The following is a 43,660-nucleotide window of genomic DNA, read 5'->3' as shown; positions in this document are numbered from 1 at the left end:
CTCCGGGAGAGGGGTTGGGGAGAGGGGTTGGGGAGAGGGCTGAGGGGAGAAGCAAAAGCTGAAACGCCAGGAAGCTTATAAGCTCCCCTCATCCGCCCTTCGGGCACCTTCTCCCGCAGGCGGGAGAAGGGATTTCGCCAAGCATCGCTTGGTTCTGCAGCACTCCGAGCACCCTGCTACCTCGGTGCTTCTACTCCATGCCGCCGCAAAACCTCCCGCACCTTATCCAGCGGAATCGCCTCCACTGTCTGCCCATTGCCACTCACCGTGGTCGCCATGAACAAGGCGTTGTAAACCGACTCTTCCACCGCATCCACACTGGCCTGGAACACCGCGCTCATCTGTTCGTTCGCCAGCTCGGTGGTCTGCAACTGTGCGGCATCAAAGCCACGCCGCACCGACTCCGCCGTCGAGAACGCCAGCACATAGTCGCCGCTGCCATTGGATGCCGAACTGCCGGTACGCCCCAGCCCCATCATCCCGCGCGATGCCAGCCGCCGCAGGTTGCGATCCGACAACGGCGCATCGGTTGCCACCACGATGATCACCGAGCCATCGCCGCGATCATCAGCCAACCCGCGCACATTGCCCTGCGCAGCCACTGCATTCTGGAACGCGTAACGGTCCAGCTCACGGCCGACCGGCGCGCCTTCGACCTGCAGCACGCCGCCGAAATTGGCCTGTACCAGCACGCCTACCGTCCAGCCCCCCAGGCTCTCGGGCAGCTTGCGCGATGAGGTACCAATACCGCCCTTCCAGCCGAATGCCACGGTGCCCGTACCGGCACCAACACTGCCTTCCTGCACCGGCCCGCTGTTCGCACTTTCCAATGCCTGGCGCACCGCAGCGGCGGTGATCGGGCGTGCACGGATGTCATTGAGGCCGCCGTCGTTGGTTTCGCCGACAACCACGTTCAAGGAACGCACCTGCTGCATGTCCGGCTGCGCCAGCATCCAGTCGGCCATCGCATCGGCGGCTTTCCACACGCACAGCGTGCAGGTCAACAGGATCGGGGTTTCCAGTTCGCCCAGTTCGTTTACCTGGGTGCTGCCGACAAATTTGCCGAAGCCATTGCCCACGTGCAGTGCCGCCGGCACCCGCGAGCGGTAGACATTGCCCGGGTGCGGCAGGATCGCGGTGACACCGGTGCGTACCGTATTGCCTTCGCTCAACGTGACCTGGCCGACGCGTACGCCGGCCACGTCGGTAATCGCGTTGTTGCTGCCGGGGCTGAAGATGCCGGGCGCAACGCCCAGGTCACGCGCACGTACGCGCGGTGCGTCCTGCGCGGCGGCGCTGAGGACGCAAAGCCCCGCCAGCGCCACAGTCAATCGGAGGAAAAGACGATGCGGCGTGCGGGGCATGGTGTTCCTTACAGGCGTTGGCGGACAGCCTCGAACAATGCCACACCCGTCGCCACGGATACATTGAGGCTCTCAATGTCGCCCGGCATCGGGATGCGCACCAGCTGGTCGCAGGTCTCGCGGGTCAGGCGGCGCATGCCGTCAGCTTCGCCGCCCATCACCAGCGCCACGTTGCCGCGCAGGTCGAGCTTGTGGATGGTGGTGTCCGATTCACCGGCCAGGCCGTACACCCAGACGCCCAGCTTCTGCATGTCCTTGATGCAACGGACCAGGTTGGTGACCGACACCACCGGAATGCTGTCGGCCGCACCGGCGCTGACCTTGCGCACGGTCGCGTTGACCGGGGCGCTCTTGTCCTTCGGGATCACAACGGCGGTAACGCCAGCGGCAGCCGCACTGCGCAGGCAGGCGCCGAGATTGTGCGGGTCCTGCACTTCGTCCAGCACCAGCACCAGCGCCTTGCCTTCGGCCGCTTCGATCAGGCCCTTCAGCTCGTTCTCGTCCCACAGTTTGGGCGCGGCATAGCGCGCAACCACACCCTGGTGGCGGACCTGGCCGGCCACGCCGCCCAACGCCTGGGCGTTGACCTTGCGTACGTCGATGCCCTTGCGCAGGGCTTCTTCCTCGATTTCAACCAGGCGCGGGTTCTTGGCACCGGCCTCGATCAGGACCTCGCGGACGTTTTCGGGGTCTTTCTCGATCGACGAAGCAACGGCATTGACGCCGACGATCCATTGGTTCTGCTTGCTCATGGGCGTCACATGGGGGAATTCTGGGGGGCAATGGTACTACCGAGGAGCGAGTGAAGAGGAGTGAGAGGGGCAGAAACACAGCAGAGCCGCACCGTCCCGGCCAAACAGGGCCGGTGCTCTGCCTCACTTCCCACTCCTCTTCCCTTACTCCTGACCTCAATATTTCTGCTTGGTACGCTTGGCCGGCTTGCCGCGTTCGGGCTGCGGGGTCGGTGCTTCGACCTTGCCGTCCTTGTCCTCGACCAGGCGGAAGTCGATCTTGCGCTCTTCCATGCTGGCCTTGAGCACCAGGATGCGGACCCGGTCGCCAAGCCGGAATTCGCTGCCACGGCGGTCGCCGCTGAGCGTCTTGCGGATGGGGTCGAACTGGTAATAGTCGTGCGGCAGCTGGGTCACGTGGACCAGGCCATTGACCTTGGACTCGTACAGTTCGACGAACAGGCCAAAGCTGGTGACGCCACTGATGACACCATCGAACTGGCTGCCCACGTGCTTTTCCATCCACGCCGCGCGGAAACGCTCGTCCACCTCACGCTCGGCCTCGTCGGCACGGCGCTCACGCTCGGAGCACTGCAGCGACAACGCCGCCATTTCGCGCGGAGTGTAGGTGTACTTGTCGAGCGGGCCGCCGGTCAGCGCGTACTTGATGGCACGGTGTACCAGCAGATCCGGGTAACGGCGGATCGGCGAAGTGAAGTGCGCGTACGCCTCCAACGCCAAGCCGAAGTGGCCGTTGTTGTCCGGCGAATACACCGCCAGCGACTGGCTGCGCAGCAGCACCGATTCCAGCAGTGCTGCGTCCGGGCGCTCGCGCACCTTCTTCAGCAGCTTGGTGTAATCACCCGGCTGCACCTTGCTCCACGGCGGCAGACTCAGCTTGAATTCCTTGAGGAATTCCAGCAGGTCGGCGAACTTGGACTCCGGTGGCCGCTCATGCACGCGGAACGGCGCCGGCACATGCTTGGACAGCAGGTAGCGCGCGGCCTCCACGTTGGCGGCGATCATGCATTCCTCGATCAGCTTGTGGGCGTCGTTGCGCACCATCATGCCGGCCTGGGTCACTTCGCCACGGTTGTCCAGCACGAAGCGCACTTCCGAGGATTCAAACTCGATCGCGCCACGGCGCTCGCGCGCCTTGGACAGGATGCGGTAGAGCTGGTGCAGGTTCTGGATCTGCGGCATCAGCGGGCCGATGAAGGCCTTGGTGTCCGCGTCGTCCTCACCCACCGCCGCCCACACCTGCGTATAGGTCAGGCGTGCGTGCGAGTTCATCACCGCTTCGTAGAACTTGGACTCGCTGACCTGGCCATCGCGCCCGATCTGCATGTCGCAGACGAAGCACATGCGGTCTTCCTTCGGCCGCAGCGAGCAGATGCCGTTGGACAGCGTCTCCGGCAGCATCGGCACGACGAAACCGGGGAAATACACCGAGGTTGCGCGGCGCTGTGCTTCATCGTCCAGCGGCGTACCGGGACGCACGTAATTGGAGACGTCGGCGATGGCTACGACCAGGCGGAAACCATCACGGTTCGGCTCGCAGTAAACCGCGTCATCGAAATCCTTGGCGTCCTCACCGTCGATGGTGACCAGCGGCATGCTGCGCAGGTCCACGCGATTGCCGATCATCGACGCTTCCACCGTCAACGGCACGGCAGTGGCTTCGTCCAGCACTTCCGGCGGGAATTCGTAAGGCAGCTCGTGGCCGTGGATGGCGGTTTCCACCACAAGCGACGGGGTCAGCTTGTCGCCGAGCACGGCGATGATCTTGCCGATCGGCGGACGACGTGAATCCGGTGCATGGGTCAACTCGCAGACCACCAGCTGCCCGTCCTTGGCGCCGCCAGTAGCGTCGCCCGGGATCTGGATGTTGCGCTGGATGCGCTTGTCGTCCGGCACCACATAACTGATGCCGGCCTCCACGCTGAAATGCCCGATCAGGCGGTTGACGCCACGTTCCAGCACGCGGGCGATGGCGCCTTCGCGGCGGCCACGGCGGTCGATGCCGGTAACGTTGGCCAATGCACGGTCACCATGCATCACCTTGCGCATTTCATACGGCGACAGGAACAGATCGTCGCCGCCCTCGTCCGGGCGCAGGAAGCCGAAGCCTTCCGGGTTGGCGATCACCACGCCGGGGATCAGGCTCAACTGGCTGACCGGAGCGAAGCCACCACGGCGGTTCTGCACCAGTTGGCCGTCACGCACCATCGCGCCGAGGCGCTTGCTCAGTGCATCGGCACGATCTGGCTCGGTCAGGCCCAGCTGGGCGGCGATTTCGTCGGCGTTCTGCGGGCCTTCGCAGCGGTCAAGCAACTGCAGGATGGCCTCGCGACTGGCAATCGGCTGCGCGTAGCGCTCGGCTTCGCGCGACGCATAAGGATCATCGAAGGCAGCAACCGGCGGACCCGGCTTGCGACGACCGCGCACGAAACTCTGCGGCGCGGCGTCGTCAGTGAATTTGCGTTTGCCTGGCTTGGCTGGGCCGGAGCGCGCCGGGCCGGCCTTGGCAGGCTTGGCAACGCCTGGCTTTGCGGGTGCGGAAAGACTTTCCGGCATCCATGGCGGCAGCTTGGCCGACTTTGCTTTGGGGGCTTTGCCCGGCGCCTTGCCCGGCTTGCTGCCGGTGGCGGACTTTTGGGCCTTGTCGGCCCCAGTGGTCTTTTTGTTTTTCATCAGCCTCCATGGTACATGGACCCACGTGTACAGGGGTGCGCACAGGATCACCGCAGATGAATGAGAAAAACCGTTGACAAAGATCGCCATCCTCTTCAAACTGCGCGGCCTGAAGTGCCCAGGTGGCGGAATTGGTAGACGCACTAGCTTCAGGTGCTAGCGGGGGCAACTCCGTGGAGGTTCGAGTCCTCTCCCGGGCACCACGACTCAAACGAAACAACCCGCGAAAGCGGGTTTTTTTGTGCCCGCGATCTGCCTTTGAATTGTAGGAGCGGCGTAAGCCGCGAAGCCACTGATCCATACGATCAAAGGCCAGCCCGCGATTTTATTGTTATGGGCTTCGCGGCTTACGCCGCTCCTACAAACCAGGGGCTAGTGCCCGCCTCCCGCCGCTGCACCACCACCCGCACCGAACGGCGGCTTGGCCAGCCACACCAGGCCTATGATCAGCAGGAACACCCAGCCCAGCAGCAGGAAGATGTCGTTGAAGCCCATCTGCGAGGCCTGGTGATTGATCATCTCGTTGAGCATCGCCGCGCCATGCTGCAGGTCGCCCTGCCCCATCGCAGTTACCTGGTCGTGCATGCCCGGGTCGTACAGCGATACGTGCTCGGTCAGGTCCGCATGATGCTGCTGGGTACGACGTGCCCACAGCCAGGTGGTAAGCGATGCGGCGAAGCTGCCGCCCAAGGTCCGCAGGAAGGTAGCCAGACCTGAGCCTGCGGCAATCTCGCGCCCCTCAAGGTCGGACAGCAGAATCTGCAGCACCGGCATGAAGAACAAGGCCAAGCCCACGCCCATCAGCAACTGCACGCCAGCCACGTGTTCAAAGTTGACCTGCAGGTTGAAGCCCGAACGCAGGAAGCTGGTCATCGACAACACGAAGAACGCAATCGTCGCCAGATACCGCATATCGACCTTGTGACCGAACTTGCCCAGCACCGGCGCCACCATGATCGGCAGGATGCCCAGTGGCGCAGTCGCCAGACCGGCCCAGATCGCGGTATAGCCCATGTCGCGCTGCAACCACTGCGGGATCATCAACGCCACCGAGAAGAACGCGGCGTAGCCGACGATCATCGCCAGCGTGCCGGCGCGGAAGTTGCGATGCCGCAGCAGCTTCAGATCGACGATGGGATCCTTGTCGGTAAGCTCCCAGATCACGAACACCGCCAACATCACCACCGCGATGCAGGTCAGCACCACGATCTTGGTCGAGTTGAACCAGTCTTCCTCGTTGCCCAGGTCCAGCATCAGCTGCAGGCAGCCCACACCGATCACCAGCGTCACCAAGCCAACGTAATCCATCTTCGGCCGCTCGGTCTGCTCGACACGATGGCGAAGCTGGCCACCCACAATCGCCGCGGCAATCACGCCCAGCGGTACGTTGATCAGGAAGATCCATTCCCAGCTGTAGTTGTCGGTGATCCAGCCACCGAGAATCGGGCCGGCAATCGGCGCCACCACGGTGATCATCGCCAACAAGGCCAGTGCCTGCCCGCGCTTCTCTCGTGGATAGATCGACACCAGCAGCGACTGGGTGATCGGGTACATCGGCCCGGCCACGAAACCCTGCAGCGCGCGCGATACCACCAGCATGCCCATGCTCTGGGCGATGCCGCACAGCAGCGAGGCAATCGAGAAGGCGATCGTCGCCCAGATGAAAAGTTTCACTTCACCGAAGCGGCGGCTCAGCCAGCCGGTCAGCGGCAAGGCAATCGCGGTACTGACGGCAAACGAGGTGATCACCCAGGTCGCCTGCTGCGAACTGGCGCCGAGGTTGCCGGCAATCGTCGGCAACGAGACGTTGGCGATGGTGGTATCCAGCACCTGCATGAACGAGGCCAGCGCCAGGCCAGCCGTGCACAGGGCTACATTGGCCGGCCCTGCACTGACCGCAGGTGCGGCCGGTGCTGTGGGAGCTTGAGCGGACATGATGACCTCAGCTGGCGCGCGCGGACGGCGGCAGGTTGTCCTGGATGATGCTGTGGATCAGCGCATCGGCATCGTGCAGCTGCTTGGCATAGACCTGCGTGCCGTACACCGTGCCCTTGACGGCATCGGCCGGCAGCACCGTGCCCTTCTGGTCGTGCAGGTTGACCTCGGCCTTCATCGACAGGCCCAGGCGCAGCGGATGCTCGGCCAACTGCTTGGCATCGATGGTGATGCGTACCGGCACGCGCTGCACGATCTTGATCCAGTTGCCGCTGGCGTTCTGCGCTGGCAGCAGCGAGAACGCCGAGCCGGTGCCCAGGCCGAGATTGGTGATGCGGCCCTTGTAGGTCACGTCACTGCCGTACAGGTCCGAGCGCAGTTCCACTTCCTGGCCCAGGCGCATGTGGCGCAGCTGGGTTTCCTTGAAGTTGGCATCCACCCACATCTGTTCGGCAGGCACCACCGCCATCAAGGCGGCGCCGGGCTGCACGCGCTGGCCAACCTGCACCGAGCGGCGCGCGACATAACCGGTCACCGGCGCAACGATGCCGGCGCGGGCGTTGTTGAGATAGGCCTGGCGCAGCTGCGCTGCCGCGGCCTGCACGTCCGGCTGGGTGGCGATGACGGTGTCATCGATCAGCGCGCGGCTGCGCTCAACGCTTTCGCGCGAACCAGCCACAGCGGCTTCGGCAGCGGCCAGTTCGTCGCGGGCATGCGCCAGTTCTTCGTTGGAGATGGCACCAGTAGCGGCGAGGTCGCGGCGGCGAGCGAAATCTTCGCGGGCCCGCTTGACGGTGATCTGGCGTGCGCTCAACTCCGCCTGCGCGCCTTCTGCGCTGCGGTACAGGCCGCGCACCTGGCGCACGGTACTGGCGAGGTTGGCGCGTGCCTGCTGCATGGCCACTTCGGTGTCGGCCGGGTCCAGCTGCACCAGCAACTGGCCCTGCTCTACCTTCATGCCGTCATCGGCCGCAATGGACACAACCGTGCCGGTGATCTGCGGGGTGATCTGCACCTGGTTGCCGCCGACATAGGCGTCATCGGTGTCCTCGGCCCAGCGGCCCATGAAGTAATACCAGGCTGCAAATGCCAGCAGCAGGATCACGATGACGAACAACAGGCCGCGCAGCAGCTTGCCGCGGCGGCTGGGAGCGGCGGCTGCCGCTTCAGGGGAGGAGGTCTGGCTCATGGGGGAGGTGTCTCAGGAATTCGAATGGGCGGTAACGGCGGCAGGTTCGGCAGTGGCGTCGGGCTGGAAGCCCCCGCCCAGTGCCACACTCAGGCGCACCGAGGACAGCAGCCGCTGCGACTGCAGGTTGCTCAGCTGCTGCTGGCTGCGCAGCAACTGGTCCTGCGTGCTCAGCACGTCCAGGTAGTTGCCGATGCCGGCGCGGTAGCGTTGCTGGGCCAGATCATTGGCGGCCTGCGCGGTGGCCTGTGCCTGTTGCTGGGCCTGCACCTGCTCGCCCAGCGAGCGCAGCGCGGCGACCTGGTCGGCCACATCACGCAGTGACTCGATCACGGTGTGGTTGTAACTGGCCACGGCCAGGTCGTAGTCGGCATCGCTGCTGGCCAGGCCGGCACGCAGGCGGCCGCCGTCGAAGATCGGCAGGCTCAGCGCTGGCGCCAGCAGACCGAAGGTGGAACCGCTCTGCAGCAGGCTGTCCAGGTTCTTCGACACCACACCGCCCAATGCGGTCAGGTTGAGGCTGGGATAGAACCGGGTCTTGGCGACCTTGATCTGCTTGTCGGCCGCTTCCACCCGCCAGCGTGCGGCGACGATGTCCGGGCGCCGGCCCAGCAGTTCACTGGGCAGCAGGCTCGGCAGTTGCAGGGCAAGCGGGTTCAATTCACCTGGAACGGCGATGTCCAGGCCGCGGTCCGGGCCCTGCCCCAGCAGCGCAGCCAAGGCATTGCGGGTCGAATCGATCTGCTGCTGCGCGGCCAGCTGCTGCTGGCGGGCAAGCGGCAGACGGGCCTGCGCCTGGGTCACCTGCAGGTTGCTGTCGATGCCGGCGCGGCGACGCTGCTGGGTCAGTTCCAATGTCTTTTCGGCGCGCGTCAGTTCGTCGTTGGCCACCTGCTGCAGCTGCCCGGCATGGGCCAGCTGCACATAGGCCTGGACGATGGCGGCCGACAGATCCAGGCGCGCGGCCTGCGCATCCACTGCTGCGGCATGGCCGCTGTCCACGGCTGCTTCCCAGTTGGCGCGCTTGCCGCCCCACAGATCCACGCCATAACTGAAGTTGGCCACGGCCTGCACGCTGCCCATGTAATCGCCGCCCAGATCACCGGCCATCGATTCAGGCAGGGTCAGGCCGGTATAGCCCGGCGCCAGCGACAGGCTGGGCTTGCGCTCGGCGTTGGCGCCGGCAGCTTGTGCCTGCGCCTGACGCAGTCGGGCGTCGGCCGCGTCCAGCGATGGACTGCTGCGCAGGCCTTCGGCGACCAGCGCATCCAGCTGTGGGTCACCGAGCGCCCGCCACCAGTCGGCGGCCGGGAAACCGGCAGCGCTGAGCGGCGCGCTGGCGAGCGCACGGCCGCCGTGCAGGCTGTCGGCGTCAAGCAGATGGCCCTGCGGTTGCAGGCCACGGCTGCTGGCGCAAGCGGCGAGCGCCAGCACCAGGGCACCCGGCAACAACAGCCGCGTGCATTTCATAGGAGAAGTGTTCATGGGGGAGAAAGGGCGTCCCGTACCCGGGTCAATAGTGAAAACAATTGCTCACGCTCGGCTTCATCAAGGTCGCCCAGGGCCAGATCCATGATCCGGTCGCCACGCACCTTGAGCCGTTCCCACAAGGCCTTGCCGTCATCGGTAACCACCAACTGCAACGCCCGCCGGTCCTGTGCGTGCGGCTCACGGCGCACGGCGCCAAGCGACTCCAGCCGGTCCAGCAACCGGGTCACCGCGCTGGGCACCTGGTTGATGGCCTGGCCCAGCTCGGCGGCGGTGCATGGCGCCAGTTGCGACAGCACCTTGAGCCCGACGTAATGGGTGAAACCGATGCCAAGGTCTTCTTCGGCCATGGTGGCGTCGAGCTGGCGTACCAGCCCATCGCCCACCTGGCGCAGCAGCAGGCCGAAGCTGGTCGGCCGGGGAAAGGGTTCAGTCATGGGGCGGCATTTTATTTCCACCTGGAAATATTCTCAATGGAATATTTCCATCAAGAAGTGAATTCACCGTTACACATATGTCCATAATCGATGACACCGACATCACCCGGATCACCGCCGCGCTTGGCATCGCCGCCGCCATCCGGATAATTGATGGGTCTGGAAGCCGGCAGCCACGCCGCGGCTTCAACGTTCACAGGTAGCACCACCCGCAATGACCGATCCTGCACGCCAAGCTTTCCACGGCTTTGAACAGCAGCCGCTGCGCGAATACGCCGAACGCGCCTATCTTGATTACTCCATGTACGTGGTGCTGGACCGCGCCCTGCCGTTCATCGGTGACGGGCTCAAGCCCGTGCAGCGCCGCATCATCTATTCGATGAGCGAACTGGGCCTGGGTGCTGCATCCAAGCCCAAGAAGTCCGCGCGTACCGTCGGTGACGTGATCGGTAAGTACCACCCGCACGGTGACAGCGCCTGCTACGAAGCGCTGGTGCTGATGGCGCAACCGTTCTCGTTCCGCTACCCGCTGATCGAGGGCCAGGGCAACTTCGGCTCCAGCGACGACCCCAAGTCGTTCGCGGCCATGCGTTACACCGAATCCAAGATGACCCCGATTGCCGAGATGCTGTTGGGCGAGCTGGGCCATGGCACCACCGATTGGACGCCCAACTTCGACGGCACCTTGGAGGAACCGACCTGGTTGCCGGCGCGCCTGCCGCACCTGCTGCTCAATGGCACCACCGGCATTGCCGTGGGCATGGCAACCGACGTGCCGCCGCACAATCTCAATGAGATCGTCAGCGCACTGGTGCGCCTGATCGACGAGCCGGACACGAGCATCGCCGAGCTGTGCGAGCACGTGAAGGGCCCGGACTACCCGACCACGGCCGAGATCATCACCTCGCCGTCGGACCTGCGGAATATCTACGAAACCGGCAACGGCAGCGTGCGTGCACGCGCCACCTTCAAGAAGGAAGGCGCCAACATCGTCATCGATGCGCTGCCGCACCAGGTTTCTCCATCCAAGGTGATCGAGCAGATTGCCGCGCAGATGCGCGCCAAGAAGCTGCCGTGGCTGGAAGACATCCGCGACGAATCCGATCACGCCAACCCGGTGCGCGTGGTGTTGATGCCGCGCTCCAACCGCGTCGATGCCGAACAGCTGATGGGCCACCTGTTCGCCATCACCGACCTTGAGCGCAGCTACCGCGTCAACCTCAATGTCATCGGCCTGGACGGCCGCCCGCAGGTCAAGAACCTGAAGATGCTGCTCAGCGAGTGGCTGCGTTTCCGTCAGGACACGGTGACCCGCCGCCTCAACCACCGCCTGCAGAAGGTGGAGCGTCGCCTGCACCTGTTGGAAGGCTTGCTGGTTGCCTTCCTCAACCTGGATGAAGTGATCCGCATCATCCGCACCGAGGACGATGCCAAGGCCGCGCTGATCGCGCGCTTCGCGCTGAGCGAAGACCAGGCCGAGTACATTCTGGAAACCAAGCTCAAGCAGCTTGCGCGCCTGGAAGAAATGAAGATCCGTGGCGAGCAGGATGAGCTGGCCAAGGAACGCGACAAGATCCTGTCCATCCTGCAGAGCAACGCCAAGCTGAAGAAGCTGGTCAAGGACGAACTGCTGGCCGATGCCAAGAAGTTCGGCGACGAGCGCCGCTCGCCGCTGGTCCAGCGTGGTGCCGCCCAGGCCATCGACGAAACCGAGCTGGTACCCAGCGAACCGATGACGGTCGTACTGTCGGAGAAGGGCTGGGTACGTGCAGCCAAGGGCCACGATGTCGACGGCTCGACCCTGAACTACCGCGACGGTGACAGCCTGCTGGCAGTGGCGCGTACGCGCAGCACCCAGCAGGTGGCCTTCCTCGATACCGAAGGCCGCGCCTATTCCACGCCGGTGCACACCCTGCCCTCGGCGCGCGGCAATGGTGAGCCGCTGACCGGTCGCTTCTCGCCGGCCTCGGGCAGCAGTTTCGTCACCGTGGCCAGCGGCGACAACAACACCCGCTTCGTGTTGGCCTCCACGCACGGCTACGGCTTCGTCACCCGCTTCGAAAACCTCACCGGTCGCAACAAAGCCGGCAAGGCGATGCTCAACCTGTCCACCGGTTCGGCAGTGCTGACGCCTTCACTGGTCGCCAACCCGGAAACCGACCGCATCGTCGCGGTCACCAGCGCCGGCAACATGCTGGCCATTCCGGCCAGCGAGCTGCCCGAGCTGGACAAGGGCAAGGGCAACAAGATCATCGAGATCCCCAAGGCCAAGCTCTCCACCGAGCGCGTGGTGGCGGTGGTTGCGGTAGGCCCGGGCAACACCCTGCAGGTGCGCAGTGGCCAGCGCACCATGAACCTCTCGTTCAAGGACCTGGAAACGTATCTGGGGACAAGGGCGACGCGCGGGCATTTGTTGCCGCGTGGTTGGCAGAAGGTTGAAGGGCTGGACGTCCAGTAACAAAAGAAGGCCGGGCATTGCCCGGCCTTCTTTTTTTCGTTGTTGTAGGAGCTGCGTAAGCCGCGAAGCTGGAAATCCAACCAGCATCAGCCACCACGAATCACCATTGATCCATTGTTCTCGGCTTCGCGGCTCACGCCGCTCCTACAAACAGCCCACCAGGCAATCGCACTCGGAGAACCCCATGCAACCCGACTTCTGGCTGCAACGTTGGCAGAACGGTCAAATCGGTTTTCATCGCAGCGAAGTGATGCCGCTGCTGCAGAAGCACTGGCCCACGCTGGAAATTGCGCACGGCAGCCGCGTACTGGTGCCGCTATGCGGCAAGACCCTGGATATGCATTGGCTGGCCGCGCAGGGCCACCGCGTGCTGGGCATCGAGCTGTCACCGATGGCCATCGAGCAGTTTTTCGCCGAAGCCGGCATCACCCCGCAGCGCCACAGCAGCCACTATGGCGAGCACTACAGCGCCGGGCCAATCGAGATCATCTGCGGCGATGCCTTCGCGTTGGATGCTGGCCTGCTGGCGGACATCGCCGGCGTCTATGACCGCGCCGCGCTGATCGCCTTGCCGCCACACCTGCGTCAGCACTACCGCGACACGCTCTACGCGCAGTTGCCGGTGGGCTGCCAGGGCGTACTGATCACCCTGGAATACCCGCAGGATGAAAAACAAGGCCCACCCTTCTCGGTGGAAGAGGCCGAAGTACAACGCCTGTTCGCCACCCCGTGGCATGCCAGTCTGCTGGAGCGCCGCGACATCCGCGACCAGCAGCCGGATTTCAATCCCGAAGGGATAAGCACGCTATCCACAGCCGTATACAAGCTGCAGCGCCTGTAGTGCCGACCCATGGTCGGCAAGGGCATTACCGGCTGACCTGGTAGTGCCGACCCATGGTCGGCAAGGGCATTACCGATTGACCTGACAGACGCCGAACCAGGGTCAGCAACGGCATTACCGACAGACCTGACAGATTCCGACCATGGGTCGGCACCACAAGGCGGCTTTCGCCGCCTTCAGGTCAATGCGCCGCGGTGCCCTTGGCGTCCATCTTGCTGGTCTGGTACAGCTCCAGGCCAATGCGCTTGATCAGGCCCAGCTGCTTCTCCAGCCACCAGGCATGGTCTTCTTCGGTGTCACGCAGCTGCGCGATCAGGATGTCGCGGCTGACGTAATCACCCTGCGCTTCGCACAGCTTCACACCGGCGGCCAGATTCGCGCGCACCTGGTATTCCACCTGCAGGTCCTTTTCCAGCATCTCCATCACGGTCACGCCCGACTCGAAGGCGTGCGGACGCATGTCCGGATTGCCGCCCAGGAACAGGATGCGACGCAGCAGCGCATCGGCGTGCTCGGTCTCTTCTTCCATCTCGTGACCGATGCGCTCGTACAGCGCCAGCAGGCCCTGATCCTCGTAACGACGGGAATGGATGAAGTACTGGTCGCGCGCGGCCAATTCGCCGCGCAGCAGTTCCTTCAGGCATTCAATGACTTCGGGTTTGCCCTGCATGGGGGTGCTCCTGATGATTCGATGGTGCATAGGGTGCCCCATCTGAAAAGCCAATGATCTAATCGGAATCACTTTCAGTTGCGATTCCCTCTCTTTCGGCTTCACAAGCTGTCTACAATCGCGACAGAACCGCTACCGGGGGTAGGCCTGTGCTGCGTTGGCTGCTGCGTTCGCTTTGGGTTGTATTGGGATTGGTGCTGGTGCTGCTGCTGGTGATCTGGGGACTGCTGCGCGGCAGCTTGCCACAGCTGGACGGGGAACTGGCCCTGCCGGGCCTGTCAGCGCCGGTCAGCATCGAGCGCGATGCGCTGGGGGTACTCACCGTCCAGGCCGCCAACGAGACCGATATGGCGCGTGCCTTGGGCTATGTGCATGCGCAGGAGCGCTTCTTCGAAATGGACCTGATGCGGCGCTCGGCGGCCGGCGAGTTGTCCGAGCTGTTCGGCGCCAAGGCCTTGCCGCCGGACAGGCGCATGCGTGTGCATCGCCTGCGCGCCCATACCCAGCAGAACCTCGGCGCCGCCTTGGGCGGCAAGCGCGATGTCGTTGAGGCTTACCGTGAAGGCGTCAATGCCGGGCTTGCTGCCTTGCCGGTGCGGCCATGGCCCTATCTGCTGCTGCGCCAGCAACCGCGCCCCTGGGAACTGGAGGATTCGGTGCTGACCGGGCTGGCGATGTATGCCGACCTGCAGGACCCGACCAATACCCGCGAACTGGCAATGGCGCGCATCCGTAGCGTCGTGCCGCCGGCGCTGTACGCGCTGCTCTCCCACGACGGCAGCAGTTGGGATGCGCCCTTGTTCGGCGCGCCCCGTGGCGATGCCTTGCTGCCGGACGCGGCAACGTTGGACCTGCGTAATGGCGGCACCGCGCGCGCCCTCACTCCACCGCCTGCTTCGCAAGCGGTCCCCCTCTCTCCCGCTGGGCGGGAGAGAGACGTAGGCGGGCCCCCTGCGGCGGCCGACTCCTTTCCGGGAAGCAACAACTTCGCGGTCGCAGGCGCACTAACCTCAGACGGCCGCGCCATCATCGCCGACGACATGCACCTGGGCCTGCGCGCGCCGAACATATGGTTCCGCGCACGCTTGCGTTATGCCGACCCGACCGCGCCGGAGGGCAAGGTCGATGTCGCCGGCTTCACCCTGCCCGGCCTGCCGTCGGTCATCGTCGGCAGCAATACGCGGGTGGCCTGGGCCTTCACCAACAGCTATATCGACACCGCCGACTACACGACCCTGCCCGCCGATGCGCCGCTGCGGACCTTCAACGAGGCCATTGCTGTTGCCGGTGCCAGCCCGGAAATGCTGTTGGTACGCGAAAGCGCCTGGGGCCCGGTTCTGCATGAAGAGCCGGACGGCCGCCTGTTGGCATTGCGCTGGGTCGGCCAGCAGGCCGGTGCCGTGCGTCTGGATTTCGCCGACATGGCCAAGGCAGCCGATCTGGACACGGCCTTCGCAGTAGCCGATCGCTCCGGTGTCCCAGCGCAGAACCTGCTGGTCGGCGACCGCAGCGGACGCATCGCCTGGCGCCTGATCGGCGCGCGGCCGGCACGGGATCCCTCCTGCCATGCCGATGCAGCCGCGCAACCCAGCTGCCCGCCCTGGCCCATCCGCACCGACCAGGCACCGGCACTGATTGATCCGCCGGATCATCGCCTGTGGACAGCCAACGGCCGCGTGCTGGACGGCGCCGCGCTGGCCGAGGCCGGCGACGGCGGCTATGACTTCGGCGCGCGTGCAAAGCAGATCCGCGACGGTCTGTTTGCCCACGAAAGCTTCAAGGAAGGTGACCTGCTGGCCGTCCAGCTCGACGACCGCGCATTGCTGATGGAGCGTTGGTGGAAACTGCTGCGGCAGACCGTCGAGCACAGCGAAGACCCCGCGCTCAGGCGCCTGGAAGCGGCCAGCCGCCAATGGCAGGGCCGCGCCTCCACCGATTCGGTCAGCTACCGGATGGCGCGTGGTTTTCGCGGCATCCTGATGGACAACATGGAAGGTGCCCTGCTGGCACCTGCAAAGGCGCAGCTGGGCGAGCGTTACATCGCGCCCAATCTGGCCCAGTTCGAGGGCGTGCTGTGGCCCATGCTCAGCGAACGCCCGGCAAACCTGCTACCGCCGCCGTATGAAAGTTGGGATGCCTTGCTGGCTGACAGTGCGCGGCAGCTGGAAAAAGATCTGGCCGCGCAGGGACCCGATCTGACGCAACGCAGTTGGGGCGAACGCAATACCGCGGCGATCTGCCATCCAATCTCGGCGGCATTGCCAGCCTTGTTCAAGCGCTGGCTCTGCATGACAGCAGAACCTCTCGCCGGTGACAGCGACATGCCGCGCGTGGTCGGGCCCAAATTCGGCGCGTCCGAACGCATGGTGGTCTCGCCCGGCCACGAGGCCGATGGCATCGTGCATATGCCCGGCGGCCAGAGCGGGCATCCACTGTCGCCATTCTGGGGCGCGGGCCACGAAGACTGGGTGGAAGGCCGGCCAACCCCGTTCCTGCCAGGCAAGGCGACACACAGCATGAAATTGAGTCCGCGCTGAGAAACCAGCGCACGTCTGCATGCAGACACAGGCAGCCCCAGCTGACATCTGACATCTGACTGTGGGAGCGGCGTAAGCCGCGAAGCTGGATTTACTGAAACACTGGATGCATGTGCAACCTGATGGTGTTCCGGCTTCGCGGCTTGCGCCGCTCCCACAACTGGCGGGGCTGCATGTCATCGGTAGCCCGGGTAAGCGCAGCGCACCCGGGAAACAGGCAATACATCCGCGCACGAAGAGCGAATCGCTGCTGCCATCGATGCGGAACTTTTGAGCTTGGTCAAGCGCAAAAAGCCCCGGGTGCGCTTCGCTTACCCGGGCTACGCCTGCGCATCACGCTTACTTCAGCCGCACCGTCCACTCCACCTCGAGCTTGGCTTCGGCGTCGAACAGGCGGCTGATCTGCACCCAACTGGCGGCCGGATACTTGCCATCGGCAAAGAACGTCTTGCGCTCTGGAATGGCCTTGATCAAGCCATCCATGTCGGTGGTGAACACCGTTTCCTTCACCACCTGGCTGCTGTCCGCATCAAACTGCTGCAGGATTCTCGTCAGCTTGCCGTAGCAGTCACGCACTGCTGCCTGCATGTCCGCGCCCCGGCATGGCACACCCGAAACATGCAGCGTGTCGCCATCGCGCACCACGCCGGTGTAGCCGATATCCGTCTCCCAGCTGCCCAGTTGATGGCGTTCCAGCGGCAGCTCGGCCGCTGTGGCAACAATTGGACTACTCAACAACCCCAGCATCAACAACGGCAATGCGCGCATCGGAAATCCTTTTGAATTGGGAGGAAAAACAGCAACGGAAATAGTTCTACAAAAACACTCAACCGGCCTTTTCCTTGCCGCGCGCACTCCAGCTCAGCAAGGGGCCAGTCATCGCGGTCGTGACCAAGGCCATGATCACCAGTACCGCGAACAGGCGGTCGCCCAGCAAGCCAAGTTCATAACCAAGATTGAGCACGATCAGCTCCATCAAGCCGCGGGTGTTCATCAGCACGCCCAAGCGCAGCGAATCATGGGCCGGCATGCCCGCACTACGCGCGGCGGCAAACGTACCGAGCAACTTGCCGATACTGGCTACTGCTATCACCAGCGCACACAGCCAGAGATCGCTGACCTGCAAGGCATCGGCACGCAGGCGCAAACCGGTCATGGCGAAGAACAGCGGCAACAGCAGGGTCACCGCCAATGGCTCGACCTTGGCGATGATCAGCTCGCGCAGCTGCACATTGGCGCTGGCGGCAACACCGGCGGCAAACGCACCGAACAGCGCGTGGATGCCCAAGGACTCGGTCAACAAGGCACTGGCCAGGGTGAGCAACAGCATGCCCAGCAACCACGCGCCTTCGCGCCCGGCGGCAATCTGTTGCCGCGCAAACCATGGGCGCACTACGCCCAACATCAGCCCGATGAAAACCGTCACACAGGCCAGACTGAAACCTGCTGCGCCCCAGCCGGCCGCCTGTGTGGCCGCCACAATCAACGCGAGCATGCACCAGGCCGTCGCGTCACCCAGCGCTGCACAGGCGATCGCCGTCTGCCCCAGCGGACTATGGGTCATGCCGCGATCAGCAAGAATGCGCAGCAGCACAGGGAAAGCGGTGATGCTCAGTGAGATGCCGATGAACAGCGCAAACGAGGTGAAGCTCACACCTGCAGGGCCGTGCGCCGGATACAGCCAGATCGCCAGCAACACACCACACAGGAACGGCACCGCAATGCCGGCGTGACTGACTGCAATGGCAAAGCGTCGCCGCCCTTGCAGCCGCCCCAGGTCCAGTTCTGCGCCGGCGACCAACAGGAACATCAGCACGCCGAGCTGACTGATCAGCCCCAGAGGGCCCAGTGAGCTGGCCGGGAAAAGTGCGGTCTGCAGCTGCGGGAAGACACTGCCAAACAGCAGCGGCCCCATCATCAGGCCGGCAGCCATCTCACCGATCACTGCCGGCTGGCCGAACCAGCGCAACAGCCGTCCGGTACCCTTGGCTACCAGCAGCAATACCAGCAGCTGCAGCAGGAACAGACCCAGGGGTGAGCTCGAATGCAGTGCCGCCGAGCCGGCCTTGACGGCCTGCTGCACCGGCGCCGGCACCTCCATCCCGACGTAACGGGCCAACAGCAGCGCCGCCAACAGCGGCAGCGCGGCCCACCCCAGATAGAGCCGGCCCCAATGCACCCGCGAGCCGGGGCGATGCGTTCCTGCGTCCATGATCATCCCTTGCGTATGCCGGCGATGATACGGCCCACGGTTGCGCTGTGGCAGCTTAAAACGCACGGCCCGTATCACTACGGGCCGTGCGCCATCACTCAGCCGGCCAGTGCCTGCTCATGCACACCGGCTACGGCACGCCCGGACGGGTCGGCCATGCTGGCAAAGCTGGCATCCCAGGCAATCGCCGCCGGTGACGAGCAGGCAATCGACTTGCCGCCCGGCACGGTCTCCGACGCCGCATGGCTGGGGAAGAACTGCTCGAACACATGGCGGTAGTAATACGCCTCCTTGGTCTGCGGCGGGTTGTGCGGGAAGCGCTTGTCGGCCGCTGCCAGCACGCGGTCACTGACCTGCGCTTCAGCGTGCGCCTTCAGACCGTCGATCCAGCCATAGCCGACGCCGTCACTGAACTGCTCCTTCTGCCGCCACAGGATTTCCTTGGGCAGATAGCCTTCGAAGGCTTCGCGCAGCACCGCCTTCTCGATGCGGCCGCTGGCCTTGTCGATCATCTTGTGGCGTGCGTCCATCTTCATTGCCACGTCCAGGAACTCGCGGTCCAGGAACGGCACGCGCGGCTCCACGCCCCAGGCCATCATCGACTTGTTGGCACGCAGGCAGTCGTAGTTGTTCAGTGCGTCGAGCTTGCGCACCAGTTCTTCGTGGAACTCCAGCGCGTTGGGTGCCTTGTGGAAGTACAGATAGCCGCCAAAGATCTCGTCGCTGCCTTCGCCGGACAGCACCATCTTCACGCCCATTGCCTTGATGCGCCGCGCCAGCAGGAACATCGGCGTCGATGCGCGGATGGTGGTGACGTCATAGGTTTCAACGTGGCGGATCACTTCCGGCACCGCGTCCAGGCCTTCCTCGAAGGTGTACTCGAAACCGTGGTGCACGGTGCCCAGTGCGGCAGCGGCAACTTCGGCAGCGGCCAGATCCGGCGAGCCCTTCAGGCCAATCGCAAAACTATGCAGGCGCGGCCACCAGGCTTCACTCTGGCCACCGTCTTCGATGCGGTTGCGCGCATAACGTGCGGCAACGGCAGCGACCAAGGACGAATCCAGACCACCGGACAGCAACACGCCGTACGGCACATCGGTCATCAGCTGGCGGTGCACGGCACGCTCGAACGCCTCGCGCAGCTCAACCAGCGATACATCCACGCCTTCCACTGCGGCGTAGTCACGCCACGGGCGCTCGTAATACTTGCTCAGCGTATCGGTGCTGCTGTCATACCAGTGGCCAGGCGGAAACTGCGCAACATCGGCGCAGGTATCGGACAGCGACTTCATTTCCGAAGCAACGCACAGCCGGCCCTGCTTGTCGTGGCCCCAGTACAGCGGCACCACGCCGATCGGGTCGCGGGCGATGATCACGCGCTGTTTGGCGCGGTCCCACAACGCGAACGCGAAAATGCCGTTGAGCCTGTTCAAGTACGAGGCCGGTTCGTCTTCCCGGTACAGCGCGTTGATCACTTCACAGTCCGAACCGGTCTGGAAGGCGTAGGGCTGGGTCAGTTCCTTCTTCAGCTCCTGGTGGTTGTAGATCTCACCGTTCACTGCCAGCGCCAGTTGACCGTCGTCGGACAGCAGCGGCTGCGAGCCGCCAGCTGGGTCGACGATGGCCAGGCGCTCGTGCACCAGGATCGCCCCGTCGTCTACGTAAACGCCGCTCCAGTCCGGGCCGCGATGCCGTTGGCGCTGGGATTGTTCAAGCGCCTGCCGACGCAGCGCCTGCAGGTCGTCACCGGATTGCAGGCCAAAAATGCCGAAGATGGAACACATGGGAAAGCTCCTGGGTTGTGTGGGGACAAACATTCGAAGCAACGGCTGGTAGACCTGCAGCCGTTCGGTGTTCCCGCCCGGCCATAAAAAAACCCGCATCGGCCGATGCGGGTTTTCTGGTGTCCTGAGCGTGTTGCCTGTTCTAGCTCTGGTCGCAGTCCCGCAGTGGCCGCGCACGATTATTCGCGCGCAGATTATTGCGGTTGTTATTGTTGACGGCGGTGGCCAGGAACGAGGACATGGCGCTGACCGTAGCCCTGTTTCGGCGGGCGCGCAACTGTTGCTTTGGCAACCGATTCAGCAGCAGGGCTGGCGCGCTCCGCGATAATCCCCGCCCCCCTGCCTGGACGAGCTGCCGGATGCCCCGCCCCACGCCCCGCCTGCTGCTGTACGCCCTGCCCCTGTTCACCCTGTTCACCCTGCTCGGTTGCGCGACGGCGCCGGCCAGCCGCCCACCCAGCGATACCGAGCGCGACGCGCTGTCCGCTGCCGCCGATGGTCAGTTCGATTCGGCCCTGCGCGTCGCCAGGATGTACCAGGCCTGGAACGACCCACGCGCTCTGGACTGGTACGCACGCGCAGCAGCGACACAACCACGCACCCATCGCAGCACCAGCGCCGAAGAGCAACTGGGCACGCTACTGGAGCGCGGCCGTCTGGACAGCAGTGACGAACCACAGAAACCGCAGGACGTGCGCTTCAAGCCCTCACCGCGCAAGGCGTTCCGCTGGTACCACAGCGCTGCTTACCACGGCTCGCCGTATGCCATGGACGACCTGGCACGCTGGTACGAGCGCCAGGGTGACATGGCCGGCGCGCTGCGCTGGCGGCTGCGCTCGGCGGTGTACATGCGTGAGTTGTACAAGTTGGAGGCCCTGCGCGGCGCCACCCGCGCATCGACCGAGGCCGCGCGCCTTGCTGCTGACCGGCCCTCCACCAACGCCGCCATCGCTCGCATCCAACGCCGGGCGGCGCGCGGCGATGCCGAGGCCCAGGTCGATCTGGGTAGCTTGCACGAAGCAGGCATTGGCATGCCCGAGGACAAGACCGAAGCACTGCGCTGGTACCAGCGCGCCGGCGAACAAGGCAATGTCTACGGCCAATACTTCGCCGGGCTGGCATTGGGTCGCGGCGGCAAGGGCCTGCAGAAGGATGAGGCTGCCGCGGCGGCGTGGTTCGCCAAGGCCCACGCACAGCAGTTCTATATGGCCGAAGAATCCTATTGGCGCAAAGCCATCGCGCCGCCTTTCTTCATCTTCGAATGATGCTGCTACAGCGCTGTACACAGAATTTCTGGTGCAACAAGACTGCATCGACACGCAGTTGTCACCCACAATGAAGCATCAGCAACCGCAGGTTCCCGCAGCAATGAGCACTCCGATATTCCGCGATGAGACCATCAGCCGCGAACGCATGCAGGCGATCATCAAGGCGCATCCACGTGCTGCGGTGTTTGAGTCCTGCACGTTGGACGAAGGCGATTTCTCGCGCTTGGACATGGACGGCTTCCAGTTCAACCAATGCTCACTGACCCGCGCAAACTGGCTGGCGGCGTCGCTGGAAGAAAGCCGATGGCAGAAGTGCCGGGGCAGCCAATGCGATTTCAGCTCAGCCCAGCTCAGTGATTCGCGCTTCGATCATTGCGACCTCAACAACAGCTTCTGGCGACGCGCCACGCTGTCGTCGGTGCAGTTCAAGGACTGCAAGCTGACCGGCGCCCACCTGCAGGAAGTGAGTGGCTGGGCACTGGAGTTCCGCGATTGCCTGCTGGTCAGCGCCGACCTGCGCGGACTGTCATTTCGCAAGGCGCAACTGGAGGGCATGGATTTCTCCGATGCCGATCTTTCCGGCTGCGATTTTCGCGACGCGGTTTTCAGCGGTGGCAGCCTGCGCAACGCACAGACCCGGCTGACCCGCTTCGAAGGCGCCGACCTGCGCGATACCGATATCAGCGGGCTCAACGTGATGGACGCGAAGTATTTCAAAAAGGCGGTGATCTCGCAGCGGCAGGCTGCGGCGGCGCTGGCGGCATTCGGCCTGATTGTCGCCTAGGCGGGTTGGCTGATCCCTGGATGGACTGCGGGGAGCAGCAGGAAACATCGAGATTGCGATCTCAAACGGCATCACCCTGCGCACCAGCTAGCGGACGCTGGGCAACAGCCAATGCGGGCCGGTCGTCCAGCCGGTGAAAACCCGTGCGCCATCCGGCGCGGGCGCTTGTTGAGGCAGCGGCCTGCCCGATGCGGCCAGCCGCAGGCCCTGCATGACTGGCTCGAAGCGCGACCTGAAGTTCTCCGGTTGCGCAAAAAAATGCGCCTCGATGCGCGCGAGAGCGTGCCGCCTGCGGTCATCGTCGAGCATGGACAGAAAGAACACCATCTGCCGCCACGCGTACGCCGTGTTCTTGAGCATCACCAGCCGGCCATGCCAATGCGCGATACGCATCTGCTGGCGCCTGCAGACCCACTGGAATCCCTTTAGCGCCAGCGCGTCCAATGTCGGCTCCAACATGGCGCGAAGGCCAGCCCCTTCAAGCAGCACGGCAAGGTTATGGGTCGTCAGTATCTGGCTCTGCTCGAGAATGGTGCCGTTGGTGGCCACGTTGCCCCAGGTGTCCGCCAGCCCCGCGCGCCGCGCGGCCAGGTTCGACAACGCATCAAAGGCTTCCTTTGAGCGCCTGCTGCCCTTCGCGGTTTCCGGCCGGTGAGGCAGCGCCGCCAGCGCATCGGTGTCGATGTCGTAGTAGGCGGCATACAAGGTTCCCGCAACGGCCTGGGCCGCGCAGCGTGCGGCATCGACGAATGTATTCGTGAACTGGCCCATGAAGATATCGGCGGCGATTTCATCGACCAACGGCAGCTTCAGCGTTGCGCTGTCAGCAAGCGCGCGGAACTCGTTGAGCAGTTTGTTGGGGAGGATGGCGTGCGGAAACGCCGTGATCGCCACCGCCGCCGACTCGACCAAGGCTGCGCGTGCCATTTCCGTGCTGGCGCTGTCGGAAGCACGGTAAGCGGCGATCACCGAGACCCAGGGCAACTCGTTCAGCCGCACCTGGCTCTGGAGGTTGAGCAGCAACAACGAACGCCGCTTGCGGAACGCACGGTAAGTTGCAGCGTAGAGGTGGCGCAGCCGCGGGTCGGCCAGCTCGCTGCTACGGATTTCTGCGGTCAACGCCGGAAGTACGCGAGCGATGGTGTCGCTGGAGGTAACGATGCCGGCCTGGACAAGCTCGGCGATGGTGCCGCGCCGGCACCGCAACAGACGCGCACGCACGGGATCGGGCAATGGAAGCCCCGGTTCGATGTTGAACCTCGCGGCCTCTTCTTCGGTAATCGGTTCGCACAGAGCAGAAAAGTCGGCGATGCCTTCTGATCCCGGGTAGGCCGCCAGTCGTGCGGCAACAGCATGGCCAATACGGCGGTAAGGCGCCGAGGCAATCTCGCGCTCCTGTTGCCGCCTGCGGGCAACATGCGCTGGCGAACCAGGAGCGCCGTGTGCGCGTACAAAGTCATCGACAATTCTGCGTATCCGGCCAACCTGGCGCCCATTGAGCGCGCTCGCATCGGCGGCGCATACGGCCAGCAGCGCGAACAATTCACTGCTGCGACGCTTGTGCTCGGCGCTGTCTGCGCCGGCCGCTGAGCGAGCGTCAGCGATGCGCGCCAGCAACGCCTTGGCCGAAGCGTCCCAGCCGTCGGGATAACGTTGGCATGGCCAGCCATCGACACAGGTAGCGAGGAACAGTGCGATGGTGGCGTCGTAGAGCGGCAAACGCATCTCGATCGCCCGCCTCTGCGCTGCCAACCGCGGCTGCGCGCTCAGTTGCGACAGCCGCTGACGGACGTCGGCCGCACTGAAAATGCTGACTTCGGCGGGCAGCGGCAATGCACTTTCGGTGCGCGCCGGAAAAAACCTGAGCCTGTCGAAGAACGGCGCAATCGCCTCGATCACCTCATGCGCCTGCTCGATACGGCCCTGCTCAACCAGCCAGGCGACCATAGGCAGCGCGGACTCTTCGGGCAGATCAATGCGGTAGCAGCCTTCGCCGAGCATGCACTGGAGATGATCCAGACCGGCCTCGGTCAGGTGCCACAGGTTCAAGTCCAAACGCATCTGTTCAACACGCACACCAGGCACTGTCGCAGACAGCGTGCGTTCGTAGTCGGTCGGCTCACCACCGGCGAGCAGCCGCCCGGTAGCAAAACCACCGGTAGCCACCTCCAGCGTGGCCCACGCCGGGAGCTCGGTGAACGGTGTCCGCGAACCATAGTTTGCGGTTCCGCGCAGCGCGTGGTCGAGTATCTGCCGCCACCGCTCCGCGCGTGCCGCTGCGCGCTCGCGCACCTGCGGATCCGGGTGATGCTGCGTGCTCTGCAGCGCCTTAGCCAGCTGGAAATGTGCGTAGGCAAGCCCAGGCGTGGTGTCCGGACCGGGGCTTGGATCGGAAGTCATGCGTGCTGTTGATACCGCGATGTAATGGGTCCGGAGGCTGGATTCGAACCAGCGCCCTCCCGGTTAGAAGCCGAGCGTTCTGCCACTGAACTACCCCGGAACGTGAGCGGAATGTCGCATGGGGTGAGTGGATGTGCAATACGGCAAGTGATGGTGGATGCCTTGCTGCGGGCCAAGCACGGCATCACGGCCGCAGGCTGCCATCAGGCAGCAAGATCAACCCTGACGCCTGCCCGTATTCCCACCATGCCCTTGCCGGGCACACCAACCAGGATCCAACGCCGGGACGCTGCGCCACCTCGTACAACCAAGGCGACGCCGGTGCGCTCTATCGACCGGCGGGTCCTGCATGTGCTTCGTTGTTGCCCTGCGCAGCCGCACGACTTTGCGCGAACTCCGGGAAGGTCTTGGCCAGCGAGTCCTTGTCCGGCAACACATAGAACACGCCGCCGCGCTCGAATGTGGGAGCGACGATCTGCGCGTAGAAATCCGGCGAGATATTGATGCAGCCATGCGTCACGCGGTTGTCGTCCGGCGACGGCGATGCAAGCCGTTCGGCGCGTCTCTCAGCCGGTACGCCGGTGGCGGTGGGATGGATGGAGACAGCAGACTCGTAGTCAACCCACAACACCCGCCCAGCATCGATTGATGGGCCGAATCCACCCACAAAGCGGCCGGCCGGTGTGGTTCGATCACGGCCCGGAATCTCGCGCAGTGCCAGACCGGCGACGCCTGGCGCCGTATGGTCGCCGACCGCCGAGCCGAACAGCCCGGGCGTCGCACCGCGAAGCCGGCCTTCGCCGTCGAATACCAGAATCTGTGCAGCGGCCTTGTCCATCACCGCGAACGGATAGCCTTGGTTGTCCTTGCTTGCAACAACCCAACCGGCAAGCTCAATGACGGTGTCAGACACGTGTTGATCTGGCGGGAGCTGATCGGTGGAGGCCATCGGTTGCGCGGTGACATCTTCGGCGCTGGCCACGCCGACGCTGGCGAACGCCAGCGCAATTGCCAGCGCGCCAGGAAGGGCCCGCCCTGCAGTGTGTGTGTACTTACGGATGGGACAACTCCTTGCAATGCAGGCTGGATGAGAACAAGGAAGCCAGTGGCCAACAAAGGCCACTGGGTCCCGGCTTCATAGGCTTGTTAAATCTTGTGCCAAGCGATCAACCGCGTGGCGTGCGGCGAGGTGCTCTTTCAAGCTGCTGGACGCGGCCTTCAATTTGATCCAGCCGTTGGTTGGCCTGTTGCGCGGATTGGTTGGCGGATTCGGCACTCTGGGCTGCGCCCTGCACCTTCGAGTCGAGTTGATCAAGGCGTGAGTTGATGCCTGCAAACTCTTCCTTATAGGTTGCGCAGGAAGCAAGGCTGACGGTGACGAGCATCGCCACACCGAACGTACGTGCCATCACTATTTGTTGTTTTGTCAGAAACATTCCACTCCCTCCTTCGTCTGGGGAAGCCCGAATATAGCGGCCTTTTTGCCATTGTCGCGATCCGCTTTCAGCTGACGTTGGAACACGTGGATGGACCGTGAAGACATGGCGGGCGGTGGAGTTGCGGCATGTCTCGAACAATCACTGAAAAGAACGCGACATCTGGGCGACCGTCACGCTTTGTGCACACGTAACGATCAAACCCGGGGCGAAAGCCGGTCTTGGCCAGGCAAACCAGTCTGCGACATTTGATCCACCGCGCCTATTCAACTACGCCCTATTCATCTTTAAAACCAAGCTCGCCGTGCTCGCTACCTACGCGCTGCGCCTTTCAACGCCTTGCTGCTGTCGCAGTGTTCCAGCGCCGACTACTACCCACAATCCTGCTCATGCAGGCAGGCAACCTCCACCCGGTTGCGCCCCTCGCGCTTGCCGCGATAAAGCGCCTGATCAGCGCAGCGCAACAAGGCCATCGGGTCCTCCTCCATTATCGGAATGCAGACTGCAATTCCGATACTGATGGTCACCCGCTGTCCCGCCGCGCCGGTAACCTGCTCCACCGCACTGCGCAGGCGCTCGCCACGCACGAGCGCCTCCTGCTGGTCGCAATCAGGCAGGATCAACACGAATTCCTCACCGCCGTAACGTGCGACCAGTTCATCGCCTCCCGTCACCTGTGCGGCCAGCGTCTGCGCCACGCGGCGCAGCTGCAGGTCACCGATGTGATGCCCATGGGTATCGTTGAACTGCTTGAAGTGATCCACGTCGATCATCATCGCCGCCAACGGTTGCTGCTGCATCGCGCAATGCTGCCAGGCACGCAGCAGGGCTTTCTCCATTGCGTGCCGGTTGGCGATACCGGTGAGGCCATCGGTTTCCACCAAGGCTGAGAGGCGTGCGTTGGCGCTCTGCAGCTCGGCCGTACGTTCGTCGATCTTCTGCTCCAGCAGTCGGTTCTGCGCGTTGACAGCGCGTGTGCGCAGCCGCACCACCGCCACAACCAACAGCAGGCCCAGCGCGGCAAAGCCCAGCAGAACCCAGCCGCGCTGATACCAGAACGGCTCCACCTGCAACCGGTAGTCCATCACTTCCGTCGGCGTTCCGCCCAGCACCCGTGCCTGCAACTGGAAGGTATAAGACCCGGCCGGCAGGCGCTGGTAGGTCAGCTCACGTCCGGCGGTCCAAGGCGACCAGTTGTCGTGATAGCCCGGCATGCGATAGCGGAACTCGACCTCCGGCTCCATGCTGTGCACACCGAAGCGCAGGGCCAAGCCCGCACCGGCCGGCAAACGCTGCACCGTCTGCGCTGACAGCGGCAACAATATTGGTGGGTGATCCGCTCGCTGCAACTCGATGCGATCAAGCCGCGCCTGCGGCGCGGTTGCACCGGATTCGGCGGCAGCAGGATCCAACTGCAATACGCTGTCGCGGGTGACCACGCGCAGATTTCCATCATCGTGCAGCGCAACGCTCATGAAGCCAGGCACGCGACTGTCGCTGACCTGTTGCAGCCGGAATGTGGCGGCGCCGGGCTTGCGCCACCACAGTTGCCTTGCCGTCCACGCAAAGCTCCCCTGCGCGTTGTCCTCGCCCTCAAGCTCCGAGGGCGCCTGCAACCCCACCAGCGACGGCAATTCGGCGGCTGCAAAGCGCTCGCCCTGCAGCCGCCGAACCTGCCCGGCGGAGATCGCATACAGCACGCCATCACTACGGAATACCCGCGTGCCCTGCCCGGCGACCACCGGCAGCCCCTGCGCATCGCCGTAGCGTTGATCGGTAAGCAGCTGGCCGCTATCAGGATTGAAGCGCCAGCGGCGCGCGCCACCACCCGCATCGCCAGCCCATAGCTCGCCGGCCGCAAGCTCGTACAGACCGTCCACCGCCTTGATATTGGTTTTCCACTGCGCCACTACCTGCCAACGCCCATCGCGCTGGCCAAGCACGATGATCCTGTCCTTGCCGAGCGCAAACATCCTTCGGCTATCGAACGTTGAAGGCAGCAGCTTGATGATGCTGTCACCCAAAAGCGGTGCCAGCAGCCGTCGCGGTTGTGTCTGCCCCGGATCCAGCACGGCCAGGCCATGGCGATCGCCGATCAGCAAACCGGCACTCGTCCCCTCCACGGCAAACGTTTCCAAATCCCGACGTGGCCACTGCAGCTGCGAGAACATCGGGGTGGCGACTGCGGAAGGCTGCGCACGCCACACCCCAATGCTCGCCACCCACAGATGGCCGTCATACCAGGTGCTGTCGAAGATCCGTCCGCTCAGGCCGTGCAGGCGCCCAAAGCGCGTCCACGGCAGCGACCAGCGCAGGCGCGCGATTCCGTTTTCACCGGATACCCATACCGCGCCTTCGTGGTCTTCCACCAGATCATGCATCTCACCTGCACAGGCGGCGAAGCTGTCGAGCAGGCGCAACCCCGGCGAGAAACGCATCACGGTGCAGTCAAAGCTGCCAACCGCGAAGCCGCCATCGGCCAAGGCGATGCCTGCGTATGGCTCATGCAGGCGAAAGACGGCGTCGGCCTCGGTGTCGAGCTTGCGCAGGCGCTTGCCATCGCTGAAATGGAAGCCATCGGCGGCGGCGAACAACAGCCCGCCGCGATACGGCCAGGCCGCAGGGACACGCAGCGTGGCCAGGGAGTCCATGCCGTCCACCAGAACCAGGCCGGCCCCGTCCACGCGGTACAGACCTTCCCCCGGAACCCGCAGGTAGACGGCGTCGCCGGCCACCAGCGGGCGGCTACGCGCGCCGGCAGGGAGCTGCAGCCGCGTGGTGCTGCCGTCCTTTTCCAGCACGAACAACGCCCCGGCGCTGGTCGCATGCACGCCCCGTGAGGTTTCGCCCAACGAGAAAACTTCAACCGGGGCCTGCACCAGGCCTGCACTGGCCAGGCGGGGCAGCAGATCGACGAAGCCATGGGTACCGTCGGCCCGCCGCAGCAGCTGCCCGAACAGCCCTGCACCGGCGACATAGATACTGCCGTCGCGCGCCAGCATGATCGAGTACACCGGCACCTGGCCGGCTGCCGCAAGCAGCTCCCACACGCCACTGCGGTAGAGCATCACCCCTTCGCCACTGGCGGCATACAGGCTGCCTGCGCGGTCAACGACCACGCCCGGGTAGGTCGGCGAGGCCGGCAGCTGGCTTGCCCCGAACTGACGCAATAACGGCAAGCCATGCATCGCGGTGGTTGCATGCGCCAACGGCAACATGCAAACCAGCACGAACACCATCAGTCCATTGCGGAACCACATTTGAACGCCATCCATCTCGCCCCCCCCGGCAAGATTGTGCACCTGCACGGTAACAGCTCAGTCCAGCAGTTTTTCTATCAGTGTCCGGTAAAGGTCTGGTAGCGCCTGCAGATCGCCCACGCGCACGTTCTCATCAACCTGGTGGATGCTGGCATTCACCGGCCCCACCTCGATGCACTGCGCGCCCAAGGGCGCGATGAAACGGGCATCGGAGGTGCCACCGCCGGTGCTTTCCTCCGGCGCGGCGCCGGCAAACCCGGCCAGCACCTCACGGGCGACGCTGCGCAGGCGGCCTTCCGGGGTGTAGAACGGCTCGCCGCTGCGGTGCCACTGCAGGTCGTAATCCAGGCCGTGACGATCGAGCAGCGCGCCGATCTCGGCTTCCAGCCTGTCGGCGTTCCAGTGCGGGTTGTAGCGCAGGTTGAACATCACCTGCAGCTCGCCCGGGATCACATTGTTGGCACCGGTGCCGGCATTGATGTTGGAGATCTGCAGGCTGGTGGACGGGAAACTTTCGTAACCATCGTCCCAATGCCTGGCAGTGAGCTCAGCCAAGGCCGGCGCGGCCAGATGAATCGGGTTGCGGGCCTTGTCCGGATAGGCGACGTGGCCCTGCACGCCCTTGACGCGCAGCTTGGCCGACAGGCTGCCGCGCCGGCCCACGCGCAGCAGGTCACCGAGCTTGGCGGTGGACGAAGGCTCGCCGGTAATGCACCAGTCGATGCCCTGCCCGCGCTCAACGAACAGCTTGGCAATGTGGCGCACGCCATCAATGGCGTCGCCTTCCTCATCGCTGGTCAGCAGCACCGCCAGCGTACCGGGGTGGTTCGGGTGGGCGGCAACAAACTGCTCGGCGGCCACCACGAAGGCGGCGACGCTGCCTTTCATGTCAGCAGCGCCACGCCCGTACAGCACGCCGTCGCGCACTTCCGGCTTGAACGGATCACTGCTCCAGGCCTGGACCGGGCCGGTGGGCACCACGTCGGTGTGGCCGAGCAGCACCAGCACCGGCGCGCCGCTGCCGTGGGTAGCCCAGAGGTTGTCGACTTCGCCCAGACGCAGGTGCTCGCAGTTGAAGCCTGCGGCGTTGAGGCGGCCGGCAATCAGTTGCTGGCAACCGGCATCTTCGGGGGTTACCGAGGGGCGTGCGATCAGGTCGCAGGTCAGGGCGAGTACGTCGTTCATGGGGGCCTTATGGATCGGTGGCTTCGCGGCTTACGCCGCTCCTGCATGCAGTGGCGGATCAGGCGATGTTGAAGCGGGCCTTGAAGCCGTTGTCGCTGAAACCCTGGCTCAGGGTGCCGTCGTCGGTGATCACCAGCGGGCGCTTGATCAGCTGCGGGTATTCGCGCAGCAGCAGCTTCCACTCGGCATCGGATTCGGGCGACTTGCGGTTGTCCGGCAACTGCCGCCAGGTGGTGGACGATTTGTTGATCATCGCCGCGAAACCGCCGGCCTTGCCGGCCCACTCCAGCAGCGTTTCCGGGCTGGGTTTGTTGTCGCGGTAATCAACGAAGGTATAGGCGACGTTGAAGCGATCCAGCCACTTGGTGGCCTTCTTGCAGGTGTCGCAGTTTTTAAGTCCGTAGATCGTGGTCATGGTTCCAAGCTCGCGGTGATGTAGCCCCTCTCCCTTCGGGAGAGGGGTTGGGGAGAGGGTAAGGGTGAGGCCTCATGCAGGCCAGGCACTGCAGCGCTTCGCGCCAACCCTCATCCGCCCCGTTGGGGCACCTTCTCCCGCAGGGAGAAGGAGAAACTCAGTCCGCCAATCCGCGCAGCAGGTCATTGACGCTGGTCTTGCTGCGGGTCCTGGCGTCCACCTGCTTGACGATCACCGCGCAGTACAGCGAATGCGTGCCGTCCTTGGACGGCAGCGAGCCGCTGACCACCACGCTGTACGGCGGCACATAGCCATACGTCACTTCGCCGGTGGCGCGGTTGTAGATGCGGGTGCTCTGGCTCAGGAACACGCCCATGCCGATCACGCTGTGGTGGCCGACGACCACGCCTTCCACCACTTCCGAACGCGCGCCGATGAAGCAATGGTCTTCGATGATGGTCGGGCTGGCCTGCAGCGGCTCCAGCACGCCGCCGATGCCAGCACCGCCGGACAGGTGGCAGTGCTTGCCGATCTGCGCACAGGAGCCCACGGTGGCCCAGGTATCAACCATCGTGCCCTCGCCCACATGCGCGCCGATGTTGGTGAAGCTCGGCATCAGCACCACGTCCTTGCCGAAGTGCGTACCACGGCGCGCGATCGCACCCGGCACCACGCGCACGCCGGCCTGGCGGAAGGCGGCTTCGTCATAGCCTTCAAAGCGCGACTCGACCTTGTCCCAGAACGGGGCCGGGGCGCCGTCCATCACCGCCATGTCGTTGACGCGGAAGTACAGCAGCACGGCCTTCTTCAACCATTCGTTGACCTTCCAGCCACCGTTGCCATCAGGCTCGGCAACACGGAACTCGCCGGACTCCAGGCCATCGATCACGCGGTTGACCAGCGCGCGGGTCGAGCCTTCGATCTCGTCCATCGTCAGCATGGTGCGGCGCTCGAAGGCGCTTTCGATGCTGAACTTGAGCTCGGCCACACCCGGTGCCGGCGGCTTGCGCAGGCTGCGCGGGCCTACCGATGGCGTCGCCGGCTTGGCCGACGTCGGCTTGGCAGCTGCAACCTTCTTGACCGGGGCCTTCACTGCCTTGACTGCCTTGACTGCCTTGGCAACAGGCTTGGCGGCGGGCTTGGTCACGGCGGCGGCCTTTTTCTTCGGCGCGGCGGCCTTGCTCGGCGCGGCTTTTGCAGGCGCAGCCTTCTTGACGGCCTTCTTGGTCACGGTCTTCTTGGTTACGGGCTTGCTTGCCATCAGTGGGGGTCTCCTGGCTTGTTGTCGGGATCCAGGCAGGCCAGCAATGCGTCGCGCAAAGCCTGCATGGAGGTTTCGGTAAGCGGGTGATCGTGTCGATCGGTAAGCTGGAATTGATCTTCGGCGCGCTCGCCAAACGTGGCGATGCGCGCATCCTGCACGCGCAGGCGCTGATCACGCAGCACATGTGCCACATCGGCCAGCAGCCCGGGGCGGTCCGGCGCCACCAGGTTCAACACGGTGCGGCCTTGATGGCTGGATTCGAGGAACTCGATGCGCGGGGCGAAGCGGAAATGCTTGAGCTGGCGCGGCATCACCCGCCGCGACGGGCGCAGTATCAGGATATTGCCGGCCAGTGCCTTGCGCAGCACCGCTTCCAGGCGCGCGGCGTCGCCATCGGCAAAACTGCCTGCGGGCGTCACTTCGAAGGTATCGAAAATAGTGTCGTCAGGACCATCGAGCACGCGTGCACGGTGAATGCCGTAGCCGGCGCGGTCCAGGGTCATCACGATGGCGGCGAACATGCCGTCGCGGTCCGGCGAATGCACGAATACTTCCAGCGCGTCACTTTCCGGCGTGATCCGCCGCACCTTCACCAGAGTGCCGCCCTTGCGTATTTCAATCAGCGAGGCGGCCTGCCACACCAGCTGCTCGGGGCGGAAGCGCACAAAGCTTTCGTCGGGCATGGCGGTGAACTGGCGCTCGATCACCGCGTCGGCATGGCCGAGCAGGCGCATCTGTTCACGCACGTTGTCGCGCGCTTCCTGCACCCGCTCCGCCTCCGGCAAGGGATGCTCCAGGCCTTCGCGCAGCGCGCGACGGGTGGCGAAGTACAGGTCAGCCAGCAAGCGGTCCTTCCACGCATTCCACATCTTGGGGCTGGTGCCGGCGATATCGGCGCAGGTCAGCAGGTACAGGTAATCGAGACGATCACGGTCACCCACCAGGCCGGCAAAGCGATGGATCACTTCCGGGTCGGTGATGTCCTGTTTCTGCGCGGTGATCGACATGCGCAGGTGCTGCTCCACCAGCCACGCCACCAGCTCGGTATCCGAACCACTCAGGCCGTGCGCACTGCAGAACTCGCGCGCATCCACCGCGCCCAGTTCGGAATGGTCACCACCACGGCCCTTGGCAATGTCATGAAACAGGCCAGCCAGCAGCAGCAATTCCGGCTTGCGCAGGCGCGGCCATACTTCATGCGCAATGGAGAAACGTTCATCGGCACGGCCACTGGCGAACAAGGCGATGTTCCGCAGCACCATCAAGGTGTGCTGGTCCACCGTATAGACGTGGAACAGGTCGAACTGCATGCGCCCGGACACCGCCGCGAATGCAGGAATCCACTGCCCCAATACGCCCAGCCGCGCCATGCGCGCCAGCGTGTCGACCGCGCGCGGGCCACGCAACAAAGCCATGAACTGTTCGCGGACGCTGTCATCAACGGCCGAATAGGCCGGGATTTCATCCAGCATCTCGGCCAGGCCGCGCGCGGTCATCGAGTGCAGGCCGCGCACATCGGGGGTCCGCGCCCAGCAGGCAAACAAGGCAAATATGCTGCGGATGTCGCCATGCGGCCACATCGGATCATCGGCGGACAGGTAACCGCGGCGCAGCGAGAAACCGGCACCCACCGATTGCGGTGTGGCTTCGCCGTCGAACTGTTCTTCAAAGCGTTGCAGCAGGCGGTCGCTGATGCGGCGGATCACCGTCGCACTGCGATAGAAGCCCTGCATCATTTTTTCCACGCCCAGGCTTTCGGCGTCGTCGCCAAAGCCCATGCGTGCGGCCAGGGCTTTCTGGTAGTCAAACCGCAGCCGCTCTTCCGGGCGTTGCGCCACCAGGTGCAGACCGAAACGCAGCTGCGCCAACACCAGCCGTTCACGCTTGAGCGCAGCGGCTTCATCCAGGCCCAGATGGCCCAGCCCGACCAGCGCATCGATATTGCTGACGCCGAAGGCGCGCAGCGCCATCCAGCCCAGCGTATTGAGATCGCGCAGACCGCCCGGGCCATCCTTGATGTCCGGTTCCAGATTGTCGGCGGTGTCACCAAAGCGTTGGTGACGGGCCAGCAGCTCTTCGCGCTTGGCCAGGAAATATTCGCGCGGCGGCCATACCAGGCTCGGCGCGATCGCCCGCGCCAAGCCATGCTGGGCGGTTGCGTCAGCCGCCAGCGGACGCGCTTCGATCAAGGCGGTGAGCACCGTCTGGTCGGCGGCGGCGTGCACGCATTGCGCGGCTGAACGCACCGCGTGGCTGGCCGGCAGGCCGGCGTCCCACAGCAGCGCGAACAGGCGCGCCAGGGTGGCTTCGTGGCGTTGCTGGACGTCGTTTTCGGCCAGCACCAGCAGGTCGATGTCCGAGCGCGGGAACAACTCGCCACGGCCATAGCCGCCTACCGCGAACAGCGCCAAGCCGGCACTCGCGGGAACGCAGCGCTGCCAGGCTTCAACGATCAGCTGATCAACCGCCCGCGTGCGCAGGCCAAGCAGGCGCTCGACGTTGTCGGCCTGCTCGAAGCGCTTGCCAAGGCGCGCATCGGTGTGGGCAAGCGACTGCCGTGCATCGGCAGCCCATTGCGCGTCACCGGCGGAATCGGCCGGCGTGTCCAGACTCGGGCCCGCCGGCTGTGGGGTCATGCCTGCGCGGTTTCAGCCGGTGACAACGTCAATACCTCAACGCCGTCTTCGGTCACTGCGATCATGTGTTCCCACTGTGCCGACAACTTGCGGTCCTTGGTCACCACGGTCCAGCCATCGGGCAGCACCTTGGTGTAACGGGTGCCTTCATTGATCATCGGCTCGATGGTGAAGGTCATGCCCGGCTTCAACACCAGGCCCTGGCCCGGACGGCCGTAATGCAGCACCTGCGGCTCGTCGTGGTAGACCTTGCCGATGCCGTGGCCGCAGTACTCGCGCACCACGCTGAAGCGTTCGCCTTCGGCGTATTCCTGGATCGCGTGGCCCACATCGCCCAGGGTTGCGCCCGGCTTGACTGCGCGGATGCCGCGCCACATCGCTTCCTTGGTGGTTTCCACCAGGCGCTTGGCCATCACCGACGGGGTGCCGACGTAATACATGCGGCTGGTGTCGCCGTGCCAGCCATCCTTGATGACGGTCACATCGATATTGATGATGTCGCCATCCTTGAGCACCTTGGCTTCACTGGGAATGCCGTGGCAGATGACGTTGTTGACCGAGGTGCACACGGTCTTGGGGAATCCGCGGTAGCCCACATTGGCCGGGACGGTGCCCTGCACATTGATGATGTGGTCGTTGCAGATGCGGTCCAGCTCTTCGGTGGTGACGCCGGGCTTGACGTGCGGAGCGACGATGTCGAGCACCTCGGCCGCCAGACGGCCAGCGATGCGCATCTTCTCGATTTCTTCGGGGGTTTTCAGTTGGATTGCCATGTGCCGATTATCCCCCATTTGGGTTATTTCGCTAAGTATTTCACATTAATGAACGTGGAATAGGCCCTCTGGCCTCGGCGTTCCTCCGAACCGGACCGCCGCACGCAAGACCGCCCCCGCCGGCACCGCTGCGGGCTTTCCATACCCCTGCGAATCGTCTCAATCCGGGTCACCAAAGACGCCAAAACCCAGTTAGAACAACGCTAATTTGGCGCACGCGCATCACAGAAAAACCCGCCTTGGGACATATCTCATACTCCTCACGGGTGGCTTGGGAACAGACTCAATCCGCACCTGCCGCACCGTGTTTGCCGCTAGCCGGCCAGCTCGGAACAGGACAGGCGCGCTGTCTTTTCTCCAAGGATTCACCATGAAACTTCGCAATGTCCCCCTGTTCGCCTTCATCGCCGCCACTGCCTTCGCAGGTGCCGCCCACGCAGCGACAGACACCACGCAGTTCCAGGTCAAGATCACCATTACCGAGTCCTGCGACGTGCACACCGTCAACGCCAGCGACATCGACTTTGGCACCCATGTCCGCTCCACCAGCGCCACCCCGATCGACAACCAGGGCGCCCTGCAGCTCAACTGCAGCCGCGGCACGCCCTATCAGATCGCGCTGGATCCGGGCCTCAACTCCAGCAGCCCGACTGCGGCTGCCGACAACCGCCGCATGACCAACTCCGATGGCGGGCTGGTGCCCTACGGCCTGTACCGCGACGCCGCCCGCACCCAGTTCTGGGGCCGGGTGCTGGGCACCAACACCGTGGGCGGCACCGGCACCGCCGCCCAGCAGTCGATCCCGGTCTACGGCCGGGTAGCGGCCACCGATGTCGCTGCCGGCGTCTACCTGGACACCATCACCGCGACCGTCACCTACTGATCAGGCCAGCCCCATGAACCATCGCCACCCGCGCAGTTTGCGGGTGGCGAGCCTGGCCCGGCTCGCCACCGTATTTCCTGCACGATTACCTGCACTATTACTTGCACTCTCTTTACTGGCGTCCTTCCCCAGCAACGCCGGCAACCTGCAGGTCGCCCCCATCCTGCTTGAGGTTGCCAACACCCAGCCCTCGCAGACCCTGTGGCTGACCAATTCCGGAACCGAAACCCTGCGCGCCCAGGTCCGTGTACAGCACTGGACCCAGCACGACGGGCAGGAGCACCAGCAGCCCGGTGAGGGCCTGCTTGCCAGCCCACCCTTGGTGGACATCGCCCCCGGCCAGTCGCAATTGGTGCGCATCGTCCAGTCACAGCCAGGCAAACACGCCGGCGAACAAGCGTTCCGGCTGACGATAGACGAGGTGCCAACCGTAACCGGCAGCGCCACCTCCAGCCTGCGGTTTCTGCTGCGCTACTCCGTCCCGGTGTTCGTATTGCCACCCGGCGCGACACCGCAGCTGGAACGCAGTGGCAAACGCCTGCGCACCGATGCCACGCAGCTGCAGGGCCACTGGCAGGCAGGCAACGGCCAGGCCGCCCTGGTCCTGCACAACCATGGTTCCCAGCGCATCCGCATCAGCCAGCTGAGCTGGATCCCCGCCTCCGGCCCCGCCATCGAAATCACCCCCGGCCTGCTTGGTTACGTGCTGGCAGGCCAGCAGATGCGCTGGACGCTCCCCTTGCCCAAGCCCTTGCCCGCCGACGGCTTTCTCCACGCCAGGCTCAATGACGATGTCGACCCACAAGCCCTGCCGCAGGTCGCTGCTGAGCATTAGCCTCGGGCTTGCCGCTGCAGCGTTTGCCTGTTCACCGGCGTCTGCCGGAGAAGCAGCATTGCCCGCAACGGCGGCCGAGGACTACACGCTGCTCCTGCAAACCAGCATCAACCAGGCCGACACAGGCCAGTTGACGCCCTACGTGGTACGCCAGCAGACGCTGTTCGCCAGCCCGCACAGCCTGCGCCAACTCGGGCTCGCGCTGCCGCCCGAATTCGCCGAGCAGGCGTTGATCCCGTTGCCGGCGCTGGCCGGCGTCAGCAGCGACTACGACGCGGCCCTGCAACGCATCAACCTGCAGGTGCCGCTATCGATGCTGGACCGGCCAGCTACCCACAGGGATCTGCGCCGCATGGACTCGCCACGTCCAGATCCGGTTCAACGCAGCCCCGGTGGCGTGCTCAACTACGACCTGCATGCCCGCCACGAGGGGGGTAACGCACACCTGAGCAGTTTCAGCGAACTGCGCCTGTTCGGCCCGGGCACCGGCATCGCCAGCACCACGCTTGCCCACCTCGTCGGCAACGGCCGTACCCACAGCACACGCCTGGACAGCAGCTGGCGAGTGGATTGGCGTGATGCCATGGTCAGCCTCAGCGTGGGCGACAGCATTACCGCAGGGCACGAATGGACGCGTGCGCTGCGCCTGGGCGGCGTACGTGTGTCGCGCAATTTTTCCCTGCAGCCGTATCGCCTGACCACACCGCCGGCGTCCTTTGCCGGTGAAGCCATCCTGCCTTCGACCGTGGATCTGTACATCGATGGCATCCGCCAATCCAGCCAGCAGTTGCCACCCGGGCGCTTCCAGCTCGACAGCAGTCCTTCGCTCAATGGTGCTGGCCAGGCAAGACTGGTTGTCACCGACATCACCGGACAAAGCCAGACCCTGGACTTCGCCCTGTACGGCACACCGGAACTGCTGCAGTCCGGGCTGGCGGACTGGTCCTTGGAATTGGGAGCCATCCGCCGCGACTACGGCCTGCATTCCTTTGCCTACGGAAACCATCCGGTTGCCAGTGCCAGCCTGCGCTACGGGCTCTACGACAGCCTTACCCTGCAGGCCCATGCCGAAGGCAGCCGCGGCATCCAACAAGCTGGCGCAGGCACCGTGCTCCTGCTCGGCCGTCGCGGCGGGGTGCTCACAGGCTCGATCGCCGCCAGCCAAGCGGGCAGCCTGGGTGGCCAGCAATACGGCCTGGGCTACCAATGGAGCGCTCGCCGGTTCAGCGTCTCTGCCAGCAGCCTGCGCCGCAGCGCGGGCTACCGGGATGTGGCCGCCGTGCATGAGCGGGCCACCATGCCACGCCGCAGTGAGCAGGCATTTGCCGGCTTCAGCACCGCTGCCGGCCAGTTCAGCCTCAGCTACGTCGCCCAACACCATCCGGAGCTGCCGCGCAGCCGCTACGCCGGTGTGAACTGGTCACACGCGCTGAGCAACAACGCTCACGTAAGCCTCAACGTGAATCGCGACCTCAGCGACAAGGGCGGCAACAGTGCGTTCGCCTACTGGTCGCAACCACTGGACCGTCATACCAGCACAAGCGCTTCAGCCCGCCATGGCCGCAACGGCAACCGACTGTCAGTGGAAGCCAACCATGCCGCCAGCGAACCTGCTGCATTGGGTTGGCGTGCGCAGGTCAGCAGCGGCGGCGAGCGCCAGCGCGGCCTGCGCGCGGAAATCAACCAACGCGGCTTGCGCGGGCAATGGTCGGCAGGAGTCGAGCATGACCGCGCGGAAACCAGCTACACCCAGGCCTACGCCAGCGGCAGCGGCGCATTGGCCTGGATGGGCGGACGCATGCACACGCTGCCACGTGTTGATGATGCGTTCGCGCTGGTCTCCACCGCGGGCGTGGGCGACGTGCCGGTGCTGCTCGACAACCGCAGCGTCGGCAGCACCAACAGGCACGGCCAGCTGCTGGTGTCCCAGCTCAGCGCCTGGCAGCGCAACCAACTGTCCATTGATCCCCAGCATCTGCCAGCCGACATGCAGCTGGACAGCACCAGCGCGGAGGTGGTGCCGGAAACCCGCCGCGGCGTGCAGGTGGTCTTTCCGATGCGACGCACGCTTGCCCTGCATTTCGGCGTGCGTGACCGCGACGGCCAATGGTTGCCGGCAGGCAGCCGCATCACCGTGGAAGCCCCCGGCCATCTTCCCCAAAGCAGCATCGTCGGCCACGAAGGCAAGGTGTATCTGCTTGATCCCCCACCGCAGTCGCGCCTGCACTTTGACGCCGGCCAATGCAGCGCCCCTCTGCCCACTGCCCCGGCAAACGAAGGCAGGCTCAACCTCGAGGACGTGACATGCGAATAGTTCGTGCAGCAAGGCCCGGAACAGGCAGCAGGCGGCCCGCAAAGCGCAGCAGGCACTATCGGCGGCTGATGCTGGCGTTGACGCTGTGGCTGCCGTTGTTGCAGGCCGATGCAGCGCCGTACTGCAGCACCTCCAGTTCACCCAGCATCAATTTCGGCGCAGTCCCGGCCAGCGGCTACCAGGACGCGCAAACCGCCGTCGTGCTCAATTGCAATGGCGGTGTCAGCACACTGCTCACGCCGGCAATCTTCCGGGTCTGCCTCTTCATTGGCACCGGCACCTCCGGCGCGATGGCACCGCGCCTGATGCCCAACGGCAACGGTGACTTCATGCGCTACGACCTGTATGCCGATGCCTACCGCAGCCAGCTGATCGGTCCGCAATCAAGCGGCTATCCGCTGTACAGCCTGACGTTCCGGCTGGCCCCGCGCGAGAACCTGAGCTTCAGGATCCCCATCCATGCCCACGTACACGCCGGCCAGAACCTGCCGGGCAGGTTTCCTTACAGCGACATGCCGTACAACTCTTTCATTCGCTACAGCTATGGCTATATCCATACGCCGACCGAGAGTGATTGCCGCGAGCGCTACCCTGGCTCACTGGGCGGCGCAGGCGACATCAGCTTCAATTGGAATGGCGTGCAGGCAACCGTGACGCGCAGCTGTCGCATCAGCACCCTTTCGCAGATGAACTTCGGCGCCACCACTGCCTTCGAAGGCAAGCGCGAACAGACCGCATCACTGCAATTGAAATGCACCCGCGATGTCGCCTGGCAGGTGAGTCTGGATGAGGGAATGCATGCCCAATCCGGTGACCGCTTCATGGCTTCGGCCGATGCGCGCCTGGGCTACGAACTGTATAGCGACGCAAGCCGCTCCAGCCGCTGGGGCAACACCCAGAGCAGCGCTGTCAGCGGCGTCGGCAACGGTGAAATGCAGGGTCTTACCGTCTACGGCCAAGTGCCTGCACAGCCCGGCGCCCTGCCCGGCAACTACCAGGACACCATCACCGTGACCTTGACGTACTGATGCTCGCCGGACGCGCCAGCCAACGACAGAACCACTGGCATCTCGATACCGGCCTGCAATCGATCCGGCGCAACGACAAGTGCCATCCAGCTGCTGCAGATCGTGCAGGCGCAGGCAACATCTGACGTCAGCCAAATGCAGCAACGCTGCACGAATTGACCCAAGTTAGCAGGATCGCCCGTTCAGCCGAATCGGACGCAGCAAACCTGCGCCAAGCCGGCAAGCGCGTGCTTAGCTTTGCGCGCCCGCCGATGCGATGCCTCATCACATCACGTCACGCATTGGCATCCATAGCCGGGGTATCGACATGCGCAGGCACAGCATTTTCATCACGCCACTCAGTATTGCCCTGGCTGCCAGCGCTGCGCTGGCATCAGCGGCAACCCAGACCACGCAGTTCCAGGTCCGTATTGTCATCACCGAGTCCTGCAACATCCAGGCGGTTGCCGCCAGCGACATCGATTTCGGCACGCTGACCCGCTCCACCGGCACCCCCGTCGACGCCCAGGGCACCCTGGAGGTCAATTGCAGCAGCGGCACGCCCTATACCATCGGCATGAACCCAGGCACCAATGCCACCAGCACCACGGCAGCGGCCGGCAACCGGCGCATGTCCGACGGCGGCAACAACTTTCTTGCCTATGGCCTTTATCGCGACGCCGGCCGGCAGGATTTCTGGGGCGACGTGGTTGGTACCGACACCCATGCCGGGACCGGTAACGCGAGCACACAAAGCGTAGCCGTCTACGGACGCGTGCCTTCCACCGACGCCCCGGCCGGCAGCTACAGCGACACGGTTATCGCCACGATCACCTACTGAGCACAACCATGAGCGTGTCGTGCCCTCCGTCGACAACCTGCGCGGCCAACCGTGGCCGCCGCATAGCGCTGACCGCAGTGCTTGCCTGTGCATTCGGCAGCAACGCCGGCAACCTGCAGGTCGCTCCCATCGTGCTGGAGTTCAGCGAAAACCAGCAGGCCAACGCACTGTGGCTGGAAAACAATGGCGACCAGGCCGTGCATGCACAGATCCGCGTGCAGCAGTGGTCGCAGACCGGCGCAAGCGACGTGCTTGCACCCACGCAGGCCTTGCGCGCAAGCCCGGCGATCATCCAGGTACTTCCCGGCGAGCGCCAGTTGGTACGTATCGTGCGCCCGGCGCCGTTGCCTGCGACCATTGCCTACGAGCAGGCCTATCGGGTGTGGGTGGACGAGCTTCCCGAGGCCAATGCACAGCGACCTTCGGGCCTGCAATTCCTGCTGCGCTATTCCATACCGGTGTTTGTTCTGCCGCATGCCGCCCTGCCGCGTGAGCAGATCAGCACCGCCATGGAGGATGCGCACCGCCTGCAGACGAGTTGGCAGTTTGCGACCGGCGTGCTGGTCCTGGATGCGCACAACGCAGGCAACCAGCGCGTGCGCCTGAGCGAGCTTGGTTGGCGCGCGGACAACGGCACCGTCACCCCGCTGCACCCAGGCCTGCTCGGCTATGTCCTGGCCGGCCAGGACATGCAATGGAAACTGCCGCTGACGACGCAACTCCCCCACCCGGGCCACTTGCAGGCCAGGCTGAACGATGCCCCCGCAGCGCAGCCGCTTCTTTCTGCTGGCCGTTAGCATGGCCCTGGACGTCGCAGGCGCATCACCGCCGACCGCAGCGCGCCCGCTCAGCCTGCCTGATCCGTTCTCGGCCAGCGTCATCCAAACCCAGGAGCTGTACCTGGACGTCCATGTGAACCGCGAGCAGAACGGCACGTTGGTCCGCCTCAACTTGCAGGGCCAGACCCTGTCAGCCAGCGCATCCAGCCTGCGGGAAATCGGCCTGCGACTTCCAGGCGGGATAGCCGCCGATGCGCCTTCGATCACCTTGGATCAGCTTCCCGGCGTCCGCATAAGTTACGACCCGCGCAACCAGCGCCTGGACTTGCAGGTGCCGGTGCAGATGCTGGACCGTCCAACCACGCGACTGCGCGCAGGTGCGGCTGGCGATGCGCTTGCAGTCAGCGACAGCAGCCCCGGCTTGCTGCTGAATTACGATCTCTATGCGCAGCAACTGCGCGGCAATCGCGATATCAGCGGCTATAGCGAACTGCGCCTGTTCGGGCTGGGCCCAGGCACCTGGAGCACAAACCAGACCTCACGCTTGAGCAGCGGCCAAGGCGGACGCACTGCCGGCAGCATCCGCCTGGACAGCCAATGGCAGCTGGACCTGCCGGGCCCGATGCTGAGCCTGAGAGTGGGCGACCAGCTCACCGGCGCACTCGACTGGTCACGCTCGGCGCGCATCGGCGGCCTGCACCTGTCGCGCAATTTCAGCCTGCAGCCCTACCGGGTCACAACGCCGCTGGCCTCGTTTGCCGGCGAGGCCGTGCTGCCCTCGACGGTGGACCTGTACATCAACGGTGTGCGCCAGGCCAGCCAGCGCGTCGCCCCGGGTCGCTTCCAGCTGGACAGCACACCCGCGCTCAGCGGCAGCGGGCAGGCGCAGTTGCTGGTCACCGACATCAACGGCGACAGCCGCTCGCTGGAGTTCGCCCTGTACGGTGCGCCCGAGCTGCTGCAGCCCGGGCTGTCGGATTGGTCGCTGGATATCGGCGTATTGCGCAAGGACTACGGCCTGCGCTCGTTCCGCTATGACCGCCGGCCCTTGGCCAGTGCCAGCCTGCGCCGCGGCCTGAGCGACCGCCTGACACTGGAGACACATGCCGAAGTGGCCCGCAACGTGCGCGTGGCTGGCGTCGGGGGGGGGGGCGGCGGGGGGGGGCGGGCGCGGGGGGGGGGGGGGGCCGGGGGGGGGGGGCACCGCCCCCGGGCCGGGGGGCCCCGCCGGCCCCCCGGG

At 64.7% G+C, this 43,660-nt stretch carries 34 protein-coding genes and 2 tRNA genes; 13 read left to right on the top strand and 23 right to left on the bottom strand.

All coding sequences use genetic code 11. The annotated features are described in order from the left end of the window. Positions 1 to 176: 176 nt before the first annotated feature. The 3 genes from ACVOKO_RS14670 to rnr form a co-directional block, all read right to left on the bottom strand. Positions 177 to 1,364: a DmpA family aminopeptidase gene (locus tag ACVOKO_RS14670; RefSeq protein WP_346499638.1), complete on the bottom strand. Its 1,188-nt coding sequence runs from the start codon at positions 1,362 to 1,364 to the stop codon at positions 177 to 179. Between the two features lie 8 nt (positions 1,365 to 1,372). After that, positions 1,373 to 2,116 (bottom strand): 23S rRNA (guanosine(2251)-2'-O)-methyltransferase RlmB, encoded by a 744-nt coding sequence (gene rlmB / locus ACVOKO_RS14665; RefSeq protein ID WP_346499637.1) that lies wholly within the window; start codon positions 2,114 to 2,116, stop codon positions 1,373 to 1,375. A 156-nt stretch (positions 2,117 to 2,272) separates the two neighbouring features. Then, positions 2,273 to 4,789, bottom strand: coding sequence for a ribonuclease R (gene rnr, locus ACVOKO_RS14660; protein WP_346499636.1), 2,517 nt, complete (start codon positions 4,787 to 4,789; stop codon positions 2,273 to 2,275). A gap of 116 nt (positions 4,790 to 4,905) precedes the next feature. On the opposite strand from rnr, the gene ACVOKO_RS14655 reads away from it, so the two are divergent. Beyond that, a tRNA-Leu gene (locus tag ACVOKO_RS14655) sits at positions 4,906 to 4,992 on the top strand. 169 nt (positions 4,993 to 5,161) lie between these two features. On the opposite strand, the gene ACVOKO_RS14650 is transcribed toward ACVOKO_RS14655, so the two are convergent. The 5 genes from ACVOKO_RS14650 to ACVOKO_RS14630 are packed head-to-tail and all read right to left on the bottom strand — an operon-like array spanning position 5,162 to position 10,035. Then, on the bottom strand, positions 5,162 to 6,724 hold the full coding sequence (locus ACVOKO_RS14650) for a DHA2 family efflux MFS transporter permease subunit (protein ID WP_346499635.1): 1,563 nt from the start codon (positions 6,722 to 6,724) through the stop codon (positions 5,162 to 5,164). Between the two features lie 7 nt (positions 6,725 to 6,731). Further along, positions 6,732 to 7,913 (bottom strand): HlyD family secretion protein, encoded by a 1,182-nt coding sequence (locus ACVOKO_RS14645; RefSeq protein ID WP_346499634.1) that lies wholly within the window; start codon positions 7,911 to 7,913, stop codon positions 6,732 to 6,734. 12 nt (positions 7,914 to 7,925) lie between these two features. Further along, on the bottom strand, positions 7,926 to 9,398 hold the full coding sequence (locus ACVOKO_RS14640) for an efflux transporter outer membrane subunit (protein WP_346499633.1): 1,473 nt from the start codon (positions 9,396 to 9,398) through the stop codon (positions 7,926 to 7,928). After that, positions 9,395 to 9,838: a MarR family winged helix-turn-helix transcriptional regulator gene (locus tag ACVOKO_RS14635; protein WP_346499632.1), complete on the bottom strand. Its 444-nt coding sequence runs from the start codon at positions 9,836 to 9,838 to the stop codon at positions 9,395 to 9,397. Before ACVOKO_RS14635 ends, ACVOKO_RS14640 begins: the two co-directional genes overlap by 4 nt. Positions 9,839 to 9,888: 50 nt before the next feature. Continuing rightward, entirely contained in the window at positions 9,889 to 10,035 is a 147-nt protein-coding gene (locus ACVOKO_RS14630; protein ID WP_346499631.1) for a hypothetical protein, read from the bottom strand. Between the two features lie 17 nt (positions 10,036 to 10,052). On the opposite strand from ACVOKO_RS14630, the gene parC reads away from it, so the two are divergent. Then, the gene (parC, locus tag ACVOKO_RS14625) at positions 10,053 to 12,296 is read left to right on the top strand and encodes a DNA topoisomerase IV subunit A (RefSeq protein ID WP_346499630.1); all 2,244 of its coding nucleotides are present in this window, start codon (positions 10,053 to 10,055) and stop codon (positions 12,294 to 12,296) included. A gap of 184 nt (positions 12,297 to 12,480) precedes the next feature. After that, a complete protein-coding gene (locus ACVOKO_RS14620; protein WP_346499629.1) occupies positions 12,481 to 13,137 on the top strand; it encodes a thiopurine S-methyltransferase in 657 nt (218 codons plus the stop codon). A gap of 181 nt (positions 13,138 to 13,318) precedes the next feature. Here ACVOKO_RS14620 and bfr read toward each other — a convergent pair whose 3' ends face one another. Next, positions 13,319 to 13,807, bottom strand: a complete 489-nt coding sequence (gene bfr / locus ACVOKO_RS14615; protein ID WP_346499628.1) for a bacterioferritin — start codon at positions 13,805 to 13,807, stop codon at positions 13,319 to 13,321. A 149-nt stretch (positions 13,808 to 13,956) separates the two neighbouring features. Here bfr and ACVOKO_RS14610 point away from each other — a divergent pair, with 149 nt between their 5' ends. Next, positions 13,957 to 16,344, top strand: a complete 2,388-nt coding sequence (locus tag ACVOKO_RS14610; protein ID WP_346499627.1) for a penicillin acylase family protein — start codon at positions 13,957 to 13,959, stop codon at positions 16,342 to 16,344. Between the two features lie 339 nt (positions 16,345 to 16,683). On the opposite strand, the gene ACVOKO_RS14605 is transcribed toward ACVOKO_RS14610, so the two are convergent. The 3 genes from ACVOKO_RS14605 to asnB form a co-directional block, all read right to left on the bottom strand. Continuing rightward, entirely contained in the window at positions 16,684 to 17,112 is a 429-nt protein-coding gene (locus ACVOKO_RS14605) for a RidA family protein (protein ID WP_346499626.1), read from the bottom strand. Positions 17,113 to 17,170: 58 nt separating this feature from the next. Then, on the bottom strand, positions 17,171 to 18,562 hold the full coding sequence (locus ACVOKO_RS14600) for a cation:proton antiporter (RefSeq protein ID WP_346499625.1): 1,392 nt from the start codon (positions 18,560 to 18,562) through the stop codon (positions 17,171 to 17,173). Between the two features lie 92 nt (positions 18,563 to 18,654). Continuing rightward, complete coding sequence (gene asnB, locus ACVOKO_RS14595; protein ID WP_346499624.1) at positions 18,655 to 20,340, bottom strand: asparagine synthase B; 1,686 nt, start codon at positions 20,338 to 20,340, stop codon at positions 18,655 to 18,657. 359 nt (positions 20,341 to 20,699) lie between these two features. On the opposite strand from asnB, the gene ACVOKO_RS14590 reads away from it, so the two are divergent. Together ACVOKO_RS14590 and ACVOKO_RS14585 are read left to right on the top strand one after the other, a co-directional pair. Next, positions 20,700 to 21,605, top strand: a complete 906-nt coding sequence (locus ACVOKO_RS14590) for a tetratricopeptide repeat protein (RefSeq protein WP_346499623.1) — start codon at positions 20,700 to 20,702, stop codon at positions 21,603 to 21,605. 103 nt (positions 21,606 to 21,708) lie between these two features. Beyond that, complete coding sequence (locus ACVOKO_RS14585; protein WP_346499622.1) at positions 21,709 to 22,392, top strand: pentapeptide repeat-containing protein; 684 nt, start codon at positions 21,709 to 21,711, stop codon at positions 22,390 to 22,392. Between the two features lie 87 nt (positions 22,393 to 22,479). Here the strand turns inward: ACVOKO_RS14585 and ACVOKO_RS14580 are convergent, their stop codons facing one another. The 10 genes from ACVOKO_RS14580 to map form a co-directional block, all read right to left on the bottom strand. Continuing rightward, positions 22,480 to 24,792, bottom strand: a complete 2,313-nt coding sequence (locus ACVOKO_RS14580; protein WP_346499621.1) for a hypothetical protein — start codon at positions 24,790 to 24,792, stop codon at positions 22,480 to 22,482. 25 nt (positions 24,793 to 24,817) lie between these two features. Beyond that, positions 24,818 to 24,892, bottom strand: a tRNA-Arg gene (locus ACVOKO_RS14575). Between the two features lie 228 nt (positions 24,893 to 25,120). Further along, positions 25,121 to 25,801, bottom strand: a complete 681-nt coding sequence (locus ACVOKO_RS14570; RefSeq protein WP_346499639.1) for a hypothetical protein — start codon at positions 25,799 to 25,801, stop codon at positions 25,121 to 25,123. A 157-nt stretch (positions 25,802 to 25,958) separates the two neighbouring features. Continuing rightward, entirely contained in the window at positions 25,959 to 26,228 is a 270-nt protein-coding gene (locus ACVOKO_RS14565; protein ID WP_346499620.1) for a hypothetical protein, read from the bottom strand. Positions 26,229 to 26,599: 371 nt separating this feature from the next. After that, positions 26,600 to 29,488 (bottom strand): diguanylate cyclase, encoded by a 2,889-nt coding sequence (locus tag ACVOKO_RS14560; protein ID WP_346499619.1) that lies wholly within the window; start codon positions 29,486 to 29,488, stop codon positions 26,600 to 26,602. A gap of 57 nt (positions 29,489 to 29,545) precedes the next feature. Then, entirely contained in the window at positions 29,546 to 30,673 is a 1,128-nt protein-coding gene (gene dapE, locus ACVOKO_RS14555; RefSeq protein WP_346499618.1) for a succinyl-diaminopimelate desuccinylase, read from the bottom strand. Between the two features lie 58 nt (positions 30,674 to 30,731). Further along, entirely contained in the window at positions 30,732 to 31,088 is a 357-nt protein-coding gene (locus tag ACVOKO_RS14550) for a Spx/MgsR family RNA polymerase-binding regulatory protein (protein WP_313272720.1), read from the bottom strand. A gap of 157 nt (positions 31,089 to 31,245) precedes the next feature. Further along, positions 31,246 to 32,349, bottom strand: a complete 1,104-nt coding sequence (gene dapD / locus ACVOKO_RS14545; protein WP_346499617.1) for a 2,3,4,5-tetrahydropyridine-2,6-dicarboxylate N-succinyltransferase — start codon at positions 32,347 to 32,349, stop codon at positions 31,246 to 31,248. Then, positions 32,349 to 34,988: a [protein-PII] uridylyltransferase gene (locus ACVOKO_RS14540; protein WP_346499616.1), complete on the bottom strand. Its 2,640-nt coding sequence runs from the start codon at positions 34,986 to 34,988 to the stop codon at positions 32,349 to 32,351. The genes dapD and ACVOKO_RS14540 overlap by 1 nt, the downstream gene beginning before the upstream one ends. Continuing rightward, a complete protein-coding gene (gene map / locus ACVOKO_RS14535; RefSeq protein WP_062166453.1) occupies positions 34,985 to 35,761 on the bottom strand; it encodes a type I methionyl aminopeptidase in 777 nt (258 codons plus the stop codon). Before map ends, ACVOKO_RS14540 begins: the two co-directional genes overlap by 4 nt. 370 nt (positions 35,762 to 36,131) lie before the next feature. Here map and ACVOKO_RS14530 point away from each other — a divergent pair, with 370 nt between their 5' ends. The 4 genes from ACVOKO_RS14530 (at position 36,132) to ACVOKO_RS14515 (ending at position 40,821) form a co-directional block, all read left to right on the top strand. Then, positions 36,132 to 36,644, top strand: a complete 513-nt coding sequence (locus ACVOKO_RS14530; protein WP_346499615.1) for a Csu type fimbrial protein — start codon at positions 36,132 to 36,134, stop codon at positions 36,642 to 36,644. A 13-nt stretch (positions 36,645 to 36,657) separates the two neighbouring features. Continuing rightward, positions 36,658 to 37,479, top strand: a complete 822-nt coding sequence (locus ACVOKO_RS14525) for a fimbrial biogenesis chaperone (protein WP_346499614.1) — start codon at positions 36,658 to 36,660, stop codon at positions 37,477 to 37,479. Positions 37,480 to 37,537: 58 nt separating this feature from the next. Further along, the gene (locus tag ACVOKO_RS14520; protein WP_346499613.1) at positions 37,538 to 39,793 is read left to right on the top strand and encodes a fimbria/pilus outer membrane usher protein; all 2,256 of its coding nucleotides are present in this window, start codon (positions 37,538 to 37,540) and stop codon (positions 39,791 to 39,793) included. A 68-nt stretch (positions 39,794 to 39,861) separates the two neighbouring features. Continuing rightward, entirely contained in the window at positions 39,862 to 40,821 is a 960-nt protein-coding gene (locus tag ACVOKO_RS14515) for a Csu type fimbrial protein (RefSeq protein ID WP_346499612.1), read from the top strand. Here the strand turns inward: ACVOKO_RS14515 and ACVOKO_RS14510 are convergent. Beyond that, entirely contained in the window at positions 40,785 to 40,907 is a 123-nt protein-coding gene (locus ACVOKO_RS14510; RefSeq protein ID WP_346499611.1) for a hypothetical protein, read from the bottom strand. The genes ACVOKO_RS14515 and ACVOKO_RS14510 overlap by 37 nt on opposite strands. Before the next feature lie 221 nt (positions 40,908 to 41,128). Here ACVOKO_RS14510 and ACVOKO_RS14505 point away from each other — a divergent pair, with 221 nt between their 5' ends. The 3 genes from ACVOKO_RS14505 to ACVOKO_RS14495 form a co-directional block, all read left to right on the top strand. Next, positions 41,129 to 41,641, top strand: coding sequence for a Csu type fimbrial protein (locus ACVOKO_RS14505; protein WP_346499610.1), 513 nt, complete (start codon positions 41,129 to 41,131; stop codon positions 41,639 to 41,641). An 8-nt stretch (positions 41,642 to 41,649) separates the two neighbouring features. After that, the gene (locus ACVOKO_RS14500; RefSeq protein ID WP_346499609.1) at positions 41,650 to 42,438 is read left to right on the top strand and encodes a fimbrial biogenesis chaperone; all 789 of its coding nucleotides are present in this window, start codon (positions 41,650 to 41,652) and stop codon (positions 42,436 to 42,438) included. Position 42,439: 1 nt separating this feature from the next. Then, positions 42,440 to 43,660, top strand: a 1,221-nt coding sequence (locus tag ACVOKO_RS14495; RefSeq protein ID WP_481558682.1) for a fimbria/pilus outer membrane usher protein, incomplete at its 3' end; no start/stop codon positions are given.

Source organism: Stenotrophomonas sp. STEN240 (genome assembly GCF_056756175.1).
Note: the sequence above shows the minus strand (reverse complement) of the source record. Positions and strands in the feature narration are given on the sequence as shown.

Bases quoted from the DNA above. Each gene is read 5' to 3' on its own strand.
- map (WP_062166453.1), bottom strand. From the start codon at position 35,761: ATGGCAATCCAACTGAAAACCCCCGAAGAAATCGAGAAGATGCGCATC.
- ACVOKO_RS14670 (WP_346499638.1), bottom strand. From the start codon at position 1,364: ATGCCCCGCACGCCGCATCGTCTTTTCCTCCGATTGACTGTGGCGCTG.
- ACVOKO_RS14640 (WP_346499633.1), bottom strand. From the start codon at position 9,398: ATGAACACTTCTCCTATGAAATGCACGCGGCTGTTGTTGCCGGGTGCC.
- rnr (WP_346499636.1), bottom strand. From the start codon at position 4,789: ATGAAAAACAAAAAGACCACTGGGGCCGACAAGGCCCAAAAGTCCGCC.
- ACVOKO_RS14645 (WP_346499634.1), bottom strand. From the start codon at position 7,913: ATGAGCCAGACCTCCTCCCCTGAAGCGGCAGCCGCCGCTCCCAGCCGC.
- ACVOKO_RS14605 (WP_346499626.1), bottom strand. From the start codon at position 17,112: ATGCGCGCATTGCCGTTGTTGATGCTGGGGTTGTTGAGTAGTCCAATT.
- asnB (WP_346499624.1), bottom strand. From the start codon at position 20,340: ATGTGTTCCATCTTCGGCATTTTTGGCCTGCAATCCGGTGACGACCTG.
- ACVOKO_RS14620 (WP_346499629.1), top strand. From the start codon at position 12,481: ATGCAACCCGACTTCTGGCTGCAACGTTGGCAGAACGGTCAAATCGGT.
- ACVOKO_RS14600 (WP_346499625.1), bottom strand. From the start codon at position 18,562: ATGATCATGGACGCAGGAACGCATCGCCCCGGCTCGCGGGTGCATTGG.
- ACVOKO_RS14550 (WP_313272720.1), bottom strand. From the start codon at position 31,088: ATGACCACGATCTACGGACTTAAAAACTGCGACACCTGCAAGAAGGCC.
- ACVOKO_RS14565 (WP_346499620.1), bottom strand. From the start codon at position 26,228: ATGTTTCTGACAAAACAACAAATAGTGATGGCACGTACGTTCGGTGTG.
- ACVOKO_RS14505 (WP_346499610.1), top strand. From the start codon at position 41,129: ATGCGCAGGCACAGCATTTTCATCACGCCACTCAGTATTGCCCTGGCT.
- ACVOKO_RS14580 (WP_346499621.1), bottom strand. From the start codon at position 24,792: ATGACTTCCGATCCAAGCCCCGGTCCGGACACCACGCCTGGGCTTGCC.
- dapD (WP_346499617.1), bottom strand. From the start codon at position 32,349: ATGGCAAGCAAGCCCGTAACCAAGAAGACCGTGACCAAGAAGGCCGTC.
- ACVOKO_RS14540 (WP_346499616.1), bottom strand. From the start codon at position 34,988: ATGACCCCACAGCCGGCGGGCCCGAGTCTGGACACGCCGGCCGATTCC.
- rlmB (WP_346499637.1), bottom strand. From the start codon at position 2,116: ATGAGCAAGCAGAACCAATGGATCGTCGGCGTCAATGCCGTTGCTTCG.
- ACVOKO_RS14500 (WP_346499609.1), top strand. From the start codon at position 41,650: ATGAGCGTGTCGTGCCCTCCGTCGACAACCTGCGCGGCCAACCGTGGC.
- ACVOKO_RS14650 (WP_346499635.1), bottom strand. From the start codon at position 6,724: ATGTCCGCTCAAGCTCCCACAGCACCGGCCGCACCTGCGGTCAGTGCA.
- ACVOKO_RS14560 (WP_346499619.1), bottom strand. From the start codon at position 29,488: ATGTGGTTCCGCAATGGACTGATGGTGTTCGTGCTGGTTTGCATGTTG.
- ACVOKO_RS14525 (WP_346499614.1), top strand. From the start codon at position 36,658: ATGAACCATCGCCACCCGCGCAGTTTGCGGGTGGCGAGCCTGGCCCGG.
- ACVOKO_RS14635 (WP_346499632.1), bottom strand. From the start codon at position 9,838: ATGACTGAACCCTTTCCCCGGCCGACCAGCTTCGGCCTGCTGCTGCGC.
- ACVOKO_RS14585 (WP_346499622.1), top strand. From the start codon at position 21,709: ATGAGCACTCCGATATTCCGCGATGAGACCATCAGCCGCGAACGCATG.
- bfr (WP_346499628.1), bottom strand. From the start codon at position 13,807: ATGCAGGGCAAACCCGAAGTCATTGAATGCCTGAAGGAACTGCTGCGC.
- parC (WP_346499630.1), top strand. From the start codon at position 10,053: ATGACCGATCCTGCACGCCAAGCTTTCCACGGCTTTGAACAGCAGCCG.
- ACVOKO_RS14530 (WP_346499615.1), top strand. From the start codon at position 36,132: ATGAAACTTCGCAATGTCCCCCTGTTCGCCTTCATCGCCGCCACTGCC.
- ACVOKO_RS14515 (WP_346499612.1), top strand. From the start codon at position 39,862: ATGCTGGCGTTGACGCTGTGGCTGCCGTTGTTGCAGGCCGATGCAGCG.
- dapE (WP_346499618.1), bottom strand. From the start codon at position 30,673: ATGAACGACGTACTCGCCCTGACCTGCGACCTGATCGCACGCCCCTCG.
- ACVOKO_RS14510 (WP_346499611.1), bottom strand. From the start codon at position 40,907: ATGGCACTTGTCGTTGCGCCGGATCGATTGCAGGCCGGTATCGAGATG.
- ACVOKO_RS14590 (WP_346499623.1), top strand. From the start codon at position 20,700: ATGCCCCGCCCCACGCCCCGCCTGCTGCTGTACGCCCTGCCCCTGTTC.